This window comes from Methylobacterium sp. UNC300MFChir4.1, assembly GCF_900110155.1.
Classification (GTDB): domain Bacteria; phylum Pseudomonadota; class Alphaproteobacteria; order Rhizobiales; family Beijerinckiaceae; genus Methylobacterium.
The window spans coordinates 1-57,671 of the sequence record NZ_FOCS01000025.1 but is presented as its reverse complement, the minus strand read 5'-3'; the positions used below and the strand labels follow the sequence as shown (position 1 = coordinate 57,671).

The following is a 57,671-nucleotide window of genomic DNA, read 5'->3' as shown; positions in this document are numbered from 1 at the left end:
GGCTCAAATAATCTTTAGGTGATAAGGCAGATTGCCCTACCTTTGATAACGAGCCTCATTCAGCCGCCATCGAGAAGGTCGTATCGACACCGTCCAGCAGGTGCTGAACCGAGAGCACGATCAGGTCGACGCCCTGGTGGATGCATGCCCTTGAAGACCCCGTTTAGGCCTCTCTGAGGCAGCCTAGTGAACTCCACCGTAAAATGATCCTCGGTCGCTTATTCAAGTGATGAGAGTGCGAGGACGTGTGCGGCCCAGAGGTCAAGGGCTTCTCGCTTTTCACGAGCATAGGTCGCCCGATTGTAGATGCCGGCGACACCTGCTTTTGAACCCGAGATGTGGTTTAGGACGGCTTCCACGACATGTGGCAGAACGCCGATGCTGGCCATGCCGGTGGCTGCCGTCCTTCGGAGATCGTGAAGCCGCCAAGGTGCCATCGCCAGTCCAGACGCGGCGATCCGCTTATCCATGCGCTCCTTCGAGTTCGACCACCCGCTGAATGCTCCAACACCATAACCGAATAGGAGGCTGCGGCCCTCGGTCCGCGGGTGTGCCCCCAGGATGTCCAGCGCAGGACGGGATAGGGGCACCTCATGGACGAGACCATTCTTCGTTCGCTCAGCCGGAATGGTCCAAACAGCCGCGGCCAAGTCCAGCTCGGTCTCCCTCATCGAGCCGACCTCGTCACGGCGCTGACCCGTGAGCAGGAGGAGCCGCACGATCCGGCCGTAGGTATCGTCCCGGCAGGCTAGCCAGATGGCACGCAACTCCTTCTCGTTCAGCACGCGGTCTCGCGCCTTCTCGTCGGCCGGCTTGTTGGTACCTACGACTGGGTTGCTATCTGCGAGCCCCTCTCCCATCGCCCAAGTGAACATGGCTGAAAGCGCGGAACGAGCACGAGCAGCTTTGACCCGGTGGCCGTCGACAGCGATCAGATTAAGTTGGGTGGCCACGTTCGCCCGCTTGATCTCGTTTACTGGCATGCTCGTGAGAGGCTGCCAGTCTCGCTTGAGATGCCGTTCGACCTGCTCAAAAGATCGTGATCGGAGCCGGCTCTCGGCCTGCTTCAGGTACGCCTCGGCGACAATGCCGAGTGTCACCGCCGCTCGCACCTTGGCGGCTGCCTTCTCGGCATGAGGGTCGATGCCGACCTGAACGCCGCTCAGAAGATCCCGAGCGCGCTTCCGCGCTTCATCAAGCGTGAGCGTGCCCACTTTGCCAACGACCACCCTGCGCGTGCGTCCATCCCTGGCGCGGTACTGGATTAGGTAGTTGCGTGAGCCACCCGCGTTCAGCTTCACGCCGAAGCCCTTCAGCGTGTCGTCCCAGGCGTAAAGCTCACTTTTGCCGACTGGTAGGGCCAACGTCTCGATTGACGTTTTGGTGAACCGCACAGGACCATCTCCAGGAAGCAGGCAGGAAGCAGGCGTCCGACATTCCTGGCATTTTCTGAACGCCTCTGGCTACCTCAGACTTGAGGTTCCCGCATAAAATCAGTGGTTTATACCCATTCTGGCGGCTCCTGGATGCACGCGCTCGCAGATTGTGGATCTGGGGGTCCCCCGTTCGAGCCGGGGCGGTGGTACCATCCATTCAGCTCGACAGCGCGAGGGGTTGGCGGATCGCCAGCCCCTTTTGCTTGTGCGCGGATGGCACCGCGCCGTATCAGGGCCAGCCCGAACCCTCACCCCGCCCCGATCGGAATTGACGGGACCGATCCTCGCGCCGGAGCCGGCCTGTACACAGGCGGCCGCTCCAATGCTCATGCACGTTATAGAATCGCCAAATTTGCTCGCATACCGTCCCGTTTGGGAGAAGACTATTTTCGTTAGCGTGAAGACTGCCATGAAGAGCACGACACAGCAGGATCAGCTCGAGATCGTGAGCGACCTCGCGGCCTCGCTCGCCGACCGGATGCTGATGGAGCGCCTGACACAGGGGAAGCTGCCCCTCGCGAACGCGAGTCGCCTCTGGACAGCCTCGCTGCTCCTGGAAGAGCACGCGCGGCCCATCCCGCGCATCGTGACGGACGTCCTCGAGCAGGTCCGGCACGTCGAACCGGACGACCCGGACGACGACGCGGTCGACGGGGACGACGCCGACGGGACCTATGCGGGGCCGGACCTGGCCGCGGCGCGGCGACCGGCCCGGCCGGCGCGCCGGCGCGGGCTCACCCGCTTGCTCCGACCGTTCCGGCAGGCGGCCGAAGGCTGACCCGCGTCGACGGCGCTGGACCATCTGGCGGATCCGGAGTTCCCCGCGCGCGCCCGGGACGCTAAGACCGTTCCCGAGCGTGGCGGCGGGCGCCGCCGCGCCAACGGGCTTCGGGACACGAGAGATGAGCATCCCTGAACGGCGCGTCCGCACCCTGTTCGACGAGGCGGCCATCGCCAAGCGCAACGACGAGCTCGCCCGCGAGATCCTCGCCGCGCGGCCCGAGAACCTCCTCGTCGTGGCGGTGCTCAAGGGCAGCTTCATGTTCGCGGCCGACCTGCTCCGGTCGCTGCACCGGGTGGGTCTCGCCCCGCAGGTCGAGTTCGTGCACCTGTCGAGCTACCGCACCGGGACGGTCTCCAGCGGGCAGGTCGAGATCCTGCGCGACGTACAGAGCGAGGTGCGCGGGCGGGACGTGCTGCTCGTGGACGACATCCTGGAATCGGGCCGGACCGTCGTCTTCGCCAAGGACCTGCTGATGGCCCGCGGCGCCCGGCGCGTCCTCACCGCGGTGCTGCTGGAGAAGCCCGGCAAGCGCGCCGTGACGATCGACGCGGATTTCGTCGGCTTCACCTGCCCCGACGTGTTCGTCGTCGGCTACGGGATGGATGCCGCCCACGCCTTCCGCCAGCTGCCCTTCGTGGGCGTGGTCGATTACGGGGACGGCGCCCCGGACCTGTTCGACGCCTGACCATGCCCGCGGCGCGGCATTTTCGCCGCGGGCCGCGACCCGCGGGACAATTCAGCCTGCGACGACTTGACAGACGGAGAATTCGTCTGCGTCTGTCGGTATTTGGGCGCGCGCGGCGTCGCGACGCGGCGCGCGCGGATTTCGGGGACGGTTACGGGACCACATGGCGCGCATCCTCCTGGTGGATGACGAAGAGACCGTCCGGGGCTTCCTGAAGCGGGGGCTCGAGATCGACGGGCACGCGGTCGTCACGGCCAACGACGGCAGCGACGGGCTCGACCGCCTCAACGAGGCCGACGGCGGCTTCGACCTGATGCTCACCGACATCCGCATGCCGCTCATGGACGGCATCGCGCTGGCCCTCGCCGCCAAGCGCGACTTCCCCGACCTGACCATCCTGCTGATGACCGGCTTCGCCGATCAGCGCGAGCGCGCGCGCGGGCTCGACGCCATCGTCACCGACGTGCTGACCAAGCCCTTCTCCCTGGCAGATCTGCGCGCCACGGTGAGGCGGGCGCTCGCCGCCTGAGCCGGGCGAGACCGGTTCAGAAGAACTTAAACATTGCTCTTAGGTTGAGCTTCACGAAAGCGTGGCATCTTCGGTCCGACTGATCAGACCGAGCACGGAACGCCATGTATCGCCGGGACCGGGACATCGACGCGGCGGCGTACCAGGCGGACCGCTACGGCTGGGAGCCGGACGACAGGGACTGGGACGACGACCGCGACGCGCGGCGGCCGCGCAGAGGCGTCGTCGGCCGGCTTTTCTCGCCGACGAAGCTCGCCCTCCTCGCGGTGCCGGCCGGGCTGTTCCTGTACGGCAGCTTCGCGGATTGCAGCGCCCGCCCGGCGGCGGGCTGGCTCGGTCTTGTCGGGGCCGGGGCCTGCGCCCGTACCGAGATGCTCGGCAACGTCCTGTCGATCCAGGACAACCTCGCGCTCCTGAAGCGGCTCATCGACTGAGCGCCCGCTCAAGGCCCTTCCGCGCTCCGCCGATCCGCTCCGAACCGACCTCCGCGAGGCCGCCATGTCCACCCGCCCGCTCCTCCCGGCCTCGTCCGGCCGCGCCTCCGACGCCCTCGAGGAGGCCCAGTTCCGCGCTCGCATGGCGCGGGTCGGCCCGGACGGCGCGCACCGCACCCCGCGCCGGAACCGGGCGCCCGAGCGGCGGCGCGGCTTCCGGCTCGGCTGGAAGGGCTGGCTCGTCGTCGACTGCCTGGTCGTGCTGCTGGTCGTGGCAGGGGTGGTGGCGTGGCCGCCGGTCCAGTCCTGCCGCAACCAGGACCAGACGGTCGGGTTCTACGCCGGCGATTCCGTCGGCAAATGCATCCGGCGCGGCATCGCTGACCGCCTCGACACCGCCGACCAGCGCCTCAAGAGCCTGATCCGCCGCTCGGGCCATTGAGGGCCGGCCGCGCAGATCCTGGCGCGGCTCGGATTGAGCGGCGCTTGTACGCCGTTTCTGCGAACCGAGTATCTGTCTCGCGCGCCCCGCCACCTTCCGTTCTCAACGCCCCCCACGCGGTGGCGGCGGGTCTGAACCGGTACGCCTGTGCCGACCAACGAAACTATTGATAATATTTCACATCCAACGCTCGAAATGTTCCAGGGCGCCCATACATTGGTGCCGTATTACACCAATGGACGAGTGCTCATGCCCGGATATCGAAATCCGGGCCTAGCTTCCCTCTCGACGGCGACTACGTTGTCAAAACTGAGTTGAATCGAACGCCATATTCCTGGCTGCGCGAACGCATGGAGCGCAAGAGCCGGCACTTCAGAACGTTCGCCGACGACATGAAGCAATTCGCCGATTTCTCGGACGTCGCTGACCGCGACCTCGACGGCCGGACACCGCTCCTGCCGAACGGCTACTTCAGCTACGGCGACGCATTGGCCCTGACGACTGTCCTCGCCACACGCAGGCCAGCCCAGTATGTCGAGGTCGGAAGCGGCAACAGTACGAAATTCGCTCGCCGCGCAATCGGCAAGTACAAGCTCGACACCAAGATCGAGTGCATCAACCCCAATCCGCGCTCAAGCGTCCGCGACATTGCGGATAAGTGGATTTCTAACGGCCTCCTCGATGTTGACCCGTCCTACTTTCAATCGCTGAAGGGTGGCGATGTGCTGATGCTGGATGGCAGCCATCTCCTGTTCCATGGCAGCGACACGACGCATTTCTTCCTGCGAATCTACCCGCTTCTCCGACCGGGCGTGATCATGCATGTGCACGACATCCATCTGCCATATGAGTATCTTGAGACTGCGACAGGCTTTTTTGGAACGAGCAATACATTCTCGCCATGATGTTTTACTATAAGCCTGCGTCCGACATTATCGCTCCGATCAAGTACAGGCATCTTGAGGGCATGTGCGACGAGGGTGCCGGCTTCTGGTTCGAGGTCTAGCGGGATCCGCACCGGAAATCGCCATCGCTTCTGACACATTGGCAACCGCTCGGCATACGCATGGCGGTGAACGGAATGACGGGCAGGGAATATGTGAGCGATACGGCATTTCGCGCGCATCCAACGGCGAACGGGCTTCGCGTTGATGCGATCATCGGAGGCCTTCTACGCTTCTATACGAACGCGCGGAGTACCGGACGATGCCTGGGCTGACCTGGCGGCCCGCCGGTCCGGGCGAGCCCTCCCTCGGAGGCCAGGCCACCCCGACCGGATCGGCGGCGGCCGCGCCGTGGCGCTGATCCACGGCAACAGCCCCTGCTGCTCGCGCGAGCGGCGCCCTCAACGAACTTCACCCTCGACGGGGATACGTTGGGTCGGACCAACCCTGCCTGCGCAGATGGGGATCGACCCGGTCGACGAGAGCTTCCCGACCTGTCGGACGCGGCACTGGGCTCGAAGGTCGAGCGCGCGCAACACCCGCACGCCACGGTGCGGGCCTGGACCGGGGTCCCGACCTCCATCGGCCTCGGCCCGACCAAACCCTGCTTAAATGGTGCCGGCGCGCGGGGCGGGTGAGTCGGCACGGCTGGAACACCAAGTTGTCGATTCGTACGCAGCGGGACACGACGCAGGTGAGCAATCTGCTGGTGATTGACGCGTGAGCGGTCGTATCACCGACCACGTGCCGCCGACTCCAGCTCAGGCGCGCATAGCCGATTGTTAGCCATAGGCCTCCGACCGAGCCAGCGCGTGCAGCGAGCGAGGCGCGCGCACGGCAGTGGATCCTGGCACGCTCTGCAATATCGATGGCTGTCGAGGAATTTGGGCATCAAGCCTTCTCTAAGCCCACACATGTTAGCCATTCGGATATGGTGATACGTTCAATAGCGTAATCTTCTTTATAATATCCAAATTTCCCATTCGGAGGTACGATCCGGATTAAGATATCAATCCCGGCTTCCGGGAGGGACGGAAACGATGACTCTGAGTGAACGCCTCTTCCTGACGAAAGGGCGGCCGTCCGGCTTCGATTATATGCGAATTGGTCTCGCCGCAATGATAGTGTTGTGGCACACGGTGATAGTTTCTTATGGCATAGAAGCTCAAAGATGGCTCATTTTGGGACCGTCGCGGCCAATATGGGCCATGATACTTCCCATGTTTTTCGCACTGAGCGGATTCCTCGTTTCCGGAAGTCTAGAACGCTCTCGAACGATCGTTGGGTTCTTGGGACTTCGACTAATTCGCATCTTCCCTGCGCTGGCAGTGGAATCGACAATAGCAATGATGATCGTTGGAGCGCTGTTCACGTATTACCCGCTCCCAAAGTATTTTACGGATCCAGGTTTTTGGTCCTATACTTTGAACATGATAGGCGTCGTTCGTTATTATCTCCCCGGCGTCTTTACTGATAATCCAACTACGCAGGTGAACGCGCAATTATGGACACTTCCTTACGAATTGTATTGCTACATATTGATATCTTTATTTTACATAATCGGTTTCTACAGATCGGAAAAACTGATTTTGTTCGGCTGCCTGGTGATGCAAGTCTTAGTCATGATCACCATTTATACGCGAACTCAGGTTGACGAAGGGACTGTTCGCGGACCTGTGCTTGTCTTATCCTTTCTGTACGGCGCGTATCTCTATCGAGTCAGAGATCGAGTTCCATATAGCGCCCCGATTTTCTTCGCATGCGCCATTGCCATGGTTGGGTTTCTTTATCTTCCGATCTTCAATGCCCTCTCCGCACTTCCTGCCGCCTATGTGACTATCTATTTGGGGATGCGGAATCCGACACGGTCCGCAATTGTGTCAAGCGGAGATTATTCATATGGCATTTTCTTGTATGGATTTCCGATACAACAGGCAGTGTCTGCAGTTTTTCCGGATCTTCGGCAGTGGTGGACTAATTTTCTAATTTCGACCCCGATAATAATTTCGGTTGCCTATTTTTCATGGCATTGCATTGAGAAAAGAGCACTCCCCCTTCGGGGTCCGTTGATGAAATTCGAAAGCTGGTGCATGTCTTATTGCAGAAAACTACTTCATACATGTAAAAACGGGATCGCATTCGACCTGAAGAGCAGATAGGTATCTCGTCAATTTAGATGTATCTGCACACGGGGAGCAACAGGAATATCAAAAACTGAATTCAGTATCGACCGCACATTCTAGATATCTGGATCCTGTCCTGTCAGGACGATCCCTCCCAGCGAAGCCGCTACAAGTCGCGAGCGGTTTCGTCGTCGACCCCGCTACCCGGGTGCGATCAGGATGCACGTGCACGCCTTGCCAACAGGTCTCCGCCTGCGGCGATCGGTCGGGGAGGCGATCACCCATTCGATGATCTGGCAGGCGACCCTACCACTGACGCCGCTTCCCTGCGCGAAGCCGCTCAACCGCTCCATTACGCGTTCGGCAGTCGCCGCTCGGGCGGCACCGGGATCTATCACGCTCACCCCTATATCGAGTGCCCCAGCAGGATCGCGGTCCGAACCATGTTGCGCTTTCGAGCCGGCTTGTCGGCGGCGCGCAACAGCCGCGCGAGTGTTCTGTCGAATGGTCGCGGTGATGTCACGGCGCCGACCCTTCGGAAGCGGGTAGGTCCTGCCGGCGCGGTCGGCCAGCACCGCGACGACCACGGCGCGGATCGCCCGATCGGTAACCTCGCGGTCTCGCGCAGCTCGGCGAGTCGAGGGTTCCTTGGCCATTCACTCCCAAACCGTGGACTTTGCCATGAACTGTGCCGCCTCCCGCATCGCTCGGGCGCCGGCCTTCTTCGGCCCACTCCAAGGGTTGCGCGCACGCACGATGAACGGAACGTGCCGAGATGTGTGCCTTGACGAAGCGCCCCCAAACGTAGTCAAAAGCGCCTCTGACGCACCGAAACCGCCAATTTTCTCAATGGTTTCAGAGCGCGAGCCGGTGTAGCACAGCGGTAGTGCAGCGGTTTTGTAAACCGAAGGTCGGGGGTTCGATCCCCTCCGCCGGCACCATGAAATTCACCATGAAATCAACAGGTTAGGTCGACGATAAGGGCGAGACAGCCGCTACTCTTACACAGCGGTGTCACACATTGCCTATCCGAATCGCCCGGCCGTGGAAGGACCCGACGTCCGGGGTCTATCACCTTCGGCAGCGGACACCTTCAGATTTGCTCCTACGGCTAAGGGGCCAATCCGTTACGCTTCCCATCGGGGAGGCGTCGGCTTCGTTAACCGTCGGCTCTATCGTCCAGGCATCTCTGCGGACCAAAGACCTACGCGAAGCCAAGGTCCGTCATGCGATTGCCGATGGTGTGCTGAAGCGGTTCTGGCACGCCCACCGAACTGGGATGATCACACACACCCCAAACGATGGGTCTAGCGCGCGCGAGACTGCCCTCCTACGTCCAGCCATCGGCAATATCGCAAAAGAACCCAAGTGCCGGCCTCGCCCCGCATCAGGGACAGCGGAGAGCACAGAACTCCTCTTGACCGTAGGCGACCTGTTTGAACGCTGGGCGACCTACAATGCCGACAAACGCTCACGGAACACGATCAAACGGTACCGTGGCAGCTTTCGGTCCCTATCGAGGTTCTTCGAGGGGCGTGACGTTCGGACGCTGACAACCGACGACATGTACTCGTGGGCGGAAACGCGACGCGACTTCGAAGGCATCTCCGTCCAGGCAATCAATCGCAATGATCTAGCCACCGTTAATTCGGTTTTTCGTTGGGCGTCAGGGCGATCTGGTGGCTCGATGATTTCGGGCAACCCCGCATCAGGCGTCTCGCTCGATAGGCCCAAGATAGCGCCTGGACGCGAACGAACATTCCGAGAGAACGAAGCCGTAGCGATCCTGGCAGCGGCATCTGCGACGGTTCCCGATCCGATGAACCTACCCCGCAGTGCGACCCGAAGGTGGTGTCCATGGCTTGCCGCTTACTCAGGAGCGAGGATCGGTGAACTGACGAGCCTGGAACGTAGAGACATACGTTTTGAGGCTGGCATACCCGTGATGGACCTGCGGATCACGAAGACGGGCCAACCTCGCTCCGTACCAATCCATCCCCACCTCATTGAACAGGGTTTTCTCGCGTTCGTGGAAGCGTGCGGCCCCGGCCCACTGTTCTATGACGAGAAACGTCACAGGAGCGCGTCGGCCACGTCACCCGGAGAGCTTCAGAGCCATAAGCTAGGTAGATGGGTCCGCGAGACCGTCAAGCTCGATCCGGGCGTCCATCCGAACCACGGTTGGAGGCATACGTGGAAGACGCGCGCTCTCGGAGCCGGGATCGAAGAACGGTTACGGGACGCAATCACCGGTCATAGCGTCGCATCGGTAGGCCGGCGATACGAAACACCGACCCTAACGATGCTAGCTGACGCAATGAAGCTGTTTCCAAAGTACAAATTGAAGTACACCGACACAGCTTGACCAACGTGTAACTCGGCAATCTACGTCGATTACCTTCGAGTTGCCAATCGCTTTATGGCAATGCATTGCTCCGATGGCCAGAAGCAGAGTTAACAAATGTTATCGATGCCATTTCGCCAGTCGCGACAACTATTTACAAACTTTCGACGAGTTCGAACAAATATCGAACGATAGCCTTGCGCCAACGTGAAGTTGCGGCCATCATACCTCGTTATGTCACCGCGAGTTGATCCGAGCGATCATTCGCGACCAATCTCTAGGCGAGTGATTCCATGAAGTCGGTTAAGATACTTCATCTAAGCGACCTTCATTTGCGTAACCCGTGCGCCTGGGATCAAGAAAGAATAATTAGTGCCTTAATGACGGACATCGCGAAATTGCGGTTCACCTCCGACGCACCCGATTTGATTGTATTTTCAGGTGACTTAGTTCTTGGAGCGGCTCTTGAAGAAGCATACGCGCCTGTCTTTGATCTATTAGTCAAGATAATGGAAGCGCTCGATTTATCTGAAGACAGATTAATTATTTGCCCCGGCAATCACGATATCAATAGGGATGTTGTTGGAGCAAATATTCCAGCGCTGGAAGATTATAGGAGTTCAGCATGGACATATAGTGGCGCAAATAAATTGATAGAAGACAGAGCATTCCAGAGTTACGTCGCGAAAGCCTTCAATGAGTATAACAGCCTCGCGGGTGCGCTATCAAATCAAAACTGCACTTATTCAGATGCCTTCTCTTCGGTATATTACATTCGAGATCTGGGGCTGGCGATAGTTGTATTCAATACAGCGACATTGTGTGCCGGTGGTATCATAGATAAACTTGCCGATCAGGGAAAATTGTTTGTTTCAGAGAAAACAATCGTAACGTCATTAGATAAGGTCCCGAACGGAATAGTTCCTCTTGTTGTCGGCCATCATCCGCCAAGCTGGTTTAGCGACGACAATCAATCGATATTCGAGAGAATCTTGGCCGGAAAAACCTTGGGCTATCTAAGTGGACATTTGCATGATGTCTCCCCCAGGCAATCTCAGCTGTTAAGCGGGGGCTTTCTTCACGTCCAAAGCGGGGCGCTATATTGCGGTCGGAATTATTGGAACGGCTACGGATTAATCAATATAGCTCCGGAAGAGGGCCACGCAAGAATAGCATACAGAAGATGGTTCGAGCACCGTCTTGGGTTCTCTAAAGCGGAAGATCTCGGCGATGATGGAGTATTCTACTCTTCCGAGTCAGCGAAACATTTTTTTGACGCGCTAACACCTGGGTTTGACCTGCATATGCTTGAAAGATGGCGTGTCACCAAGTTGCTGCCACATCTTTCTGAAAAGTGCGCTAACTTGGTATCGAATAGCCCGTCGGACAATTTGTTCGTACCCCCAGATTTTGACCGCGAGATACCATTTAGAACTGAAGGCGAAGCACGCATCGGTTCTCGAGTAGAAACTTTTTCAATTGACGACATAATAAGCTCGAAACTTAATTACGTTATCTCAGCACGACTTGAGTCTGGCAAATCAACGCTATTAAACCAGATCGCTCATCGGATTGCGCAACAGTCTGCATTTGTGCCGAAATGGGCGGTCCCTGTCGTTATTCAGTTTAACTCTATTAAGACATTGTCAAAAAGCATTGATAAGCTTGTCAAAGATCAACTGCCGGATCTTGAGATCAGCGCTAACTCGCTACTCGAAGGCGGCCACATAACTATTCTTGTCGACGATATGGATTTCAATATAATCAAGAAAAAGAAGGCGCTTGTCGACTTTGTTATAAATTACCCTAAATGCCGATATATCTTCGCGACTAGCACTACTTTCGTTGAAACAGCGGCCCTGCAGCCCGAAATCGTTCCTGATATTCCATTTACGCGCGTTCGGATGCGGCCATTCCGTAAGGGTCACCTGCAAACCTTAGTGGAAAACCACGGCTTAACGGATCCCAAGCAGGTCGACCAAATGGTTGAACGAGTGATCCGCGACGCGAGTGCGCTAAACGTGCCGCTTACGGCTGTCACCGGCACATTTTTGATTCAAATCATTCGTGAAGAGCCTGATAGTACAGTTTTAAATCAGGCATCTCTGATCGAGCGCTATATAGAAATGTTGCTGCAAAAATACGCGCCCAGGGAACTCTTACCTGGGACGTTTGATTTCCGGAATAAAGTAGATTTGTTATGTAATGTGGCGGAGATAATGACCCGCCAAGATGAGTATGATCCAACGGAAAACGACTTGATTGGATGGTGCATCGCATACTTGAAAGAGTATGGTCTTAGATATACTGCTACCGACTTGGTAAATTATTTTGTCGAAGCACGCATCTTGGAACGGCATGGAGATCGTATCCGCTTCCGATTGCGTATGTTCTTCGAATTTTTTGCTGCAACACGGATGTCAGATTCGCCGGAATTCAAAGATTACATATTTGATGACTCACGTTATCTTGCATTTATAAACGAGATTGGTTTCTATTCGGCATTAAACAGAAGAGACAAAGCAAAGATAGATGACGTTCACATCAAATTTTTGAAATTGACTGAAGAACTTAATAAGGTCGACAAACTCGAAGACGTGCATGCCTTCTTCCGCGATTTGGCAGTTCCTATGAAAACCACCACCGAAGAGGAACTTACGTCCCTGCGCGGTCATCTCAAAACACCTGAGCAGATCGACAGTCTCAGAAAAGAACTTTCAGAAGGCACCGATCTACACGACCAAGAACAATCACAATCAGTCATACGGCAGAGGTTCAATACGCCACAAGAGAAATGGGTTGGCCATCTCTTATTACTGAGTGGGATGGTCAAACATATGGAGCTAATCAAAGATGCAGATAAAAGAAGATTACTGACCGGTGCCGTCGAAGGCTGGGCAAGATTTACAGCAATGTCGATGGATATTGTATCTGAGCTAGCTGTTAGAAAGCGAGTTGTGTTTAACGGAGTAACTTATAGATCTTCATTAGGTGATGATTTACCGGTTGGAGAGACGGCTCGACGCTTAACTCTTTATATGCCGATAGCGGTTGCACGGATGGCAAGCGTCTTTGTTGGCACCGAGAAGCTTCGTTTGCAGATCGAAGACGGGATCGGATCAGAGGAGGAGCCGGCTGCACGACAATTCTTGCGCATGTCGATCCTAGCCGATTTAGGAGTCCCCGGGTTGCCTGAAGTCGCTAAGAAGGCAAGCGAGAGAATGGGAGATAGTCAGTTTCTTCAGCATGTGCTCGCGAGAAAATTATATGAAGTAGCGGTGCGCTTTAGGTTGAATAAAGAAGAGTTGGCAGAGATTAGGGATATAGTTGGAAATTCGTTCATCCAGCTGAACAACACTCCTCGCGGAAAGCAGATCGCTTCAAAGAACAATATAATTGCTGGAATGGAGCAGCAAAGATTGCAGCTTAAGCTTGGCAAGCGCTGAACCACAAATACTCCGCGTTTGAACAACCTATTAAATGGGCGGCCTTCGACTAGTAGGTCGCCCATCAATCGTACTATTCCCGCTTTAGGAGCCATCCTATGGGAGCGTTTATATTCACAAAATGTGCGATGCAATAATTTAAAAGATTTTGTTGACCGTGCAATATCGGCCTTTTTTGATGTGCAATTTACCACATTCAGATCAGTATTAAAAGTTCCTTCAAATGCACATCTCTTAAACTACATGTTTTGTTTCTGTCAAAAATTGTAAATCGTCATTAAGGTCAGTGTCGGCTATTCCTTCAGGCCACTTGCTGCAATGATGAACGCGGTACCAAGAATTAAGATATGTGTCTTGGATATGGCGTTGCTATGATATATGTTGTTCGCAAGGGGGGGGGCAACATGGCAGCGTTCGATACATGGCACGTCGGTCAAGCTATTTTCGGTTCACATTCCCGCTGCAAGGTCCCTTATCAAGTTCGAACGTCCCTTACACATCCCCTACAGATCGCGACCCTCTCTATTGGCGAGAACAAAGCACGCGTGGGCATCACCATTTGTCCCGGCAAGGTGGATCACACGTCAGCCGGTGGACCGTGGGAGCGAGACCTACAGGCTGATGTGGCGGCTATCCAAGGTTGGGGAGCCTCGTCGGTCCTTACCCTTCTGGAAGCCCACGAGTTCGACCTACTAAATGTGCGAGGCTTGCCAGAGGCTGTAAGGGATGCGGGCATGATCTGGCACCATGCCCCGATTCCTGATGTCAGCGTTCCACGTCAGGCCTTCGATGCGGCATGGCGCACCATAGGGCCTCGCCTCGTGGAGCAGCTACGTCACGGACAGTCGGTGGTGGTCCACTGTAGGGGTGGCCTTGGTCGGGCGGGGATGATCGCGGCTAGGCTCGTTACGATAATGGGCGAGGAACCTTCGAGGGCGATTGAACGGGTCCGCGCTGTCCGGCCAGGAGCGATAGAGACGCCGGCACAGGAAGCTTACGTTCTTGGGCAGAGGGTCTGAATGTCTGAAGCCGTACGTGACCGTGCCCTAGGAGCATTCATTGGCCTTGCGGTTGGCGATGCGCTCGGAACCACCCTTGAATTCGAGATACGAGATACGAAGCCGCCCGTGACGGATATGGTTGGTGGTGGTCCGTTCAACCTGAAGGTTGGCGAATGGACGGACGACACCGCGATGGCTTTGTGCCTCGCTGATTCCCTCTTGGCCTGTGACGGTCTGAACGAACAAGATCTCATGGAGCGGTTCTGCCGCTGGTACGAACTCGGCGAGAACTCGTGCACGGGCTCTTGTTTCGATATCGGGATCACCACGAGGAAGGCCCTGGAAGCGTATCGGCGCACAGACAATCCGGTAACGGGGCCTGTTGATCCCCGTACCGCTGGAAACGGTTCGATCATGCGCTTGGCGCCTCTGGTTTTGCGCTACTGGAACGATAACGACCGCCTGAAGGATGCCGCTCGTCGCCAGAGCTACGTGACCCACGGCGCAGAGGAGGCAGTGGACGCGAGCGAAGCCCTAGCGACGGTCCTTGTCTCGCTTATCGGAGGAAAGCCGTTGTCGGACGTTCTCTCCGAATCCTACGGCCCATTCTGTCCGAGGGTTCAGGCCATCATGGACGGGTCGTGGCGCGGGAAGGCTCGGGGTGACATCCGATCATCAGGCTATGTGATCGACTCGCTTGAAAGCGCCTTCTGGTGCCTGTCCGAGACCACCACCTTTCGGGATGCCGTCCTCCTGGCAGTGAACCTTGGGGACGATGCAGACACGGTAGGGGCAATCACCGGACAGCTGGCAGGGGCAACGTACGGGATGTCTTCCATCCCCGAGGAATGGTTCGCGCGGCTGGCCTGGAATGCACGATTAGCCAATGAAGCGGATCGACTGTTCGATGCCAGTTTCCGCCTAACTAATGTACCGTGATCATCGGTTTATGGCGTAGACTTAACTGCTTTTTACACTATGGCCCGGCTCGACACGCCTCGGATGAAATCGAAGTAGTAGTTCCCGAGGAATCCGACCGCATTAACTACCTGTTAATAGTTGCATAACTGCAACAGCATTCGAGACTTTATATGCTTATCTGGCGCAATATTGGAGCGTCGGCCATGGCACGAAAGCACATTTCATTAGTTTTGGCAGCCCTTGTAAGTAGCGGCTGTTCTATAAAGCCGATACCAGATACCGTAACTGGTTTCTCGACCTACCGCATAGCCGAGAGAGTAAAATGTGAAGCGCAAGGTGCAGTCGCTGCCGCGATTACAAAAAGACTTCGTGATGATAAGAATGAAAGAGGACTTGAAATCGCCAATTTGATAGATAGAGATCCGCGCAACGTTCGATTGCTAAAAGATTATAGTCGCCTACCCGAGATACAGCGCAAATCTTTTGGGCTATTCGACGACACAATTGCCGTGTTTGATTTCCAGCTTCGAATGACAGAGAGTAACAATTTAGGTGGCGGTACAAATCTAGGCAATCCAATTACCACAGGCCTAAATCTTGTTGGGCTGAAGCTGTCCGACAATAAAGAGAGGCAAAACTTTAGAACTTTCCGGATCACGACAAATATTGTAGACTTGATGTTCGAAAATTGCGACCCCGTGCAGCAATATGATCCAAAATTTAAATATCAGAATTTCGAATATCCAATTGCTGGTCGGATTGGATTAGATGAAACTTTTCAGACCTATTTCGAAATCGCATTTACCAATAAACTTGGGCCGTTGAAAGAATTGTCTGGGCAGAGTCCCTTTGTAGATACAATAAAATTTACGACTTTTGTTTCGGGAGAAATCAGCACAGGAATTGCTGCAACTCCTGCTGGTAGAGGTTACCAATTCCGAGATGCTAACCTCGCTTTTGGCGCTTCACGGCGAGACGAACACCAGCTAATCGTCGGTCTCAGTCTTCCCGAAAAGAGCAAAGAGTCCGGTGGACCAAAAAACACAGCCTTGCTAGTCAATCGAGCCGTAGATAGGTCTATCACAAAACTTCAATTGTTCGGGTTAAATCCTTTAAATCCATTCGGGCCTTTGAACGATGATTAGATGGGGCTGTTTTTGATCAAATCCGTAGATCAGTTAAGCTGCAACATAGCGGAACAGTTTTAGCGAGACCGGAATAGATCAAAAGAAAAATAACATAACCAGGCAACAGACTATGGAGCATCAAACGCTCAATGCCCCCTGTCCATTGCGTCAGGCCTATACCATCGCCCTCTGCCACACCGGGCATATGTCACGAGTCAGGTACGCCATCAGATTACGATAATCGGCAACCGTCTCGGCGTAGTCCAAGGCGAATAGGTCCTGGCAGATCTGAATCGCCCGAATTATCGTAATGCGGCACTCGACCTTCACCCTATCCTTGTCGTCCAACATACTATCAAAATCGTCGATAATATCCTCTAAATGATAGAACATCCGCTTGAAGTCGAAGGACCTTTCACCATCATTCAAACGATAACGATAATACGCCTCCTCGGAACCACGACGGAGCATCTTTCGCAGAACATAGCTATTATCGCTATTGGTGCTGGACGCCGAAAAAGAGAAATTTTTCATTGTATGTTCAATAATGCCTTCTATTTGATGATATGGTAATAACTTGATTGGAAATTCTGTGTTTACGTGGTCATTTATTTCAAATCTTGCGTGAAATTCTCATCGCGCTTGCCGAATTTGGGGCTTGGGCGGGATTAATTTCTACATTGCTGATCCAGCTTTTATTGTGTTTCTTATGCCTTCACCTCTTTCTTTCCGAGTGGAGGGTGGATGTTACTTACCTAAATTCCAATAAAAAATAATTATTGGATATAGGAAGTTAGGTAACAAGCCTCCATTCCTCCACTGCTATTAAGTCAGCCAATCGCGACCGAAGGGAAGCGACGGGAGCGAAGCCCCGGAATTATTATTTCAGTCGTATACCGGTTCGTGCATTGCCCTTGCTCAGCTTTCGAATACCGATGTCGTAATTATTCAATGCTTTAGAAAATGCAATTTGATTCAATGGTTCGACGCCACTGTTATTCGAATAAGCGACATAGTGGTTGTATAGTTCGCCAGCCATCACACGACTGGTGCCATCACGGATGCAAGCTTCTTCGATAAACTCCCTCACGTTATCATTCTCATTACGATAAGCGTTCAGCGCCTTGCGGACCGACTCAGGTGGAGCAAGAAAGTCGCCCTTCATCTCTCCAATCTGACGCAAGCCTTCAAGCGCCCAATTCAAAATGCCCGGCAATTCCCCCTTTAGCTTTTCCAGAAGTCTAGGGTCCTGCTCTGCTGGCGTGAACGTCCGCTTGAACTCAATCAAATGCAACCGTCGCCAAATGGCATCATCATTTCCGGCAATTCGTGGTAGTTCATTGCTTCCAAACCACATCTTGAACTCAGGTTTTAGATTGAAATAATCCTTGTACAGGCGCTTGACCGACATCATATCCCCACCGGTCATGCGTTTCACTTTCGCGGAGGCCAATCGATCTCCTGCTTCACCTTCCGTAGCAAAGACAAACCTTTTCCCGTCAAGCGAGGCAAGATCGTCCGTTTTATCGTTCCCGAATTTCGCTTGCATGATAGAGTGCGGAGGTAGAGACGTTCCGTAATCGCCCATCAATGCTTGCAAAAGGTTCAGAAACACCGATTTGCCATTTGCCCCCGTGCCAATAAGAATGAACATGGCTTGGGCTTCAACGCTGGCAGTAAGAGTGTATCCTACTGTTCGCTGAAGGTAAGGAATGACTTCAGGGTTGTCTTCAAAAATCTCTCCGATGAACTTCGAGAACAGAGGGCATTCTGCATTTGGCCTGAAGTCGGTCCCGATGCGTTTCGTTACAATATCGTTCGGGTCCACTAAATTCATCATGGTCAGATCAAGCACACCATTCCGCGTTCCCAACAGATAAGATTGACGGTCAAATCCCCTATCATCTCTACGCTTAAATGTCTTTGCAAGTTCAAGAACCGCGTTGATCCGAGCATTGGATTGTGCCGCTCGAAGCTTGATTGGATCATTCGCAACATTGCCGGTAGTTGGTGTCTTTAAGAAATCGATAATCTCGCCTTTCACTTCAAATACCGTGATCGGATCGTGCACACCAGAATTTCTCTTGTAGAACTTCTCGGAATACTCGCCGTAGATAATAGTTTCGCTGGTAGAGGCATGAAACGCTTCGGCCGTCGAGATGTCCGTGTTGGTGTCTACAACCACACTGATCGTTTGCACATTGCGGCCCCGGTCATCCTGTGATGGTACGGATCCATCGCCTTCCATCCATTCAATAAGACATACGATAGCTTTCTCCGATCCAAAAAGATCAATGAGGTCTGACTTCCATCCCACTTTTCGCTCAGTCTCGTATCGATTATATGTAGTCGCAATCGCCAACAGCCTATCTTCTCTTTCTTCATCTTCGGTAATGGAGCAAAGAGTGCCTATGATTTTCTCACATGCTTTGCGATCAACCCCACTGCAAGCACATAAACCGGCGAATTGCATTGCCAGTTTGTGCCGACCTTTTTTGATCCAGAATGCAGACAGAAAGCTTACTGTTGCAATCTGTCTTATAGCCGTGAGTAGGATGCCGCGATCACATGGGGTGGGCGAACCATCCTTCCCTTCTTCGAATCGCACCATTTCGCCATCGTCGGGGTGAATCGACGGGGGCATCATAGTTTGACAGCCGTTCCCTCTAAACTCGACCAGGGTTTTGCCGTCGTTGGGATTTTTCAGGCGAAGCGACGCGGTATCTCCTTCGACGCGATAGAAATAATGGGATGCCGGACGACTATTGCGACCCATCACCATATTGGTCTCCGGCAACAACAATGCTCCGGCAGCAATCGTATTGGGGCCATCCAGGTCAATGTCGACTAGACCATACGATGCGGTTCCCGTTAGGAGACCTACATTGATCGCCTCTGGAATGGCGCCGAATTGATCTATTTCATGCAGCGAGACACCGTTGTTCGGCCAATCCGACAGCAATGGACGCTTGGTTTTGCCGACAAGAGGGATGTAGCGATAGGTTTCTGATTTAATATTAAATGTCACGTAGATACTCTAATTTGGTCATGCGAAATCATTCGGACGATTTGGCCCGGATGTGATATTTGCAATAATGGTAGTAGTTGAATGACGCCGCAGGAATATCAGGGCGCCGGCTTGATGCAGTCGACTGTGATTTTAGTTATGCGATGATTCGCCAAAAATGTCAAGTAACTTTGCGAAGTATGATCGGATAATAGTGACATATAGGCCGTCTACACCGTCATTATACCATAGGTTCACGAACTTACAAGTCTAACCGAGAAAAACAATAATAGAGGCACGGCATTTTTTGTTTTTTCTCGTTTCAATCGAGAAATCTGGTCCGACCGTGCTAAATTATAATAACACACTCGCTTACCGCCCTTCATCCACCTTCAGGTTGCGGCACGCTCTTTTCGGTTGCGCGCCTTAGTCCCGTATTATCGGCCGTATTTTCTCGTTCTAGTTCAGTTAAATTCTTCCAATTTCGAATGCAACGCGCGCTATAACATGTTTATGTGTGCTTACATCTTCGATCGATTGTGGAGGTTAGCCGTTGAATATATGCGATGGCTTGACCAGATCGATTCAGATGCCCGGCTTAGGTTCCTCTTGACGATCACACTTAACTCTCACACAGTACGGTTGTCGGGTTGTCTTGCCCCAGTCGATTTGACCTTCGAGAACACGGTGCAAATACGGTGAAATAACCGTTCGTCGGGGGTTCGATCCCCTCCGCCGGCACCACGACATTCGATCGCCGAGGCCGGGCCTCGCGCCCGTGGGGCGTGACCGTCGTCCGGCACAGCGCGTCGGCTGAGGCCGCGCCACCGCGCCGATCCCGATGTCGCGACGGGCCGGTCTAGGGTGGGAGTTCCGGCCCAATTCCGTCGGCACCGCCGCCGCGACACATCCGGCGCCGGCCTGTCTCACCGCTCCCGGATCCGGTCGCGGACCGCTGCTTGACGCTGGGATGCCAGCGTGCCCTCCTGGCCGAAAGACAGAAACTGCCGCGGAGGACGGTCTGCCATGGCGTCGATCCGGAGTTGCGTGCTCTCGGTCGCGATCGGCTTCGCCGCGCTCGCCGGGCCGGCTGTTGCCGAGCCGATCCGCGTCAAGGTCGGCGTCCTCAACGACATGTCGGGCGTCTACGCCGATACCGGCGGCAAGGGCTCCGTCGTCGCCGCGCAGATGGCGGTCGAGGATTTCGCCAAGACCGAGCCGCGCGTGCAGGTCGAGATCGTCTCGGCCGACCACCAGAACAAACCCGATATCGGCGCCGCCGTCGCCCGCCAGTGGTACGACCGCGACGGCGTGGACGCGATCCTCGACGTGCCGACCTCCTCGGTGGCGCTGGCGGTGAGCCAGGTCACCCGCGAGAAGAACAAGGTCTTCATCGACTCGGGGGCCGGCACCACGGAACTGACCGGCAAGCAGTGCTCGCCGAACACGATCCAGTGGACCTACGACACCTACGCCCTGGCGCACGGCACGGCCGGCGCCATGCTCAAGCGCGGCGGCGACACGTGGTATTTCCTCACCGCCGACTACGCCTTCGGGCTCTCCCTTCAGAACGAGGCGAAGGCCGTGATCGATACGGGCGGCGGGCGCGTATTGGGCGCCGCGCGGGTCCCGTTCCCCGCCACGGACTTCTCCTCGTTCCTGCTGCAGGCGCAGGCCTCGGGCGCGAAGGTGGTGGGTCTGGCCAACGCGGGCGGCGACACGGTCAACGCGGTCAAGCAGGCGCACGAGTTCGGGCTGACCGACGGCGGCCAGAAGCTCGCCGCCCTGCTGATCTACGCCGTCGACGTCCACGCGATCGGCCTGCAGACCGCGCAGGGCCTCGTGCTGACCGAGTCGTTCTACTGGGATCTCAACCCGGAGACCCGGGCCTTCTCGGAGCGCTTCTACCCGCGCAACGGCAACAGCATGCCGACGATGAACCACGCGGGCGTCTATGCCGGGCTCCTGCACTACCTGAAGGCCGTGGCGGCGACGAAGTCGACGGACCCGCAGAAGACCATGGCCTGGATGAAGGCCAACCCGACCGACGACCCGCTGTTCGGCAAGGGTGTGGTCCGGGCGGACGGGCGCAAGATCCACCCGATGTACCTGTTCGAGGTGAAGGCGCCGTCCGAGTCGAAGGGCCCGTGGGACCTCTACAAGGTGCTGGAGACGATCCCCGCCGAGCAGGCCTTCCGCCCCCTCGCCGAGGGCGGCTGCCCGCTCGTCGCCAAGCCGTAGGGCGGGAGCCGAACGCCATGATGCGCGCGCTCGAAGGGCAGGCCGCCTGGGTGACGGGGGCCGGATCCGGGATCGGGCAGGCGGCCGCCGTGGCGCTGGCGCGGGCCGGCATGCGGGTCGCGCTCACCGGACGGGGTCAGGAGGCCCTCGCGCGCACCGCGGAGATGGTCCGCGCGGCGGGCGGCGAGGCGCTGGTCGCCCCGGCCGACATGGGCGTGGCCGACGACGTGCAGCGCGCCTGGGAGGCGGTTCAAGCCGCGTGGCGGCGCTGCGACCTGCTGGTGAACGCGGCGGGCCTCAACGTGCCGCGGCGCGGCTGGAGCGAGATCACGCCGGCCGGGATCGACGCCGTGGTCGGCGTCAATCTCAACGGCCCCTTCTACGCGGCGCGGGCGGTGCTGCCGACCATGCGGGCGCAGCGGAGCGGCCTGATCATCCACGTCTCCTCCTGGGCCGGCCGCTACGTCTCCAAGCTGACGGGACCGGCCTATTCCGCCGCCAAGCACGGGCTCGTGGCGCTCTCGGAGAGCCTGAACCAAGAGGAGTGCGGGCACGGCATCCGGTCCTGCTGCATCTGCCCCGGCGAGGTCGCGACGCCCCTCCTCGACAAGCGGCCAGTCCCGGTCACCGCGGAGGATCGCGGGCGCATGCTCCAGCCGGAGGATCTCGCCGAGACGATCCTGTTCGTCGCCCGCCTGCCGGCCTCCGTCTGCGTCAACGAGATCCTGATCAGCCCGACCTGGAACCGCGGCTATCTTGAGGGCGTGAAGCTCTGAGCGGGGCCGTCGCGGCGCGCTTGGCCGGGGGCGCGGTGCGCTCATCCCGCGTTCATGCACGGAGGACGAGTGTCGCCACGGCCAAGCTGAACACAAGTATTTCTGAATTGTATCTGAGATTTTATGGACTAAATTCGGCGCAAGCTGGGCTATTTCAAGATTAAAATTGGATGAATGCGGGGTTCAGAACCGATTAAATCCGTCGCGCCTACCAGCGCTGCCGGAAGGCGATGAGACGCGTCTTCGCCGAACCGATGGGGACAACGGTCCGGCGGACCGCCAGGCCCCTCGGGGCCCCATCGCGCACGACCGGGGGCGCGACCATGTCAGGGACCGAGGACGATCCAGGGATTCCGGGCTCCGCCGGCGCGGCGGACCCGGCCGGACCGGGCGCCGCGGCCGCATCACGCCCGGTGCCGGTCGGCGGACCCGGCCGGCCGATCGACGACGGCGCGCGGGACCGGATCGGGCGCGGCCTGCGCCTGCACTACGCGGGCGTCCTGGCCCTGCCGATCCCGGACCGGCTCCGGACGCTGCTCGACGAGCTCGCCGCACACTCCGACACGGAGGCCTCGCGATGACCCTGATGCTGCAAGCCGCCCCCGCGGGGAGCGGATCCGGTCCGGCCCCCCGGGGCGCCGACGCGGAGATGCGCGACCTCCTGCTGGGGGCGATCCCGGCGCTGCGGGCCTTCGCGTTCTCGCTGACCTACGACCTCGACCGCTCGGACGACCTCGTGCAGGACACGCTCGTGCGCGCCTGGGTCAACGCCGCAAGCTTCCGCCGCGGGACCAACCTGACCGCGTGGCTGTTCACGATCCTGCGGAACCTGTTCTACTCGGAGCAGCGCAAGCGCAAGCGCGAGGTGGAGGACGCCGACGGCCTCCATGCCGGGCGCCTGACCGCCCTCCCCGAGCAGGAGATCCGGATGGAGATGGCGCAATTCCAGAGCGCGCTGAACCGGCTGCCGCCGGCCCAGCGCGAGGCGCTGGTCCTGGTCGGCGCCCAGAGCTTCACCTACGAGGAGGCCGCGGCCATCTGCGGCGTCGCGGTGGGCACGATCAAGAGCCGGGTCAGCCGCGCCCGGACCCGCCTGATCGAGGTGCTGGGCATGACCGGCACCGACGACATCGGACCCGACCCGCAGACCCGCGCGGCCCTCGACGGCTCCTGAGGCGCGCGCCGCGGCGAGGACCGCCGCGGCGCCTACTTGATGAGCCTGACGACGTCGCGGAACCGCCTGTGCCGCGCCGTGCCGAGCCACTCGAACGCCACCATCTCGGTCGTGACGATCTCGGCGCCGTGGGCCGCCATCCGGGCGAGCGCGGCCTCCCGGTTCTCGATCCGCCGCGAGCCCACGGCGTCGGCCACCACGGCGACGCGGCGGCCGGACTCGCGCAGCCCGAGAACCGTCTGCAGCACGCAGACATGCGCCTCGCAGCCGCTGACCACGAGGTCGCGATCCGCGGGCAGGCGCTCGAGGAAGCCGGGCGTCCGGGTCGCGCCGAAGCTCATCTTCGCGAAGGCCGTCCCGGGCTCGGGCGCCAGGGCCGGCACGGTCGGCCCGAGGCCGCCGGCATTCTGCTCGGTGACCAGGACCGGGACGTCGAGCAGCTGCGCGGCGGCGAGGAGGCGGCCCGCATTGGCGACGACCCCGTCCCCTTCCGCGATCGTCGGCATCAGCCGGACCTGAACGTCGATGACGAGGAGGAGCGAGCGGGCGGGGTCGATCAGCGGCATCGATGTCTGGTCCCTGCGGACGGGTCGCGTCGGAGACGGAGGAGGCCATCCTGGCCCCATCCGAGCCGTATCCTCGCCCCATCCGGTCCGGTGGGGACCGCGCCCGCTGGCATGACACGTGCGCGCCCCGACCGCGACCCCGCCCAAGAGCCGCTCCCGATCGTTTTGCGACGGTTGGGAAGGGCGGCAACTCCGGTCCCGGCAGCCGCGCCAGGGCCCCTCTCCCTCGCGGAAGAGGGCACCGGTGCCTCGTTCGGCACGGGCCCGGCGATCACCTCCGTCCCGAACCGACAGGGAACGGCTCTAGCGGAGCGCGATGTCGCCGGGGACGTTCGCGGCCGCGGCGCCGCCGGCGGCCTTCTCGAACCACCGCCGGGCGGCCTCGAAATCCTGCTTCACCCCGCGACCGTTGACGTAGAGGAAACCGAGATTGTTCATCGCCTCCGCGTGGCCGGCGGCGGCCGCCTTCTCGAACCAGCGGCGGGCCGCGGCGGCGTCCGTCTTCACGCCCTGGCCGTTCAGGTAGAGGCTGCCGAGGTTGTTCATCGCGTCCACGTTGCCGCCGGCGACCGCCCGCTCGAACCAGCGGCGGGCCGCGGCGGCGTCCCGCTTCACGCCCTGACCGTTGAGGTGCAGGCTGCCGAGGGCGTTCATCGCGTCAACGTTGCCGGCGGCGGCGGCCTTCCCGAACCAGGACGCGGCCGCGCCGTAATCCTGCCCGACGCCCTGACCGTTGGCGTAGAGTAAGCCGAGATTGTACAGGGCCGACGCGGCACCGGCGGCCGCCGCCTTCTCGTACCAACTGCGCGCGGTGGCGTAGTCCTGCGTCACGCCCTGGCCGGCATCGTAGAGGCTGCCGAGGTTGTTCATGGCCTCGGCGTTGCCCGCCAGGGCGGCCTTCTCGAACCACGCGGCCGCGGCGGCGTAGTCCTGCTTCGCGCCCTGGCCGTTGTAGTACAGGCTGCCGAGGTTGAGCATGGCGTCGACGTCACCGCTGGCGGCCGACTTCTCGAACCAGCGTCCGGCCGCACCGAAATCCTGCTTCACGCCCTGGCCGTTGATGTAGAGGATTCCGAGATTGTACATCGCGGCGGCGCTGCCGCTGACGGCCGTCGTCGTGGAGAGGCTCCCGGCGGTCTCCGCCTGTGCGCCCAGCCCGGACAGGACCGAGAGCGCCAGAGACATGGAGACGATGGATGTCGCGCGCATGGCCGTGAATCCCTGTGCGGGCACGCGAACCGTCATGCCCTGCGCGGAAGCCGATCCCGAGCATCTTCCGCAATGCTGAAGGCGTGTTCCCGAACCTTCTTCGTCCGCTGACAGTCTTCCGGGCGAAAAACCCTTCGGCTGGACTGCACCGGACTGATCCTTGACCTATCCGGGCTCGGCGGGACTTTCTGGACCAAATCGCACATGCGGCCCGCATGGCCGGCCGACATCGCCGGCGCGCGCCACGGGCCGCGACAGGGTTCGCGCGCGGCGGGGACCGTGCGGGACCGGCCGGAAGGAGGCGTTGAGGGCTCGGCGGGGCGGGCGACCGGCCCCGGGACGCGTCGCTAGTAGGTCGCGAACAGCCGCGCCACCGCCTCGGGCTCCGCCGTGACGGTCAGCGCCAGGGCGAGCAGGATCCGGGCCTTCTGCGGGGTGAGGTTGTCGGCGCTGAGGATGCCGCGGCTGCGCAGCCGGGTGGTGAGCGGGACCACGCCGCTGCCGGCCCGGGTCGACATCACCACCACGATCCCGGCGGCGGCCGCCGCCTCCAGGGCCTCGGCCTCGGCGGGCGGGGTCATGCCCGGCGCGAGACCGGCCGCGACGAGGCCGCGCGCGCCCGCGGCCAGGAAGGCCCGGACCGCGGTGCCGTCGGCGTCGGCGTACCCGTAGGCGACGTCGACCCGCGGCAGCGCCGGCAGGGTCCGGATGTCGAAGGGCGTGCCCGGCGCGTGCGCCCGCTCGGAGCGGCGGTAGTAGCGGACGGACTCGCCGTCGACGTGGCCGAGCACGCCGAAATCCGGGGTCCGGAAGGTCTGGAGCCGGGCCACCGAGGTCTTGGTCACCTCGCGGGCGGCCTGGATCTCGTCGTTGAGCACCACCAGCACGCCGCGCCCGCGGGAGGCGGGCGCCGCGGCCGTGCGCACGGCCGCCACGAGGTTCAGCTTGGCGTCGGTGGAGAGGGCGCTCATCGGCCGCTGCGAGCCGACCAGCACCACCGGCAGATCCACCGTCAGGGTGAGGCTGAGGGCGTAGGCGGTCTCCTCCAGCGTGGCGGTCCCGTGCCCGATGACGATGCCGGCGAGGTCCGGGTGCTCGGACGCGAGGCGCTCGCACAGCCGGACGAGGTCGCGCCACTCGGCGAACCCGATCGCCGGGCTCGGGACCGCCCGGAACGGCACCGGCACCACCGCGGCGACTGTCGCGAGTTCCGGAACCGCGTCCAGGATCGCGCCGGCCTCGAGACGCCGGTCGGTGGCGGTGTAGTCGAGGATGTCGAGGGCATCGCGGCCGAGGGACGAGATCGTCCCGCCTGTGCCGATGAACGCGACCTTGGGCAATCCGGTCCCCGCTCCTGCCGCCATGCCGTCTCTCCCGTGCCTGTCCGACGCTGTGATGCCGCGTCGCGCGGCCGGGGTCGACCCCGGCCGCGCGCAGGCGGGCGATGCACCGGGCGGGAGGCCCGCCGGGCGCGTCCCCGGCCTCAGCTGCGGAAGTCGAGGAGGAGCGCCGAGACGGCGCCGCTGTTGGCGGTGCCGCTCGCCCCGTAGCCGACGCGGCCCGACTGGCCGCTCTGGAGCTGCTGGATGAAGGTGGATAGCAGGTCGTTCGTCGTGCGCGCCGCGTCGGTGGTCGAGGTCGAAGTCGAGGTCGAGGCCGACGCGGAGACCGACGCCCCGCTCCCGGCGCTGCCCGCAGCGTCCGTCGGCGCCGGGCCGGGCGGGGGCCCCGGCGGCGGGCCGTCCGGGCCGGCGACGTCGCCAGTCCCGTCGCCGGTGGCGTCCGCGCTCTGGGTGCTCCGGCCGTGGCTGGCGAACAGGTTCTTCAGCTCCGTGGCTTGGTCGGCGGTGAGGCTGCCGCTGCTGACCTGATCGGCGATCAGGCCGTCGATCCGGTCCTTCATCGAGGACGGGTCGAGCCCGGACCGGCTCGTCGCGCTGGTCGAGGCAGCGCTGGTCGACGACAGGCTCCTATCGATGCTGCTCAGGGCGCCCGCGAGGGCCGTCGCGTCGGTGCTGCTGATCGTGCCGGCCGACAGCGCGCTGCTGATCGTGTCGGATATCCGGGTCTGGGGCGACGCAGGCGGCGACCATCGCTGCGCGGCGAGCTGTGCTGTCGCGGTGGACGAGACGGTACTCATGGGAGGCTCGGGTCACGGATGAGCCGGATTCGCCCGGCGGCGGGTCCGTGTGCAAATTACCCACGCGGTTCTTAAGGCCGCGTTTCCGGGATCGCCTGGATTCCCGTCGCGCTGGCGGACTCGGGGACGGCCCGGAGCCGGGGCGCGACCAGGGATCCCGGTCGCGCCGCTCAGAGGCTCGCGGCCATGCGCAGCGGCGGCGCCTCGGCCGGACGCGCCGCGGCCTCGGCGTGGCCGTAGAGGCCGCGGTGCTTCGGGTTCGGCGAGAGCCGGTCGGTCAGGCCGATCACCGTCTCGGCGGCGCCGAGCAGGAGCGCGCCCTCCGGGGCGAGCTGCGCCGCGAGCCGCGCCAGGACGTCGGACTTGGTCGGCGCGTCGAAGTAGATCAGCACGTTGCGGCAGTAGATCACGTCGAACTGGCCCAGCGAGGCGAAGCTGTGCAGCAGGTTGAGCTGGCGGTAATCGACCATGCTGCGCAGGCTCTGGGCGATTTGCCACTGCTCGCCGACCTGGGTGAAGTACTTGATCAGCCACTGCACCGGCAGGCCGCGCTGGACCTCGAAATGGCTGTACAGCCCGAGCTTGGCCTTCTCGATCACCTCGGTGGACAGGTCGGTGGCGACGATCTCCACCTGCCAGCCGGCGAGCCGCGGCGCCGCCTCCTGAAGGAGCATGGCCAGCGAGTACGGCTCCTGCCCGGTCGAGGCCGCCGCGCACCAGATCCGCAGCCGGCGGCGGCCGGCATTGCGCGCCAGCACGTCCGGCAGGAGCGTGTCGCGGAACAGGTCGAAGGGGATCCGGTCGCGGAAGAAGAAGGTCTCGTTCGTGGTCATGGCCTCGACCACGGCCCGCTCGATCGTGCTGTTCTGGGCGAGCTTGAGGGCGCCGATCAGGTCGCCGAGGCTGGCGAGGCCGAAGCGGCGGCAGACCGGGGTCAGCCGGCTCTCCACGAGGTAGCGCTTCTCCGGCGTCAGCGCGAGGCCGGAGCGCTGCTTCAGGAAGGTGCGCAGGAATTCGAACTCGAGCTCGGTCATGCCGGCTGCCCCGTGATCAGGGCGCGCAGCGCCGTCGCGAGTTCGGGCAACGGCAGCACGGCCTCGGCGAGCCCGGCCCGCGCGACGCTGCCCGGCATGCCCCAGACCGTGCTGGTGGCCTCGTCCTGAGCGAGGACCGGGCCGCCGGCCTCGGTGAGCGCCCGGGCGCCGTTGGTCCCGTCCGAGCCCATGCCGGTGAGGATCACGGTCGCGGTGGCGGCGCCGAACACCACCGCCGCGTCCTTGAACAGGACGTCGACCGCGGGGCGGCAGAAATTCACCGGGGGACCGTCGGTGAGCTTGATGATCGGGCCGCCGGCCCCGCCGGCCAGCCCCATGTGGCGGCCGCCCGGGGCGACGTAGATGCGGCCCGGCTCGACCCGCTCCTCGGCCTTGCCCTCCGCCGCCGGGAGCCCGGTGCGGGTGGCCAGGTGCTCGGCGAAGACCGCCGTGAAGATCGGCGGCATGTGCTGGACGATCAGGACCGGCAGGCGCCGCAGGGCGGCGGCGCCGATGCCCTCCAGCATCTCGCCCACGGCCCGCGGGCCGCCCGTGGAGGAGCCGATCAGCAGGGCGCGGGGCTGGGTCCGGTTGCGGACCTTGGGCCGGAGCGTGAAGGGAGTCGCGGGGCGCGCCGCCGCCGCGGCCGGCGCCGGATGCACCGCGGCCGGTGCGGCCGCCGGCGCGGCGTGGTACCCGGGCGCGTGGCCGGCGGGCGCGGCGGCCGGGCGCCGGCCACGCGCGCGGGCGGAGCCGAACACGCGGACGCGCTCGATCAGCTCGACCCGGAACGTGTCCGAGGTGGTGACGCCGCGGCTGCTCTCCGGCTTGGCGATGTAGTCCACCGCGCCGAGGGCGAGGCATTTCAGCGAGATATCGGCGTTGCGCGTCGTCAGGGTCGACATCATCACGACCTGCACGCTCGGGCTCATGGCGAGCATGCGCGGCAGCGCGGTCGTGCCGTCGAGTTCCGGCATCTCGATGTCGAGCAGGACCACGTCCGGGTCGTGCTTGGCCATCAGCTCCAGGGCGATCCGGCCGTTGGAAGCCGTGCCGACGAGCTCGAATCCGGCCTCGCCGATCCAGCGGGCCACGAGGCCGCGCACCACGGCCGAGTCGTCGGCCACGAGCACACGGATCGCCGTGGCCGATGAGGTCGTGCTCTGGGTTGGCGGCGTGCGCAGCGGGGCGACCGCGGGACTCAGGGCCATGATGATTGCCTCGGGTGCAGGGTCGCGGGGCTCGGGCCGCGGGTCAGGGAGCAGGCGATCAGGCCGCGTCGGCGACGAGACCGACCTGTTCGAGCTTGGCCGTCAGGATGTCGCGGTCGAAGGGCTTCATGATGTACTCGTCGGCCCCCGCCCGGAGGGCGCGGGCGATCGCCCCGACGTCGTTCTCGGTGGTGCAGAACAGGACCTTCGGCGCGCCCCCGCCCTCGCTCTGGCGCAGGGCCTGGAGGAACGCGTAGCCGTCCATGTTCGGCATGTTCCAGTCGAGCAGGATGGCGTCCGGCATGCTGGCCGCGCAGGCCTCGAGGGCGGCGCTGCCGTCCTCGGCCTCGCTGACATTCATGCCGAGATCCTCGATGATCCGCCGGGCGACCTTCCGGATCACCGCGGAATCGTCCACCACCAGGCAGGTGGTCTCGTGGGGCGCCTTCATCGACCTCTCCCTCAAGCCGCCTTGGCGCCGGCGGGCGTGAAGCCGAGGAGCGCGTCCACGTCGAGGATCACCAGGAGCCGGCCGTCGAGGCGGTGGACGCAGGTGGCGAGGTCGCGGAAGCGCGGATCCAGGTTGATCGGCACCGCCTCGCGGCTGTCGGCGCCGAGCTTGAGCACCTCGCCGACGCCGTCGACCACCAGCGCGAAGGTCTCGCCGGCCTGCTCCAGGCCGATCGCCATCTTCGGGCTGGCCTTGCTGCCGTCCGCCTCGGCCTCCGCGTCCGGCAGGCCCAGGCGCCGGCGCAGGCTCATGGCCGTCACGACCCGGCCGCGCAGGTTCAGCAGGCCGACGATCTCGGCCGGCGCCAGGGGAACCGGCGTCACGCCCGATGGGACGAAGACGTCGTGGACCCGCTCGATCGCCAGGCCGAACAGCGTCTCGCCGACGAAGACCGTGACGAAGTCGTCGGTGGCGCCGGTCTCGGCGCCGTTGGTGGGGGCGCCGCTGGTGTTGGCGTTGGCAGCCTGCATCGGAACTCTCCGGATTCGTTCGTCGCGATCGTCGCGATCGGCCTGGGTCGATCGGCTTGGGTCGATCGGCCTGGGTCGATCGGCTTGGAGCGATCGGCCGGGGTCGATCGCCCGGGGCGGGCGGCGCGGCGGCTCAGGCGGCTTTCGACACCGTGGCGGCGCCGATCTCGGCCAGCGCCGAGATCAGGCCGCTGCGGTCGAACTTCGCCACGAGGTCGCTGATCGCCAGCGCCCGCGCCTTCTCCACCGCGTCGGCGCCGATCGCGCCGGTGAGGCCGATCACCGGGAGCCCGGCGAGGCGCGGCTCGGCCCGCCGCATGGCGGCGACGAGGTCGAAGCCGCTGCGACCCGGCATCTCCAGGTCGGTGACCACCACCTCGATCTGCGGATCGGACTGGAGGGTCGACAGGGCCGTCTCGGCGCTCGACGCCGTAACCACCTGGTAGCCCGCGGCCTTCAGCACCGGGCTCAGCATGTCGCGGAAGAAGGCCGAGTCGTCGACCAGAAGGACCGTGGAGATCTGCTCGGGCCGCTTCAGGCCGCGCGCCCAGTCGTCGTAGGCCAGCGGCAGGAAGTGGGCGATGTTGATGATGTCGGTCGCCCGGCCCCGCAGCACCGCCGAGCCGATCAGGTCCGACCGGTCGGCCGCGATCTCGATGTCGAGGCGCTCCTCGACGATGTCGACGATCTCGTCGACCACGAGACCCATGGCGCGCTCGCCGTCGGAGAACACCACCAGGGCCTGCGTCCCCTCCGACTTGATGGTGATCGCCGCGTCGGCCGGGACCAGGGGCATCAGGCGCCCGCGGTACTGGATCAGCGCGCGGCCGCCGAGCCACTCGACCTTGGCGCACTCGATCTCCTCGAGACGGGTGACCAGCGACAGCGGCACCGCCTTGAAGCTGCCCTGGCCGCCCTTGAACACCAGGAGCGTGGTCTTGGTGTCGGCCATCTCGACCGCCTCGTCGGCGTCGGCGTCGATGTGGCCGCCGCTGCCCTGGACGCCCTGCGCCACCTGACGGGCCACGCCGTTCGGATCGACGATCAGCACCACGGCGCCGTCGCCGAGGATCGTGTTGCCGGCAAACATCGGGATGTGCCGCAGCTTCACCGACATCGGCTTCACGACGATCTCCTCCGTGTGGAAGACCTCGTCGACGAGGATGCCGAAGCGCTCGCGCCCGACCTGGGCGACCACCACGAAGCCGGCCTGGTCCGTCTCCGCGCCCGGGCTCGTCTGGCCGAGCAGGCCGGTGAGCGAGACGATCGGCAGAAGCCGCTCGCGCAGGCGCAGCACCGGCGCGCCGTTGATGTGCTCGACCCGCTGCGCCCCGGCATCGACCCGGACCAGCTCCAGCACCGCCACCTGCGGCAGGGCGAAGCGGTGCTCGCCGGCCCGGACGATCAGGGCGGCCACGATCGCCAGCGTCAGCGGGATCTTGATGGTGAAGGTGGTGCCGCGACCCGCCGTGGTGGCGATGTCGATCAGGCCGCCGATGGTCTCGATGTTGGTCTTGACCACGTCCATGCCGACGCCGCGGCCCGAGACCGAGGTCACCGCCGCCGCCGTCGAGAAGCCGGCGTGGAAGATGAACTTGGCGACCTGGGCGTCGGTCATCCGCTCGATATCGGCCTGGGAGGCGAGCCCGCGCTCCGCGGCCTTCTTGCGGATGGCCGCGAGGTTCAGGCCCTTGCCGTCGTCGGCGATCTCGATCGTGATCGTGCCGCCCTCGTGGTAGGCGGCGAGGCGGATCGTTCCGCGGGCGGGCTTGCCCGCCGCCACGCGCTCGGCGGTCGATTCGAGGCCGTGATCCGCCGAGTTGCGGACCATGTGGGTCAGCGGGTCCTTGATGACCTCCAAGACCTGCCGGTCGAGTTCGGTCTCGTTGCCGACCATCACGAGGTCGATCTGCTTGCCGAGTTCGGCCGAGAGGTCGCGCACCACGCGCGGCAGCTTCTGCCACGCGTTGCCGATCGGCTGCATGCGCGTCTTCATGACGCCTTCCTGCAGCTCGGCGGTGACGTGCGACAGGCGCTGCAGCGGGACCTTGTAGCTCGAATCCTCGTGCCGGCGGGCGATCTCGAGGAGCTGGTTGCGGGTCAGCACCAGCTCGGAGACCATCGTCATCAGGTGCTCGAGCGTGTCGACGTTCACCCGGATGGTCTGGTTCTTGGCGGCGGCGGTCGTCTCGCCCTCGGCGCCCTCGACCTTCTCGGCGCGCGCCGGCTCAGCCTTCTCGGTCTTCTCGGCCTCGACGGGCTCGGGCATCTTCTCGGCCTTGGGCGCCGCGCTGACGGCGGGCGCGGGCGCCGGGGCGACGGCGGCCGCGGGGGCGGGCATCGCGGCCACGGGGGCCGGCGGCGGGAGGAAGTCCGATTCGTCCGGACCGGGAGCGGCCAGGAAGGCGGCCTCCAGGTCGTCCAGGGAGACCTCGCCGGGCTTCAGCTCGCGGACCACCGGATCGGGCAGGACCGGCTCGGGCGGCGGCGGCGGGGCGGCGGCCTCCGGCTCGGGCGAGCCCTCGGCCATGCGCTCCAGGGCGGAGATGAGATCGTCGTCCGAGCCCGAGGGCTCCGTGCCGGTGGCCTCCAGATCGGCCAGGATCGCCTTCAGCCGGTCCAGCGTCAGCAGGATCAGGGTGACGGAATCCGACGTGGCGGGCAGCCCGTCGCGGAAGCGACCCATCAAGGTCTCGGCGGCGTGCGCCAGAGCTTCCAGACGCGGGAGACCGAGAAACCCGCAGGTTCCCTTGATCGTGTGCACGAGTCGGAAAATGTTCCGCAGAATAGTCTCGTTGTTCGGATCCTGTTCGAATCGAACCAATTCTGCATCGACCGTGTCGAGATGCTCCCCGCTCTCGGTCAGAAACTCGCGAAGCAGGTCGTCCATAGGCGCTACTCGTTACGCGGAGAAGGTCTCGCGCAACCTACTTACTCGCGCGGGGTTAGGGAAGCGTTTCCATCCCGGCCCCGCGCGGCACCTTTTTCAGAGTTTCACGCCAGCGCCGTGTCCGAAGCCTCTCCATCGGAGTCTTCGGACGCGTCGATCACTGCGGGCGTGGCGGTGATAGTCACTTCATCGCCCTCGATGGCGAAGCGGACATCCATGGCGGCGGCCCGGGCCACGAGGCCCGCGTAGAACGGCAGGATGCCGTGGGCGTCGACGGTGCCGCTCTCGGGGCTGCCGGCCATCAGCTCCTCGACGTGGGGCGGGATGCGGGCGTGCGAGCCCTTGGCCTTCAGCACCAGCGTGGGCGCCTCGCCGTCGCCGGAGACGACGACGTCGATCAGGCCGCCCCGGGGAATCGCCGAGGTCGCGACCATCACGAGATTGAGCAGGAGCTTGACCTTGTTCTTCGGGAACAGCGCCTGCGGGGCGCTCCAGGTCAGCTTGGTCTTCTCGTCGGAGAACATGCCCTTGGCCACGCTCTCGGCGTCGGCGAGGTCGATCGAGGCGCCGGCCGAGCCGGCGGCCCCGAAGGCGATGCGGGCGAATTTCAGCCGCGCCGAGGCCTGACGGGCGCTCTTCCCGATCAGCTCCAGGGCGAAGGTCCGCATCGATTCGTCCTGGTCGTCCTCCAGGACCTCGAGCCCGTTCACGATCGCGCCGACGGGGCTGATCACGTCGTGGCAGACGCGGGAGCAGAGCAGGGCGGCGAGGTCGAGGCCGTCGAGAGTCAGGGTGGGCGAGGTCGGGGAGGACATGGTGCGCTCCGGGCGGGCGGATCTGAGGTGCGGACGTCTGCGGGCCGGGGCCCCGATTGGGGCTGCCGGTTCCCGGCCGCCCGGTTCTCGGTCGCCCGGTCCTCGGCCGCCCCTGCGGCGATCGAGTCGCCCGAAGGGATCCCGCGCGGCCCGCGGGCCGGACCAGGGGCGACGACCGGTCCGCACGGATAGACGCCACGGTCGGCTTTGAAAAGCGTTACCGGATCGGACGGAAGGCCGGGACGGCCCCCATTCCGGGCCCGCGCGGCCGCGAACGCGTCGCGGCTGCCCGGTCCTGGCCGCATCGTGAACGCGCGGCGGGCGCCGCAAGCCATGCGCGCCGGACCGGACACGGGCGGCCCGGTCGGCTACGATGCCGGCCCCGTCGCGCCAGGGAGGATGCGGCATGAGAGATGAGACCGGTCTCCCGAACGGATCGGCGAAGGAAGCGGCCGCCGGGCCAGCCGAGACGCTGCGCGCGCGCCTGCGCCCCCGGCTCGGGCTCGCCGACCCCGACGCCGCGGGGGCCCGGCTCGCCGAGCTCGCGCCGGCGCTGCCGGCCGGCTTCCTGACACCGCCCTGCCGGGAGCTGCTCCTGGGCCTGGCGGATCATTCCCCCTTCCTGTGGCGGGCGGCCACCCGGTCGCCCGAGCGGCTCGTCGCCCTGCTGGATCAGCCGCCGGACGCGGCGAGCCGGGACATCATCGCGCGGCAGCGCGCCGTCGGCGCCGTCTGCGGGGCGAATCCCGACCTCGCCGAGGTCGGCCGGCAGCTGCGCGCCAACCGGGAGGCCCACGCCCTCCTGGTCGCCCTGGCGGATCTCGGCGGCTGCTGGGACCTCGACGCGGTGACCGGCGCCCTGTCGGCCTTCGCCGACGCATCGGTGAGCGGGGCGGTCGAGGCGCTTCTCCGGCAGGGGATGGCGGCCGGGCGGTACCGGCCCAGGGATCCGGAGGCGCCGCAGGACGGGTCGGGCCTGATCGTCCTGGGCCTGGGCAAGCTCGGCGGCTGCGAGCTGAACTACTCCAGCGACATCGACCTCGTCGTCTTCTACGAGGCCGAGCCCGCCGCCGCGGCGACCGGCGGCGATCCGAAGCCCTTCCTCGTCAAGCTGGCGCAGGGGCTGGCGAAGCTCCTGGCCGACCGGACCGCCGACGGCTACGTCCACCGCATCGACTACCGGTTGCGGCCAGACCCGGGCTCGACCGCGGTGGCGCTCTCCACCGGCTTCGCCTTCGACTACTACCAGACGCTCGGCCAGAACTGGGAGCGCGCGGCCTTCATCAAGGCCCGGCCGATCGCCGGTGACATCCCGGCCGGCGAGGCCTTCCTGGCGGAACTCGCGCCGTTCATCTGGCGCCGGCACTTCGACTTCCCGGCCATCGCCGAGATCCACGCCCTGAAGCGGCAGATCCACATGGTCCGCGGCCACGAGACCATCGCGGTCGGCGGCCACGACATCAAGATCGGCCGCGGCGGCATCCGGGAGATCGAGTTCTTCGTTCAGACCCAGCAGCTCGTCTTCGGCGGCCGCAAGCCCGCCCTGCGGGGCCGCAGGACCGTCGCGATGCTCGGCGAGCTCGTCGCGGAGGGCTGGATCGACGGGCGGGCCCGGGACGAGCTCTCCGCGGCCTACGCGTTCCTGCGCACCCTCGAGCACCGGATCCAGATGATCCGGGACGAGCAGACCCAGCGCCTGCCCACCGGGACCGAGGCGCTGACCGCGCTCGCCCTGTTCGCGGGCTTCCCCGACCTGCCCGCCTTCGAGGCGGCCCTGCTCCACCATGCCGGCCGGGTCCAGGCGCACTACGCCCTGCTGTTCGAGGCGGAGCCGGAGGCCGGCGCCGACGGGGCCGCCCTGGTCTTCGGCGAGAGCGAGCCGGATCCCGAGACCCTGGCGCGGCTCGGCGCCTTCGGGTTCCGGGGCCCGCCCCTGGCCTGGGAGACCGTGCAGGGCTGGCATCTCGGGCGCCGCCCGGCCCTGCGGACCGGCCGGGCCCGGGAGATCCTCGCCGAGATGCTCCCGGCGCTGCTGCGCGCGCTCGGCGGCACCGCCGACCCCGACGCGGCGCTCCTCGCCCTCGACCGGGCCTTCGCGCGGATGCCCGCGGTGGCCGAACTCCTCGCCATCCTGCGCTCGCACGAGCGCCTGCGCCTGCTGTTCGCCGACATCCTGGGGACGGCGCCGCGCCTCGCCGACACGGTCGGCCTGAGCCCGCACGTCCTCGACACCATGCTCGACGCCGATTTCGTGACGCCGACCACGGATCCCGACGAGGTCCGCGCGCAGTACCGGTCGCTCCTGGGCCAGCCGGCGAGCCACGAGGAGAGCCTCGACCGCTGCCGGGACGCCACCCGGCAGATGGCCTTCGTTACGGGCGCCCGCCTGCTGTCGGGCATCCTCACCCCGCGCCAGGCCGGGGAGGCCTACGCGGCGATCGCCGAGGCCACGGTGGCCCTGAGCCTGGAGGCGGAGGAGCGCCGATTCGCCCTGGACCACGGCGCGGTGCCGGCGGGGCGCTGCTGCATCCTGGCGCTCGGCCGCCTCGGATCCCGCCAGCTCAGCGCGGAATCCGACCTCGACCTCGTGTTCCTGTACGATTTCGACCCGGAGAACCGCACCAGCGACGGACGGCGGCCCCTCGACGCCGTGGTGGCCTACAACCGTCTGGCGCAGCGCGTGTTCGCGGCGCTCACCACGGCCACGCGGCGCGGCCGGCTCTACGCGGTCGACCTGCGGCTGCGGCCCTACGGCAGCCACAGCCCGCCCGCCGTGCAGCTCAGCGGCTTCGCGGCCTATCACGGCGGCGAGGCGGAGCTCTGGGAGCACATGGCGCTCGCCCGCGCCCGGGTCGTCGCCGGCGACGCCACCCTGGCGGCCGACGTCACGGCCGCGATCGCCGGAATCCTCCGGCAGCCGCGCGAGACCGCCGCCGTCTGCGCCGAGGCGGGCGCGATGCGGGCCCTGGTCGCGCGGGAGCGGGGCTATGCCGGCCCCTACGACCTGAAGCTCGCCCCCGGCGCGCTGTTCGACCTCGACTTCCTCGCCCAGGCCATCGTGCTGAGCCAGGCGCACGACTGGCCCGGCTGCATCGGCCTCGGCGCGGGGTCGCTCTTCCGCGAGGCGGCGGCGCGCGGCCTCCTGCCCGCGGCGGCGGGCGAGGCCCTCGCCGAGACCTACGGCTTCCTCGACGCCGTCTACCAGTGGCAGCGGCTCGTGATGACCGATCCTGCCGCGGAGCCGTCCGAGACCGCGTCCCGGCAGATCGCCAAGGCGGTGGGCCTCCCGGACGCGCGCGGCCTCGCGGCGGAGCTGCGCCGCCACCGTCGCCGGAGCCAGGCCCTGATAGCGCGGATCCGGCAGACGATGCGGATGCCGGCGCGGACGCCGGCCGCCGCGCGGGAGCCGCCGGAGCGCCGATGAGGCGCACTCCGGCCGGTGGCCGTCGACATTCCCCCCCCGCTCGGGCATTCAGGGCGGTGTCGGGAGGCATCATGACGGGCGCGGCGACGATCTCGGGACCGGAGCGTGAGCGGATCGCCGCGGCGCTCGCCGAGATCGCCTGCGCGGCGGGGGAGATCCTGCGCCGCTACCACCGAGGCCCCTGCCCCCACGCCCTGAAGCCGGACGGCTCGCCCTCCAGCGCCGCCGACGTCGAGGCCGAGGACCTGATCGTCGAGGCCCTCGCCGGGCGCTTCCCCGGGATCGCGGTCGTGGCCGAGGAGCGCGCCCAGAGCGACGCGACCCGCACCGCCGACCTCTTCTTCCTCGTCGATCCCCTGGACGGCACCCGCGACTTCCTCGCCGGGACGCCGGACTACTCGGTCAACATCGCGCTGGTGTCGGGCGCCCGCCCGGTGGCGGCCGCGCTGGCCGCCCCCGGCCTCGGCCGCGTCTGGTGGGCCGGACCCGCGACCCTGGAGGGCCCTGTGATCGCGGGCCGGCCGGGGGCCGGGCGGCCGGTCCGCGCGCGGGCGGCGCCGGGGACGGGCCTCGTCGCCCTGGGCAGCCGGCGGCACGGCGATCCCGAGACCGCCACCTGCCTGGCGGCGCTGCCGGTGGTGGAGACGCGCCAGGTCGGGTCCGCCCTGAAGTTTGGGCTGATCGCCGCAGGCGAGGCCGACATCTACGTCCGCTGCGGCCCGACCATGGAATGGGACACGGCCGCGGGCGACCACATCGTCGCGGCGGCGGGCGGCTGCGTGGTGGTGCCGGGCGGCGGCCCGATCCGCTACGGCCAGCACGGACCCGATCACCGCAACGGTCCCTTCGCGGCCCTCGGGGACCCCGCCCTGGCCCCGCGGCTCGCCCTGCCGGCCCGCGCGAGCGACCGGCCGGCGGCGGCGCTCAGCGCGGCGCATCCGTAGGCGGCACCTTGGGCGAGGCGTCGGGCGAGGCGTCGGGCGGGACATCCTGCAGGCGGCGCACGGCCGGCCAGGCCGCCTCCGCCTGCCGGGCAAGACCGGGCTCCGCCAGGAACCGGGCGCGGCGCCTGGCATCCCGGAACAGGTAGAGGCGCTCGTCGATCACCGCGAAGACCAGGGGATCGGCGTCCACCAGCCGGCCATCCAGGATCCCGGCGGCGTCGTAGCCCCCGAGACGCGGCGCGTAGGCGGGCGGGTCGTCCCGGAAGGCGGCGCGGTTGGCGCTGCTGGAGAAGCGCCAGACCTGGCCGCCCCAGGACAGCTCGAACCGGGCCAGACCGGCCTGCGGCCCGCCCTCCAGGAAGTAGCTGACCGGGTCGAAGCCGTTGAGCGTCAGCAGCTCGATCCGCGTCCGGGCCGTCAGGCCCTCCTCCGCGGCGGCGCGGCCGGGGGCCACCGCCGGCAGGGCCGCCAGCGCGGCTGACAGCGCGGCTGACAGCCCCACCGCCCGCGCGAGCGTGAGCGCCGCCCGCCGGACGCGCGCGCCCGACCGCCCGGCCATGCGGACTGCGGGGTCAGGACGCGTTAACCACATCTTGCGGATTCCCTCAGAAGCTGGTCCGACTCATCCGCCCGGCGCGGCCTCTGCCGGCCCGGCGGGACAGAGCGGCACAGGTCCATCGCACGAACCGTTAATCGAACCGGGCGAGGAGGCAACGATGACGGCACGAGACGATCGCGGCACCGACCGCCGCACCCTCCTGCGCGCGGGCCTCGGCCTGGCGCTGGGTGCGCCCCTCGGCGGCTCCCTCCTCGGAGCCGCGGGCGCGGCCCGCGCGGCCGGCGAGGATCTCGACACGCCCGAGACCTTCCGTCCCGGCGAGATCGTGGAATCCGGCCACCGGTTCTTCGGCACGGTGTCGCGCGGCCTCGCGCTCACCGTCGAGGAGGCGGGCCGGCGCTGGGGCGAGCCCAACGGCTACATCCTCGGCCAGGAGGGCGGCGGCGCCGTGGTGGCGGGCGTCCGCTACGGCGAGGGCACGCTCTACACCCGCAACGCCGGCAAGCGGCGCATCTACTGGCAGGGCCCGTCCCTCGGCTTCGATGTCGGCGGCGACGGCGCCCGCACCATGATGCTGGTCTACAACCTGCCCAACGTGCGCGACCTGTACCGCCGCTTCGCCGGCGTCGACGGCTCCGCCTACTTGGTGGGCGGCTTCGGGATGACCGCGGTGGTCAACGACCGGGTCATCGTCGTGCCGATCCGCAGCGGCGTCGGCGCGCGGCTCGGGATCAATGTCGGCTATCTGAAGTTCACCCGTGAGCCGACTTGGAACCCGTTCTGATCCGATCGGATCCGCGAGGGCGTCGGAACGCGTTCTGATTGACCGGCCCCGCGGGATTTCACCCTCGCGGCCAACCTGGGCTAGAGTGGAGTTGGGTCGGGTTTTCCGGCCGGATGCGCGGGCTGCACCCTCGTGATCGAAACGGTGATGATCTTCGCGCTGGGCTTCCTGGCGGCGAGCCTGTGCGGCCTGCTGCTTCTGCCGGCCCTCAATGCCCGCGCCGCGCGCCTGGAGCGTCGGCGGGCCGAGGCGCGCCTGCCCCTGTCGCCGGCTGAGATCGCCGCCGAGCGCGACTTCCTGCGCGCGCAGTTTGCCGTGCAGCAGCGCCGGTTGGAGCGCCGGGTCGAGACCGTCGAGGCGCGGCGGCAGGCCGACATGGCGGCGATCGGGGCCGGGACGATGCGGGTCGCCGCCCTGGCGCGCGACGTCGCTGCCCGCGACGCCGAGATCGCCCAGGCCCAGGCCAAGACCCGGGAGCTGGAGACCGAGCTGACGCTGGCGCGGGAGGACGGGAGCGCGAGCCTCGCCACGCTCCAGGCTCTCGAGGACGCCCATGCCGACCTGCTCGACAGTCTCCTGGCGCTCCGGCAGGGCGCGGCGCCGGCACCGGACGCCGCCGCGCTGGCGGCCGAGCGCGACGACCTGCGCGCGAGCCTGAAGGCGGCCGAGGAAGCTTTGGCCCTGACCGTGGCCGACCGCCAGAACGAACGCCACGACCGGGCCGGAAACCTGTCGCCGGACCGGCAGGCCGGCATCGAGCGCGAGAACGCCGATCTCCGCCGGCGAATCGTCGAGGTCGCCGAGGCCCTCACGGCCCCGGGCCGGATGCCGCGGACCGCGGCGGCGATGCCGGAACCCGAGCGGGTCTGAGCCGATCCACCCCCGAAACGGGGTTCGGCGACCGGAACGCAACCGAAAACCTGCGATGACTGCCTTGTTTCGACCACGCAAAGGCATCATCGCATCGCCGACGCGTCCTGCATTCACAACTTCGACAGATGGTACGGATACCCATGCGCCTGAAGCCGATCGTCCTCGCCGTCGCGGCGGCCGTTGCCCTGACGCTGCCGGCAGCCGCGCAGCAGACGAAGCGCGGCAACGAGACCCTGAAGAAGTACTGCACCGGGGACTACCTGACCTATTGCGGCAACCTGGCCCCCGACGATCCGGCCACCGATGCCTGCTTCCAGAAGAACTGGAAGAAGCTCAGCGAGAACTGCCGCCGGGCGATCGACGCCTACGAGGCCGAGCAGCAGCAGAACGCCCCCGCCAAGAACCGGCAGGGCTCGCAGGGCGGCAAGGAGCGGCGGGGCTGACGCCTTCCGGCTGTCGAGGCCGGGCCGGGAGCCGCGGGAGCGGGCCCCAACCATGCGCCGCGGCCGGCCTGTGGCGGACGGGCGCTCGCGCCGGGACGCGGCAACAGCTAAGGTAGCGCTCCCGCCGGCCCTCGCGTGCCGGTGCCGAGCCCGCCGGACCCTCGCGCGATGTTGTCGAAACCCGCCCTGAAACTCCTCGCCGTGTCCGGCCTCGTGGCCCTGGCGGCTTCCGCCTGCGGGCGGCGGGGTGCGCTGGAGCCGCCCCAGACGGCGGCCCCGCGGGCGGGTGCGCAGGCCAGCGCGGACGCGCCGACCGGGCGGCGGACGCTGCCGGTCTCGGTCGGCCTCGGCGGCGGCGCCCCGGAGCCGGACCCGGCCTCGGTGCGCGCCGGCGACGAGCTCTCCGCGGCGGCGGTCCCGCCGGGCGGCACCGAGGCGCCGGTCGAGACCAGCCGCGGCGCGCGGCGCGGCTACCGGGTGCCGAAGGAGCCTTTCATTCTGGATCCGCTGCTGTAGAGGGCGGAGGCCGGAACGCCGTCGCGGTGCCGCGCGCCCGGTGACCCCGCTCGGACTCGGTCGGACCCCGCCACCGGCGCGCGCCCGCCGCGGCCTGCGGCGGGGTGTTTCACGGGAAACAGCCCGCGCTCCGGCGGGACGAGACACGGCGACGAGACACGGCCGAGATGCACCATTTCCACTATCGCGACGGCCGCCTGCACGCCGAGGATGTCGACCTGACCGGCCTCGCCGCGGAGGTCGGCACACCGTTCTACTGCTACAGCACCGCCACGCTGGAGCGGCACTTCCGCGTCTTCGCGGAGGCGTTCGCGGCCGACGACGCGCTGGTCTGCTTCGCCATGAAGGCGAACTCGAACCAGGCCGTCCTGCGGACCCTCGCGGCCCGGGGCGCCGGGATGGACATCGTCTCCGGCGGCGAGCTGCAGCGGGCCCTGGCGGCCGGCGTGGACCCCGGCAAGATCGTGTTCTCGGGAGTCGGCAAGACCCGCGCCGAGATGGAGGCCGCGCTGAGGGCCGGCATCTTCTGCTTCAACGTGGAGAGTGAGCCGGAACTCGCGGTCCTGTCCGAGGTGGCGGTGGGCCTCGGCCTCCGCGCGCCGGTCTCAGTCCGGGTGAACCCCGACGTGGACGCCGGCACGCACGCCAAGATCTCCACCGGCAAGTACGAGAACAAGTTCGGCATCCCGATCACCCGGGCGCCGGCTGTTTACGCCGCTGCGGCCGCCCTGCCGGGGGTCGCGGTGCACGGCGTCGACATGCATATCGGCAGCCAGATCACCGATCTGGCGCCCTTCGCCGACGCGGCCCGGCTGCTCGCTGGCCTCGCCCGGGAGTTGCTGGCGGCCGGCCATCCCCTGCGCCACATCGATTTCGGCGGCGGCCTCGGCATCCCCTACCGCGACGACAACGCGCCGCCGCCGGACCCGGCCGCGCTGGCGGCGACTCTGCGGCCGCATTTCGCCCCCCTCGGCCTGCGGCCGGTCTTCGAGATCGGCCGGATGATCGTCGGCAATGCCGGGATCCTGCTGACGCGCGTGCTTTACGTGAAGCACAGCGAGGGGCGGACCTTCGTGATCGTCGACGCGGCGATGAACGACCTGATCCGCCCGACCCTGTACGAGGCCTATCACGGCCTGCGGCCGGTCATCGAGCCGGGTCCCGAGACGCCGCGCCTCGTCGCCGACGTGGTCGGCCCGGTCTGCGAGAGCGGCGACTACCTCGCCCTCAACCGCGAGATGCCGGAGGTGAGGCCCGGCGACCTGATCGCCGTGATGAGCGCCGGCGCCTACGGGGCGGTGCAGTCCTGCACCTACAACACCCGGCCGCTGGTGCCGGAGGTTCTGGTGCGGGGCGACCGCGCGGCGGTGGTCCGCCCGCGCCTCGACGTCGACGCCCTGATCGCCCTCGACCGGGTGCCGGACTGGCTGGCGTGAGCCGCGCTCCGGAGGGCGCCGCCGCCCCCAGGCCGCTCCCGGGACCCGACGGGCCCCTGCCGCTGTCGGTCTTCATCATCGCCCACAACGAGGTGGACCGGATCGGCGCGACGCTTCGGGCGGTCCGCGGCCTGACCGACGACCTCGTCGTGGTCGATTCCGGGTCCACCGACGGCACGCAGGCCCTGGCGGAGTCGCTGGGCGCGCGGGTGCTGCACCATCCCTGGCCGGGCTACGGCCCGCAGAAGCGCTTCGCAGAGGAGCAGTGCCGGCACGTCTGGCTCCTGAACCTCGACGCCGACGAGGTGGTGCCGCCGGAGCTGGCCCGGGAGATCCAGGGCCTCTGGGCCGCGGGCGAGCCGCGCCGGCCGGCGTGGCGGATCGGCATCGCCGAGATCTTCCCCGGCGAGGGCCGGCCGCACCCGCTCGCCTACACGCTGACGCCGGTCCGGCTCTACCGGAAGGACAAGGGCCGCTACGCCGCCTCGCCGGTCCACGACCGGGTGGCGCTGGAACCGGGGGTGAAGCCGGGCCGGCTCCGGGGCGTGATCCACCATTTCTCGGTGCGCTCGCTCGGCGACCAGCTCGACAAGCTGAACCGCTACTCCGACCAGCAGGCGGACGACTTGGAGTCGCGGGGCGTGGTGATCCCGACCTGGCGGGTGTTCGTCGAGCTGCCGGGCAATTTCCTGAAGGCCTATCTCGGCCGCCGCCACTTCGTGCGGGGCACCTACGGCTTCCTGACGGCGATGAACTACGCGATCTCGCGGCATCTGCGCGTCGCCAAGCACGTCGAGCGCCGCCGCGTGGCCGCCGCCCGCCAGGATCGGGTTGACCCGCCGGATCCGACCTTCTAGAGCCAGAGCGCCGGAGACGTGGCCGAGCGGCTGAAGGCACTCGTTTGCTAAATGAGCATACCCAGAAATGGGTATCGAGGGTTCGAATCCCTCCGTCTCCGCCAGCACCGCTCAACTCGATCTAAGTCGCTGGAGTGACAGCGATTTTCCGCACGTCGAGTTTTGATTTCTCCCCGCGGAAACTGGCTCGGCCAACGGCCGAAGGAATGCCCACTCGGCGCGCCCGATCTTCACGACGGCGTGTGATTCGAGCTTGAGCGGAGGAACGACTGCTTCCTGGCTCGCTTGCGAAGAGCTCCGTCCGAAGAAATGTGATCGACCGAACCGTCGCATCCTGCTTCGGCAGCATTCTCTGCGAGACCTGACTGCCCGGGTCGCCAGATCGTCAGCGTAGGTACCGACTCCGAGAACCACGCCGCGCCGGTGCCGTCGTGCTGCCTGCGATCCGGAGGCGGGATGATGTCACCCGGCATGCGCGTCGGATTGCTCCGTCCGGGTGGCGTCCAGGCGGGTACGCCGGCTTCGGCACCGGCTGACGTGGGCGTGGTCGCGTCCGAAGGAGCCGCACTGAACAGGCGCGCGCACGAGGGCGAAGGCACATCCCTAGCGGATCCCACTCGCGCGGAGCGCCCTTCCCCACCGGGCAGTCGAGACTTGGCCGTCGCGTCGATCCGTGCACCCGCTGGGCACGCGTCAGGACCCTCCCGTGACCGTGACCAGCCGCGCGGAACGGCGCCCGGGCGAGAGCCGTTCCCGATCCCCGTGGCCGCCCTGGTCGCGAAGGCCTGGTCGCGAAGGAGAACCGCCAGGAGCAGCACCACCGACACGATCAAGGGCCTGGCCAATGAGGCCGTCGGCAACGTGAAGCAGGGCATCGGCAGCGTGACTGGCAACGACAAGCTGAAGGCCGAGGTCAAGGCGCAGGAACTGAAGGGCGAAGCCCAGAAGACGACCGGGAACGTCAAGGACGGCGCCAAGCACGTGGCCGACAAGCTCACCGGCAAAGTTTGATCCGGCCGCCCGGAGCGGTTCCACGCTCCGGGCATCCCGAGGTCGCGGCAACGCGTCGAAGGAAAGGATCGTGGGTGCTGGCAGAGGCCGGTCCTGCAACGCCCGCGCGCCGTGCCGCGTTGATCTGCGAAGACAATATCCGAACCGCAGCCGGACCCTTGCCTGCGCGCAGCATCGTGGGCCCATGGACCAGTTGAACGCGTCGCAACCGACGCCGGAGATCGACCTCTCGTCCTGCGACCGCGAGCCCATCCACATCCTCGGCGCGGTGCAGGGGTTCGGCTTCCTCATCGGGGTCTCCCCGGACTGGATCGTCACCCGCGCCTCGGACAACATCGCGACCTGGCTCGGCCAGGGTGCGGCGGCGCTTCTCGGCCTGCCCCTCGATGCCGTCCTCGACCGCGAGGCCATCCACACCCTGCGCGGGCACCTGCAGACCCTGCGCGGGCCGGACGCCGTCGACCGGGTCTTCGGCCTCCGGCTCGTGCCGGGCGGCGAGCCGTTCGACGTGGCCCTCCACCGGTCCGGGGACACCATCGTCATCGAGGCCGAGCCGAGCGCCACCGAACACCTCAGCGCCGGCAACCTCGTGCGCAGCATGGTCACCCGTCTCCAGCAGACCGTGGGGTTCGACCCCCTCTGCCGCGAGGCCGCCCGCCAGATGCGGGCGCTGACCGGGTTCGACCGGGTTATGGTCTACCGCTTCGCCGCGGACCATTCGGGCGAGGTCATCGCCGAGGCGGCCCGGTCCGGCCTCGCCCCCTACCTGGGGCTGCACTACCCGGCCTCCGACATCCCCAAACAGGCCCGCGCCCTCTACGCGCGCAACTGGCTGCGCATCATCGCCGACGTCGACGACACCGGCGCCGCCGTGCTGCCCCCGCGCGATCCGGCCGGCCAGCCCCTCGACCTGTCGCTGTCGACCCTGCGGACGGTCTCGCCGATCCACCTCGAATACCTGCGCAACATGGGCGTGGCGGCCTCGCTGTCCGTGTCCATCCTGCGCGACGGTCGCCTGTGGGGCCTGTTCGCCTGCCACCACACCGAGCCGCGCCACATCTCCCTCGAGCGCCGGACCGGCGCCGAGCTGTTCGGCCAGATGTTCTCCTGGCTGCTGGAGGCCCGCGAGCGGCAGGCCGACGCCGAGCGCGAGGTCCGTTCGCGCGAGTTGCACAACCGCCTGCTGGGCGCGCTGGCCACCGGCGGCACCAACCTGGAAAGCCTCTCCGACTTCCTCGACGACCTGGCGGCGATCCTGCCCTGCGACGGCATCGGCCTGTGGGTGAACGGCGAGATCACGCTCCAGGGCTCGACCCCGACCGCGGAGGAGTTCGCCGGCCTGGTGCGCTTCCTCAACCGCACGGCCGCGAGCAAGGCCTACGCGACCGACGAGATCGGGCGCGTCCACGAACCGGGCCGCGACTTCACCGAGCGGGCGGCCGGCATGCTCGCCATCCCGGTGTCGCGCACGCCCCGGGATTTTCTGGTCTACTTCCGGCGCGAGGTCTCGCGGACCGTGACCTGGGCGGGCAACCCGGTGAAGCCCGCGACTCCGGGGCCGAACGGCGTCCGCCTGACCCCGCGCAAGAGCTTCGAGGCGTGGCGCGAGACCGTGCACGGGCGCTCGCTCCCCTGGGCCGAGGTCGAGATGCGGACCGCCGAGGCCCTGCGCATCACCCTGCTCGAGGTGATCCTGCGCCTCACCGACTCCGCCGAGAAGGAGCGCAAGGTCGCGCAGGAGCGTCAGGAACTCCTCATCGCCGAGCTCAACCACCGGGTCCGCAACATCCTGAACCTGATCCGCGGGGTGGTGACCCAGAGCCGGCCGGCGGACGGGGCGGACAGCGCCTTCGCGAACACGGTCGGCGACCGCATCCAGGCGCTCGCCCGGGCGCACGACCAGATCACCTCGAGCAACTGGGGACCGGGATCCCTGCGCGACCTCGTCATGCTGGAGGCCGGCGCCTACCTCGGACCCAAGGCCGGCCGGGTCGTGCTCGACGGCGCCGACGTCCTGCTGGAGCCGCAGGCGTTCTCGACCGTCGCCCTGGTCGTCCACGAGATGATGACGAACTCGGCCAAGTACGGCGCGCTCTGCGACAGCCTCGGGCGGGTCGACCTGCGCTGGGAGCGGGACGCCCTCGACCACTTGGTGATCCGATGGCGCGAGACCGGCGGCCCGGCCGTGCGGGCGCCCACCCGGCGCGGCTTCGGCACGACCATCATCGAGCGGTCGATCCCGTACGAACTCAAGGGCGAGGCGGAGGTGCGCTACGAACTGGCGGGTGTCGAGGCGCGCTTCACCATCCCCCCGGCCTTCGTCCAGAACGCCTCACGCGCCGCGCCGAAGGCTGTCAGGGCGGTTCACGCCGAGGCGCTGCGCGGTCTCGCGGGGTCCGTGCTGGTCGTCGAGGACAACATGATCATCGCCCTGGAGGCCGAGGAGTTGCTCACGTCGCTCGGCGCTACGAACGTGGACATGGCGTCGTCGACGCGCGAGGCGCTCCGCCTGATCGACACGGCGCCGCCGGCCCGGGCCCTGCTCGACGTCAACCTGGGCTCCGAGACCAGTATCGCCGTCGCGCGCAGGCTGTTCGAACTGGGCATCCCCTACGCGTTCGCCACCGGCTACGGCGACGGCTTCCGCATTCCGGAAGACCTCGCCGCCGTGCCGGTGGTGAAGAAGCCTTACGGGGCGGAGGACCTCCTGCGCGCCTTCCCGGCTTGAGCCCGCGAGCCGGTGCTTGGCGGGTCGGTGATCGGGTTTCCGGTGGTCGGGGCGATGTCGGGCGCGGCGCCTGGCCCGAAGGCGGGGTGAACGACGGCGGTTCGTGAGTCACGGCGCCGGGCCCGAAAGGTCGAGGGAGGCGTTCGAGACCCGGCAGGCCGGAGCACCCGAGACCGCGCCCCGCGCGCCTGTCGCGCCACGAAGCCGGCGAAGCCGCCGGCAGAGAGGGCGTCGTGGATCCTGGGCATGATGGGCACGGGAAAGCTCCGCGCGCGTCGGCCCCGTCGAGGACCCGCTCATCGTGCAGTCCGGACCGAAGCGCGGTGGCTGGCCGCGCCAGCTGATCACCCGCTCTGCGTCGACCTGATCGGGGAGAACGACCTCGGGGCGCTGTGCGGCAAGATCGTCGATGCCGCCGTCAGGATCACCAGCTCGCAGTTTGGGACGATGCAGCGGCTCTGCCCGCTCAACCATCCGACCCATCCCGGCCACCTCGAACTGCTGTACGCGCGCGGACTGACGTCTGAGGCCGAGGGCCACTGGGCCTGGGTCGATCCCAGGGCGATCATGAGTTGCACGGCCGCGCTGAGGCTCAGCGCCCGGTCCGTCGTCCCGGATTTCGAGGCGTGGGGCGACATCGCCGGCACCGACGACCTGCTCGCCTTCCGCCGCGCCGGCATCCGGTCCGCCCAGACGACGCCGCTCCTATCTCGGGACGGCGGGCTGCTGGGGATGATATCGACGCACTGGGTCGAGCCGCACGAGCCGACCGACCGGGATCTCCGTCTGCTGGACATCCTGGCCCGGCAGGCCGCCGATCTGCTGGAACGGACCATGGCGGAGGAGGCCCTGCGCGCGAGCGAGGAACGGCTGCGGCAGTCCGAGGCACGTCTGCGCGAGCTCAACGAGACGCTCGAAGCGCGTGTCCGGGAGCGGACCGACGAACTCTTGGCTGCCGAGGGTCAGCTCCGCCAGATGCAGAAGATGGAGGCCATCGGGCAAGTGACCGGCGGCCTGGCGCACGACTTCAACAACCTGCTCGCCGGCATCTCCGGCTCGCTGGAGATGATGCAGACCCGCATGGGCCAGGGCCGGCTCGGCGACGTCGGGCGCTACATGTCGGTCGCGCAGGGGGCAGCCAAGCGCGCCGCCGCGCTGACCCACCGCCTGCTCGCCTTCTCGCGGCGCCAGACCCTCGACCCGAAGCCCACCGACGTGAACCGGCTGGTGGCGGGGATGGAGGAACTGGTCCGCCGCACCATCGGGCCGCAGGTCGCCCTGGACGTGGTCGGGGCGGCCGGCCTCTGGCCGACGCTGATCGACCCGACCCAGCTGGAGAACGCGCTGCTCAACCTGTGCATCAACGCCCGCGACGCGATGCCGACCGGCGGGCGCATCACCATCGAGACGGGCAATCGGCTCGTGGATCCGTCCTACGCGAGCCGCTACGACATACCCCAGGGCCAGTACCTCTCCGTCTGCGTGACCGACACCGGCACCGGCATGCCGCCCGAGGTCGTGGCGCGGGTGTTCGAACCGTTCTTCACGACCAAGCCCCTGGGCGAAGGGACGGGCCTCGGCCTGTCGATGATCTACGGCTTCGCCCGACAGTCCGGCGGCCACGTCCGCATCCAGTCCGAGGTCGGGCTGGGCACGACCGTCTGCCTCTACCTGCCGCGCCACCACGGGGAGGCCGTTGCCGAGGACGGCGCCGGCGAGGCCGCCCGGCTGGCACGCGTCGGTCTGGGGGAGACCGTGCTGGTCGTCGACGACGAGCCGTCCGTGCGGATACTGGTCGTCGATCTGCTGACCGAGAGGGGCTATGCCACCGTCGAGGCCGCCGACGCCGCCGCGGGGCTCACAATCCTCCAGTCCGACGCGCGCATCGACCTGCTCGTGACCGACGTCGGCCTGCCCGGCGGGATGAACGGACGCCAGATGGCGGATGCCGCCCGCGGACGCCGGCCGGACCTCAAGGTGCTGTTCATCACCGGCTACGCCGAGTGCGCGGTCATGGGCGGAGGCAGCCTCGGGCCGGACATGCGGGTGCTGACGAAGCCCTTCGCCATGGACGCGCTCGGCACGCGTATCCGGGATCTCGTCGCCGAGGCGTGACGCCGGATTTGCCCACGAGGCAGGTCCCAAGGTGACGGTCTCGGGCGACCGGGAGGTCGAGCCCGGACTTGCGATGCGGGGCCGGCTCCGGGTCTCGCATGAACCACCGCCAACGAGCCACCCTCCGGGAGCAGCGCGGGCGCGGGGCTGGGCCTCGGATGCCGGGGCTCTCGCCCCCCGACGGCGACGGCCTCGCCGCGGCGGATTCCGGTGCGCGCAGCCACGCTCCCTCCGGGGCATGACAGCCGGTCCAGGCCGGGACGCGGATGCTTGTCGTGTTTCGCCAGCAGGTCCGGAGGCTCAACGCGATAGGCCGGGACGGTCGCGTGCGTCGCGGGCTTCGGGTGGGTCGGCGCCGCGGTCGCCGGGCCGGAGCGCCTCTACCGGCGGTCACGCTCATTCGGGGCGGGGTCACCTCGGTTCGGTGCCGCGCCGCTCTAGGTTGGCTGAAAGGGGAGCAGACCGCATGGAGCAGGACATCGGCGAGGGGGAGCGGCCGCCCGCTTCGCGACGGCCATCCGTCTCCAGGTCCCTGGACCTCCTCAACCTCCTGCTCATCGACGTGAACGGGGCGATCAAGCCCTACCTCAACGTCTACCTCTACGTGCACCGCGGCTGGAATGATGCCTCGGTCGGGCTGGTCAGCACGGTGTCGGGCATCGTCGGCATCGTGGTGCAGACGCCCATCGGGACCGCCATCGACGCGGTGCGCGACAAGCGCGTGATCCTGCTCGGCGCCCTGGTCGCGCTCTCGCTGGCCACGCTCCTCGTCGCGCTCTTCCCGTACTTCTGGCCCGTGCTCGCGGCCTCCTGCGTGCTGGCCGCCGTCGGGGGCATGCTGAGCCCGGCCATCGCGACGCTCACGCTCGGCCTGTTCCCATCCGACCGGATCGCCGGGCGCTTCGGCCGCAACGCCGCCCTGGAGCGGACCGGGAACGTCGCCATCGCCGTGCTGATCGGGCTCGTCGGCTGGCTGTTCCCGGACCGCGCGGTGTTCCTCTTGGTCCCGGCCTGCGCCATCGTCTCGGCCGCGGCACTCTACTCCATCCCGCGCGATGCCATCGACGCGCGCCGGGCCCGCGGCGGCGGCGAGGGGGAGCAAGCCCCGGCCCGGTGGCGGACCCTGCTGACCTGCCGGCCGCTCATGGTCTTCGCGGCCTGCGTAGGGCTTTTCCATTTCGCCAACGCGCCGCTGCTGACCCTCGTCGCCCAGGAGATCGGACAGGCGCGCCCGGACTGGTCGTCCGTCATCGTCTCCGTCTGCATCGTCGGCGCGCAGGGAGTGATGGTGCCGATGGGGCTCATCGTCGGCCGCCGGGCCGAGCGCTGGGGTCGCAAGCCCTTGCTCGTGATCGGCTTCGCCGCGCTGCCCGTGCGCGCCTTGCTCTATCTCGTCTGGCGCGACCCGTACTGGCTGATCGCGGTCCAGTGCCTCGACGGCGTCGGTGCCGGCCTGCTCAGCGCGGTGAAGCCGCTGGTCATAGCCGACATCACCCGAGGAACCGGCCGCTACAACGCCGCCCACGGCCTGATCGGGACCGTGCAGGGCGCCGGCGCTTCGCTGTCGTTCGTGATCGCCGGAACCTTGGTCCAGCAGGCGGGGTTCGATGCCGCCTATCTCGCGTGCGCCGCCGTCGCGGCGGTCGCGCTCGGGGTGCTCGTGACGCTGCTGCCCGAGACAATCCCGGAGAAGCCCCGGAGAAGCCTCGGGGCGGCCCGGCGGCGTGGCTGCGAGCGTTGAGACCTGGCACGGCTTGAGGAGGAGTGGTGAAAGATCGGATTTCCGGCCGGGGCGGCCGGCGGCTCACCGCGACGCTGGCCGTGCTCCTCTCCCTTGCCCTGCCCGTCACCGCCGCGACGCTCCACAGCACCTACGTCGACCCGGCGGCGATGGCGCTGCAGCGCGTCCTGCCGCCCCCGCCCGAAGCCGGCTCGGAATCGGCCAAGGCGGACATGCAGGCCGTGGAGGCCGCGGTCCGCGCCCGCACGCCCGACGACGAGCGGCGCATCACCGCGAACCTGCCGTGCACCCTCGACCGCTTCACCGGTGTGCTCGGCCCAGCCTTCACGGCGGAGACGATGCCGGACACCGCGGCGCTGATCGAGAGTGTGTTCCAGGACGGGGAACTCGCCGTGCTGGCGGCGAAGGCCGCCATCGCGCGGCCGCGGCCCTACACGGTGAAGCCGGACCTCGCCACGTTCGGACATCGCTCCGACAGCACGTCCTACCCGAGCGGCCACGCCACGTTCGGGTATCTCGCGGCCACGGTGCTGTCGCGCCTCGTGCCCGAGAAGCGCCAGGCGCTGTTCGCGTTCGCCGAGACCTATGGGGAGAACCGCGTGATCGCCGGCACCCATTTCCCGTCCGACCTCGAAGCCGGCAAAATCGCCGCGGCCGTCATCGCCGAGGCGCTGTTCCACGACCCGCGCTTCGAACGCGATCTCGCCCGGGCGGCTTCTGAAGTCGCGGCCCAGGGCGGCGCCTCCGGTCGGTGAGGCGAAGGCTCCTGACGCAGGATCACGAAGGCGGGAGGCGGGTTGCGGGGCGAACCCGCCTGTCCAACCGCGATCCCAGGCAATCCTGGGCACCCGCGCACGGGCCCTTGCCGCACCCGACCCAGCCCCGGAGATGGGCCGCCCGACATCCGAGCCCCGAACGACAGGAGACCGCCGGCATGTCTCACGTCACCGAGGAGAAGGCCGCTGATGGGCACTTCATGGTCAAGGTCGCCGGTCGTGCCGTCACGGAGACCTGCGAGAAGCGGCAGGCCAGGAAGCTCGTCCGCGCGATGCGCATCTGTCGGGCGGCCTCGTCACGCTGTTCGGCGGAAGACGAGGCTCGCCGCTGCGATGGCTAAGCCCAGCCGAGCTCTCTCACGGCCCGGGCGTCGTTCCAGATCTTCGTCAATCCGATGATGCGGTCCCCCTCGAACTGCATGACATACACGTAGTCGGTCGACGTGGATTTGCCCGTGGGCGGGCAGGGTCCGCCCTCGCCAGTGTGGGTCCCGTGGAAGACCCCGTAGGCCGTCACGTTCCGGCGCTCCTCGTCCGTCGCGAAGGAACGCACCTCGTACCGACCGTCGGGGATGAAGGTCAGGAGCCCCTTCATCCACTCCGTGTAGTCCTGCAGGGAGGTCACGCCGGCCAGGGCATCGGCCTGGGCGGAGAAGGTCGCATGCGGGGCACAGTAGCGCGCGCACGCCTCCCAGCCTCCGCCGGTCTCGCAGGCGTCGAAGAAGGCCTTTGCTACCGTCGTGATGTCGCCCATGCCTGGATCGCCCTTTTCCATTGCCGGAAGCGCCGATTGTAGCGGACGCCGTCCGCGCAAGCACCCTCTGCGAGGGTCTGCGCGGACGGTCATGCGGCTGGCGCCGCTTCCGACCGTATCGCGACGGTCAGGAAGGCGCCTCGTTCGAGGCAGCCGCGCCATGCCCCCCGCTCCCGTGCGGGAGCGGGTTGGGGCAAGACGCTTCGAGGTCGAGCGCGCCATGTCTGTGACCGTTCTCGTGTGAAGCCGGGGGAGGCGGTGGGCCGGACGTGCCGAGGCGCGTGGCCCGGCTTCTCGAAGGCGGCGTCCCGACTTCGGCCGTCCCCCGGCCGAGCGCTCGAGCGCTCTCCGCCGAAGTGGATACCGGTTCGGCGTAAGAGAGCGCGTCGAGACAAAGGTTTAGAGCCGTGCCCGATTGCAACGCGATCGGGCACGGCTCTAGCCGAACCTCCGGCCGATCGCCTCGGCGAGCATGATCGTGGTCACATTCGTCGGCGCCGAGACGATGTCGGGCATGATCGAGGCATCGACGACGCTCAGGCCGTCCACCCCGCGCACCGCCCCGCTCCCATCGACCACTGCCCACGGGTCGTCGCGGCCGCCCATCGGGACGGAGGAGGTCGGGTGGGCGTAGCCGTCGACTGCCGAGAGCACGGCTCGCCGCAGCGCGTCGTCGTCACGGACATCGGGACCGGGATACAGCTCCGCCGCGACCACGTCGCTGAACGGGGCCGTCCGGCCGATGCGCCGCGACAGGCGCACCGCTTCCAACATGCGCCGCAGGTCGGCCGGGTCCTCGAAGAAGTTGTAGCGGATGAGCGGCATGGCGCGGGGGTCGCGGCTCGCCAGCCGAACCGAGCCGACGGACCTCGGCAGCGTGACCGAGCAGGCCAGTACGATGGCCCCGCCGGTCGGGCTCTGCGCCGGATCGAAGATGTGCGTCCCCGAGATGTGAAGGTCCAACTCGTCCGGGGCGGCCTCACGCGACCGCGTCCAGATGATCGCGCCCGCGACCGGGTCCATCGCCCGCACCTCCCGCTTGAGCGCGTAGACGTTGTAGTAGAACGGATGCTCCTTGAGCCGCTCACCGACCGGCGCGTCCTGCAGCACGGGAATGTCGAGGTCGCGCAGGTGCGCCGCCGGCCCGATGCCCGACCGCATCAGGATGGCGGGGCTGCCGAATGCCCCGGCCGAGAGGATCACCCGTCCGGCCTCCACCGTCGCGCCGTCCAGAAGCCGGAGGCCGCGCGCCCGCCGGCCGTCGAACAGCACGGCGTCGACCTCGGCGCCCCCGACGATGGCGAGATTCGGTCGGCGCCGAACCTCCTCAGTCAGGTAGGCCATGCCCGTGTTGACGCGTCGGCCCTCGACCACGTTCAGCGGGTAGGGCGAGACGCCGTGCTGCTCCGCGCCGTTGAAGTCGGCGATGCGGGACAGGCCGGCCGCCTCCGCGGCCAACACGAAGGCGCGCATGGAGGGGGTGATCTCCTCCATCGTGCGCTGGCGGATCGGGAAGGGCCCGGAGCGCCCGCGCCGAGCGTCGTCGCCGGCCGGCGTGTTCTCCAGTGCCTTGAAGACCGAGAGCACCTCGTCCCACGACCAGCCGTCGAGACCGCGCGCGGTCCAGCGGGCGAAATCGGACGGCCGCGCCCGCATGGCGACCGCGGCGTTCACGCCGGAGCTGCCGCCGAGCACCTTGCCGCGGATCGCGCGCACGTCGTGGCCGAGGCCGGAGCGGTCCTGGGTGTGGTAGCCCCAGTCGTGCGCCGCGTCGCCGCCGACCCGGTTCGCGTTCGCGATGACGTCCGGATACGCCCCCGGCGCGTAGGCCGGTCCGGCCTCCAGCAGAAGAACCGTCCGGTTCGGATTCTCGCTGAGCCGGCGCGCGAGCACGGCGCCCGCGGAGCCTCCACCGGCGATGACGACGTCGAAGGCCTGATCCGGGATGGGGGCGCGGGTGGGCATGGTGGACATGTCCTCTTCGAGAGCGGCGATGGTCAGGATGCGGAGGCGCGGCGCAGGAAGGCGGCGGCTCGGTCGAGGGCCCGGCGGCTGCTGTCGAGGTGGGCGACGTCGAGCTGGAAGACGTGATGCAGACCCTCCCAGACTTCCAGCCACACCGCGACGCCAGCCTGTTCGGCGCGCCGGGCGTAGCGCGTCGCGTCGTCGATGAGGCGCTCGTCGGTGCCGACCTGGATCAGGAGCGGGGGCAATCCGCGCAGGTCGCCGAGGAGCGGTGAAGCCAGCGGGTGGCGGACATCGCGCGCGCCGGCATACTTGCGCGCGCAGTCCTGCAGGTACGCACGGCCGATGAGCGGGTCCTGCACCGAAGGATCGTTCATGGAGGGGCCGGACAGCGTCAGGTCGGTCCAGGGCGAGAAGACGACGCCGGCCACCGGCGCAGGGCCGCGCGCGCGCAGGGCGAGGCTCGCCAGGGTGACGAGGCTCAGCCCGCCCCCGGCCGAGTCCCCGACGACGGCGATCCGGTCGTAGCCTTGGCCGATCAACCAATCCCAGGCAGCCAGCGCCGCCTCCGGGGCAGCGGGCAGCGTCGCCTCCGGCGCCAGAGGATAGTCGATGGCGAGCGCGGCGACGCCAGCCCGGCTCGCGATCTGGCTGACGAAGCCGCGATAGGCCGCGGCCGTGCCCTGGACGTAGCCGCCGCCGTGCAGGAAGAGGATCGCCTGGCCGGGCGCGGCATCCGCGGGGCGCACCCACCAGCCGCGGATGCCGGCCTCGTCCACGGGGTCGAACGCGACGCCGTCCGCGCGCGGGCTGCCGGCTATGAAGGTGTCGTAGACGGCCCGCGGCTCTCCCGTCGCGTTGCCCCAGAAGCGCGCGAACAGGTCCCGCAGGGCGTCCTCGCGCCGCCGTTCATCGTCGGCGAGCGGAATGGTGATCGTCCCTGGCGCCGGATCGGGGCCGAAGGTGTCGTCGCGCATCGCAGTTCCCGCTGGTGCATCGGCCCGACCGCCGCCGGGCAAGGCTCCGCCGTCCGCGCGTCGCTCGGCGCCGCGCGGGGTTCGTGTGTCGGACGATCGGATCTCAGGCCGGGATGCGGCCGAACGCGCCCCGGGCGTAGCCGGCGAGCGCGCGCTCGACGTCGGCGACCGTGGACATCACCAGCGGACCGCGCTTGACGAAGGGCTCGCGGATCGGCCGCCCGGCCATCAGCACGACATGCGCAGCCTCGGCGGCTTCGAGGATGATCTCCGCGGCGGAACCGGCGCCCATTGCCAGGGCGCCGCCCTCCGGCAGGAGGCGCTCCTCCTCACGGCAGCGGACGGTCACGCGCCCCGACACGGCGTAGATCCAGGCTTGCCGCCCCTCGGGCAGGGCGTGGGCGAAGGCGCCGCCCGGCTGTAGGAAGCCGTCGAGCAGTGTCATCTCCTCCGGGGTGCCACCCGCGCCGACAACGTCGCCGCTCTGCCCCAGGACGACGCGGACGCGATGGCCGCGGCCTTCGAGGACCGGGATGTCGGCCGCGCGAACGTGCAGCGCGCGCGCCGGCTGCGCCTTGAGGCGCGCGGGCAGATTGACGAAGACCTGCAGGGCGTGGACCCGTGCCCCTTCGGCCGGCCTCTCCTCGTGCGCGGCGCCCGACGCCGCCGCGAGCCAGTAGAGGTCGCCCGGCTCGAGGGAGACGTCTCGGCCCAGCGTGTCCCGGTTGAGGAAGTGGCCGGTCGCGTCCTCGAACATGACGGTCACGGCCGAGATGCCGGCATGGAGGTGCGGCTCGAAGGTCGGCCCCGTCATGACGAAGTGGTCGACCATCAGAAGCGGGTCCATGCGCCCGTCGAAGACTTCCTCGGAGAAGTGCGTCGCGGAGAAGTTCGAGCCGATGCGGTGGGGCTCTCCGAGAACGGTCTCGCCGAGCCTCGGGCTGAGCGCGTCGGCCCCGTGGATGGTCTCGAGAGCTGTCATGTCCTGCCTCGCTGCGTGGATGTGCCGATGGTGTGGCGACAGACGCTGGCCGAGAAGGCAGCTATTTTCGGACCTATCGTCCGATCGTTTGGACGCCGGGATCCGGCATCCGGTGGCGCTCGCGGCGGATGGCGACCGGCCCCGGCCCCGCGCACCCTCGACCGACCCCGTCGAGATCGCCCGCGCCTAGGGCGTCTCTGCAAAGTCATCTGAGCCAGAGCATGGTCATGCCGAGCGTGACCATGGCGAGGTAGTTCGCGGCTCGCTTCTCGTAGCGGGTGGCGATGCGGCGATACTGCTTGAGCCGGCCGATCAACCGCTCGACCTTGTTGCGCTCGCGGTAGGCGGCTTTGTCGAAATCGAGCTGGCGGGGCTGATCCTTGCGGGTGGGGATCACCGGCTCGACCCGGCGTTGTCGGAGGCGACGACGGGCCGGCGGACTGGAGTAGCCCCGGTCGCCTGCCATCCGCCGGGGACGTAGGCGCGGGCGGCCCCGCCCTGGACGTGGCACCGCGCCCTTGTCCAT

The 57,671-nt window shown here is 66.3% G+C and carries 47 protein-coding genes and 2 tRNA genes (1 of these 49 running past the window's edge); 31 read left to right on the top strand and 18 right to left on the bottom strand.

All coding sequences use genetic code 11. The features are described 5' to 3' along the window. A protein-coding gene (locus BMY19_RS30615) for a hypothetical protein (protein WP_139215694.1) crosses the window boundary here: on the top strand, positions 1 to 11 show its 3' end. Its footprint begins 586 nt before the window's first position; 11 of the gene's 597 nt are visible here — the last part of the coding sequence; its start codon lies beyond the left edge, outside the window; it ends in the stop codon at positions 9 to 11. Positions 12 to 218: 207 nt separating this feature from the next. Here BMY19_RS30615 and BMY19_RS25165 read toward each other — a convergent pair whose 3' ends face one another. Continuing rightward, positions 219 to 1,394 carry a tyrosine-type recombinase/integrase gene (locus tag BMY19_RS25165; RefSeq protein ID WP_100253288.1) on the bottom strand — a complete coding sequence of 392 codons (1,176 nt, stop codon included), beginning with the start codon at positions 1,392 to 1,394 and terminating at the stop codon, positions 219 to 221. A gap of 451 nt (positions 1,395 to 1,845) precedes the next feature. On the opposite strand from BMY19_RS25165, the gene BMY19_RS25160 reads away from it, so the two are divergent. The 11 genes from BMY19_RS25160 (at position 1,846) to BMY19_RS30610 (ending at position 16,234) form a co-directional block, all read left to right on the top strand. Continuing rightward, positions 1,846 to 2,214 (top strand): hypothetical protein, encoded by a 369-nt coding sequence (locus BMY19_RS25160; protein WP_056532229.1) that lies wholly within the window; start codon positions 1,846 to 1,848, stop codon positions 2,212 to 2,214. A gap of 124 nt (positions 2,215 to 2,338) precedes the next feature. Beyond that, positions 2,339 to 2,905 carry a hypoxanthine phosphoribosyltransferase gene (gene hpt, locus BMY19_RS25155; RefSeq protein WP_020094392.1) on the top strand — a complete coding sequence of 189 codons (567 nt, stop codon included), beginning with the start codon at positions 2,339 to 2,341 and terminating at the stop codon, positions 2,903 to 2,905. A gap of 163 nt (positions 2,906 to 3,068) precedes the next feature. After that, positions 3,069 to 3,434 (top strand): response regulator, encoded by a 366-nt coding sequence (locus tag BMY19_RS25150; RefSeq protein ID WP_007567202.1) that lies wholly within the window; start codon positions 3,069 to 3,071, stop codon positions 3,432 to 3,434. Between the two features lie 104 nt (positions 3,435 to 3,538). Continuing rightward, positions 3,539 to 3,868 (top strand): hypothetical protein, encoded by a 330-nt coding sequence (locus BMY19_RS25145; protein WP_020094391.1) that lies wholly within the window; start codon positions 3,539 to 3,541, stop codon positions 3,866 to 3,868. Positions 3,869 to 3,932: 64 nt separating this feature from the next. After that, positions 3,933 to 4,310 carry a hypothetical protein gene (locus BMY19_RS25140; protein WP_020094390.1) on the top strand — a complete coding sequence of 126 codons (378 nt, stop codon included), beginning with the start codon at positions 3,933 to 3,935 and terminating at the stop codon, positions 4,308 to 4,310. 350 nt (positions 4,311 to 4,660) lie between these two features. Beyond that, positions 4,661 to 5,215, top strand: a complete 555-nt coding sequence (locus tag BMY19_RS25135) for a class I SAM-dependent methyltransferase (RefSeq protein ID WP_100253287.1) — start codon at positions 4,661 to 4,663, stop codon at positions 5,213 to 5,215. Between the two features lie 3,028 nt (positions 5,216 to 8,243). Then, positions 8,244 to 8,318, top strand: a tRNA-Thr gene (locus BMY19_RS25120). A 1,696-nt stretch (positions 8,319 to 10,014) separates the two neighbouring features. After that, positions 10,015 to 13,167, top strand: coding sequence for a metallophosphoesterase (locus BMY19_RS25110; protein ID WP_091682851.1), 3,153 nt, complete (start codon positions 10,015 to 10,017; stop codon positions 13,165 to 13,167). A gap of 347 nt (positions 13,168 to 13,514) precedes the next feature. Further along, entirely contained in the window at positions 13,515 to 14,186 is a 672-nt protein-coding gene (locus BMY19_RS31460; protein ID WP_348529862.1) for a cyclin-dependent kinase inhibitor 3 family protein, read from the top strand. Continuing rightward, on the top strand, positions 14,187 to 15,107 hold the full coding sequence (locus tag BMY19_RS31455; protein ID WP_244527051.1) for an ADP-ribosylglycohydrolase family protein: 921 nt from the start codon (positions 14,187 to 14,189) through the stop codon (positions 15,105 to 15,107). A 185-nt stretch (positions 15,108 to 15,292) separates the two neighbouring features. Beyond that, positions 15,293 to 16,234, top strand: coding sequence for a hypothetical protein (locus tag BMY19_RS30610; RefSeq protein ID WP_139215693.1), 942 nt, complete (start codon positions 15,293 to 15,295; stop codon positions 16,232 to 16,234). Positions 16,235 to 17,096: 862 nt separating this feature from the next. On the opposite strand, the gene BMY19_RS25095 is transcribed toward BMY19_RS30610, so the two are convergent. Further along, a complete protein-coding gene (locus tag BMY19_RS25095) occupies positions 17,097 to 19,244 on the bottom strand; it encodes a phage/plasmid primase, P4 family (protein WP_139215692.1) in 2,148 nt (715 codons plus the stop codon). Between the two features lie 1,005 nt (positions 19,245 to 20,249). Between BMY19_RS25095 and BMY19_RS25090 the strand changes: the two genes are divergently transcribed. The 4 genes from BMY19_RS25090 to BMY19_RS25075 all read left to right on the top strand — a co-directional run bounded on the left by BMY19_RS25090 (position 20,250) and on the right by BMY19_RS25075 (position 23,414). After that, complete coding sequence (locus BMY19_RS25090; protein ID WP_100253284.1) at positions 20,250 to 21,464, top strand: ABC transporter substrate-binding protein; 1,215 nt, start codon at positions 20,250 to 20,252, stop codon at positions 21,462 to 21,464. 17 nt (positions 21,465 to 21,481) lie between these two features. Continuing rightward, positions 21,482 to 22,240, top strand: a complete 759-nt coding sequence (locus tag BMY19_RS25085; RefSeq protein ID WP_100253283.1) for an SDR family oxidoreductase — start codon at positions 21,482 to 21,484, stop codon at positions 22,238 to 22,240. Between the two features lie 323 nt (positions 22,241 to 22,563). Next, complete coding sequence (locus tag BMY19_RS25080; protein WP_042671734.1) at positions 22,564 to 22,821, top strand: NepR family anti-sigma factor; 258 nt, start codon at positions 22,564 to 22,566, stop codon at positions 22,819 to 22,821. Beyond that, complete coding sequence (locus tag BMY19_RS25075; RefSeq protein ID WP_020094385.1) at positions 22,818 to 23,414, top strand: sigma-70 family RNA polymerase sigma factor; 597 nt, start codon at positions 22,818 to 22,820, stop codon at positions 23,412 to 23,414. The genes BMY19_RS25080 and BMY19_RS25075 overlap by 4 nt, the downstream gene beginning before the upstream one ends. A gap of 32 nt (positions 23,415 to 23,446) precedes the next feature. On the opposite strand, the gene BMY19_RS25070 is transcribed toward BMY19_RS25075, so the two are convergent. The 10 genes from BMY19_RS25070 to BMY19_RS25025 form a co-directional block, all read right to left on the bottom strand. Then, positions 23,447 to 23,980, bottom strand: a complete 534-nt coding sequence (locus BMY19_RS25070) for an isochorismatase family protein (RefSeq protein ID WP_056529984.1) — start codon at positions 23,978 to 23,980, stop codon at positions 23,447 to 23,449. Positions 23,981 to 24,283: 303 nt separating this feature from the next. Next, a complete protein-coding gene (locus tag BMY19_RS25065; RefSeq protein ID WP_100253282.1) occupies positions 24,284 to 25,189 on the bottom strand; it encodes a tetratricopeptide repeat protein in 906 nt (301 codons plus the stop codon). Positions 25,190 to 25,536: 347 nt separating this feature from the next. After that, positions 25,537 to 26,553: an asparaginase gene (locus BMY19_RS25060; RefSeq protein WP_091981130.1), complete on the bottom strand. Its 1,017-nt coding sequence runs from the start codon at positions 26,551 to 26,553 to the stop codon at positions 25,537 to 25,539. A 119-nt stretch (positions 26,554 to 26,672) separates the two neighbouring features. Beyond that, entirely contained in the window at positions 26,673 to 27,329 is a 657-nt protein-coding gene (locus BMY19_RS25055; protein WP_091981132.1) for a hypothetical protein, read from the bottom strand. A gap of 170 nt (positions 27,330 to 27,499) precedes the next feature. Beyond that, the gene (locus BMY19_RS25050) at positions 27,500 to 28,363 is read right to left on the bottom strand and encodes a CheR family methyltransferase (RefSeq protein WP_020094379.1); all 864 of its coding nucleotides are present in this window, start codon (positions 28,361 to 28,363) and stop codon (positions 27,500 to 27,502) included. Beyond that, on the bottom strand, positions 28,360 to 29,574 hold the full coding sequence (gene cheB / locus BMY19_RS25045; RefSeq protein WP_100253281.1) for a chemotaxis-specific protein-glutamate methyltransferase CheB: 1,215 nt from the start codon (positions 29,572 to 29,574) through the stop codon (positions 28,360 to 28,362). Before cheB ends, BMY19_RS25050 begins: the two co-directional genes overlap by 4 nt. Positions 29,575 to 29,632: 58 nt before the next feature. After that, positions 29,633 to 30,025 (bottom strand): response regulator, encoded by a 393-nt coding sequence (locus BMY19_RS25040; protein ID WP_012320961.1) that lies wholly within the window; start codon positions 30,023 to 30,025, stop codon positions 29,633 to 29,635. Positions 30,026 to 30,036: 11 nt separating this feature from the next. Further along, complete coding sequence (locus tag BMY19_RS25035) at positions 30,037 to 30,555, bottom strand: chemotaxis protein CheW (protein WP_056529997.1); 519 nt, start codon at positions 30,553 to 30,555, stop codon at positions 30,037 to 30,039. 133 nt (positions 30,556 to 30,688) lie between these two features. Further along, the gene (locus BMY19_RS25030; protein WP_100253280.1) at positions 30,689 to 33,445 is read right to left on the bottom strand and encodes a hybrid sensor histidine kinase/response regulator; all 2,757 of its coding nucleotides are present in this window, start codon (positions 33,443 to 33,445) and stop codon (positions 30,689 to 30,691) included. A 104-nt stretch (positions 33,446 to 33,549) separates the two neighbouring features. Next, positions 33,550 to 34,260 (bottom strand): histidine phosphotransferase ChpT, encoded by a 711-nt coding sequence (locus BMY19_RS25025; RefSeq protein WP_020094375.1) that lies wholly within the window; start codon positions 34,258 to 34,260, stop codon positions 33,550 to 33,552. A 406-nt stretch (positions 34,261 to 34,666) separates the two neighbouring features. On the opposite strand from BMY19_RS25025, the gene BMY19_RS25020 reads away from it, so the two are divergent. Beyond that, on the top strand, positions 34,667 to 37,684 hold the full coding sequence (locus BMY19_RS25020; protein WP_100253279.1) for a bifunctional [glutamine synthetase] adenylyltransferase/[glutamine synthetase]-adenylyl-L-tyrosine phosphorylase: 3,018 nt from the start codon (positions 34,667 to 34,669) through the stop codon (positions 37,682 to 37,684). Between the two features lie 71 nt (positions 37,685 to 37,755). Beyond that, a complete protein-coding gene (locus tag BMY19_RS25015; protein ID WP_091682800.1) occupies positions 37,756 to 38,628 on the top strand; it encodes a 3'(2'),5'-bisphosphate nucleotidase CysQ family protein in 873 nt (290 codons plus the stop codon). Here the strand turns inward: BMY19_RS25015 and BMY19_RS25010 are convergent. After that, entirely contained in the window at positions 38,609 to 39,187 is a 579-nt protein-coding gene (locus BMY19_RS25010; protein ID WP_100253278.1) for a YHS domain-containing (seleno)protein, read from the bottom strand. The genes BMY19_RS25015 and BMY19_RS25010 overlap by 20 nt on opposite strands. A 157-nt stretch (positions 39,188 to 39,344) precedes the next feature. Between BMY19_RS25010 and BMY19_RS25005 the strand changes: the two genes are divergently transcribed. The 13 genes from BMY19_RS25005 to BMY19_RS24945 all read left to right on the top strand — a co-directional run bounded on the left by BMY19_RS25005 (position 39,345) and on the right by BMY19_RS24945 (position 52,808). Beyond that, on the top strand, positions 39,345 to 39,971 hold the full coding sequence (locus BMY19_RS25005) for a DUF1134 domain-containing protein (protein WP_020094371.1): 627 nt from the start codon (positions 39,345 to 39,347) through the stop codon (positions 39,969 to 39,971). Between the two features lie 147 nt (positions 39,972 to 40,118). Continuing rightward, complete coding sequence (locus BMY19_RS25000) at positions 40,119 to 40,841, top strand: hypothetical protein (protein ID WP_042671737.1); 723 nt, start codon at positions 40,119 to 40,121, stop codon at positions 40,839 to 40,841. A 143-nt stretch (positions 40,842 to 40,984) separates the two neighbouring features. Then, complete coding sequence (locus tag BMY19_RS24995) at positions 40,985 to 41,287, top strand: hypothetical protein (protein ID WP_020094369.1); 303 nt, start codon at positions 40,985 to 40,987, stop codon at positions 41,285 to 41,287. A 168-nt stretch (positions 41,288 to 41,455) separates the two neighbouring features. After that, positions 41,456 to 41,803 (top strand): hypothetical protein, encoded by a 348-nt coding sequence (locus BMY19_RS24990; protein ID WP_056530018.1) that lies wholly within the window; start codon positions 41,456 to 41,458, stop codon positions 41,801 to 41,803. A gap of 167 nt (positions 41,804 to 41,970) precedes the next feature. Continuing rightward, entirely contained in the window at positions 41,971 to 43,239 is a 1,269-nt protein-coding gene (gene lysA / locus BMY19_RS24985) for a diaminopimelate decarboxylase (RefSeq protein ID WP_100253277.1), read from the top strand. After that, positions 43,236 to 44,096, top strand: a complete 861-nt coding sequence (locus tag BMY19_RS24980) for a glycosyltransferase family 2 protein (protein ID WP_170863039.1) — start codon at positions 43,236 to 43,238, stop codon at positions 44,094 to 44,096. Before lysA ends, BMY19_RS24980 begins: the two co-directional genes overlap by 4 nt. 12 nt (positions 44,097 to 44,108) lie before the next feature. After that, positions 44,109 to 44,200: transfer RNA gene (locus tag BMY19_RS24975), tRNA-Ser, on the top strand. 658 nt (positions 44,201 to 44,858) lie between these two features. Then, entirely contained in the window at positions 44,859 to 45,107 is a 249-nt protein-coding gene (locus BMY19_RS24970) for a CsbD family protein (RefSeq protein WP_244535010.1), read from the top strand. A 184-nt stretch (positions 45,108 to 45,291) separates the two neighbouring features. Further along, positions 45,292 to 47,835, top strand: a complete 2,544-nt coding sequence (locus tag BMY19_RS24965) for an HWE histidine kinase domain-containing protein (RefSeq protein WP_100253276.1) — start codon at positions 45,292 to 45,294, stop codon at positions 47,833 to 47,835. A gap of 246 nt (positions 47,836 to 48,081) precedes the next feature. Next, a complete protein-coding gene (locus BMY19_RS24960) occupies positions 48,082 to 49,950 on the top strand; it encodes an ATP-binding protein (RefSeq protein ID WP_170863038.1) in 1,869 nt (622 codons plus the stop codon). 466 nt (positions 49,951 to 50,416) lie between these two features. Then, positions 50,417 to 51,691: an MFS transporter gene (locus BMY19_RS24955; RefSeq protein WP_100253275.1), complete on the top strand. Its 1,275-nt coding sequence runs from the start codon at positions 50,417 to 50,419 to the stop codon at positions 51,689 to 51,691. A gap of 26 nt (positions 51,692 to 51,717) precedes the next feature. Beyond that, on the top strand, positions 51,718 to 52,446 hold the full coding sequence (locus BMY19_RS24950; protein WP_091682788.1) for a phosphatase PAP2 family protein: 729 nt from the start codon (positions 51,718 to 51,720) through the stop codon (positions 52,444 to 52,446). 179 nt (positions 52,447 to 52,625) lie between these two features. After that, positions 52,626 to 52,808, top strand: a complete 183-nt coding sequence (locus BMY19_RS24945; protein WP_056529492.1) for a hypothetical protein — start codon at positions 52,626 to 52,628, stop codon at positions 52,806 to 52,808. Here BMY19_RS24945 and BMY19_RS24940 read toward each other — a convergent pair. The 5 genes from BMY19_RS24940 to BMY19_RS24920 form a co-directional block, all read right to left on the bottom strand. Then, the gene (locus BMY19_RS24940) at positions 52,805 to 53,221 is read right to left on the bottom strand and encodes an ester cyclase (RefSeq protein ID WP_091682786.1); all 417 of its coding nucleotides are present in this window, start codon (positions 53,219 to 53,221) and stop codon (positions 52,805 to 52,807) included. The two genes, BMY19_RS24945 and BMY19_RS24940, sit on opposite strands and share 4 nt — an antisense overlap. A 438-nt stretch (positions 53,222 to 53,659) precedes the next feature. Beyond that, positions 53,660 to 55,195, bottom strand: a complete 1,536-nt coding sequence (locus BMY19_RS24935; RefSeq protein WP_244535009.1) for a GMC family oxidoreductase — start codon at positions 55,193 to 55,195, stop codon at positions 53,660 to 53,662. Between the two features lie 23 nt (positions 55,196 to 55,218). After that, positions 55,219 to 56,163 (bottom strand): alpha/beta hydrolase, encoded by a 945-nt coding sequence (locus BMY19_RS24930; RefSeq protein WP_091928349.1) that lies wholly within the window; start codon positions 56,161 to 56,163, stop codon positions 55,219 to 55,221. A gap of 103 nt (positions 56,164 to 56,266) precedes the next feature. Then, positions 56,267 to 57,145 (bottom strand): pirin family protein, encoded by an 879-nt coding sequence (locus BMY19_RS24925; protein ID WP_100253274.1) that lies wholly within the window; start codon positions 57,143 to 57,145, stop codon positions 56,267 to 56,269. A gap of 205 nt (positions 57,146 to 57,350) precedes the next feature. Further along, on the bottom strand, positions 57,351 to 57,671 hold a 321-nt coding region (locus BMY19_RS24920), incomplete at its 5' end, for a transposase (protein ID WP_139215691.1).

Coding starts and splice junctions, on each gene's coding strand:
- BMY19_RS25030 (WP_100253280.1), bottom strand. CDS start 33,445: ATGGACGACCTGCTTCGCGAGTTTCTGACCGAGAGCGGGGAGCATCTC.
- BMY19_RS25020 (WP_100253279.1), top strand. CDS start 34,667: ATGAGAGATGAGACCGGTCTCCCGAACGGATCGGCGAAGGAAGCGGCC.
- BMY19_RS25035 (WP_056529997.1), bottom strand. CDS start 30,555: ATGCAGGCTGCCAACGCCAACACCAGCGGCGCCCCCACCAACGGCGCC.
- BMY19_RS24925 (WP_100253274.1), bottom strand. CDS start 57,145: ATGACAGCTCTCGAGACCATCCACGGGGCCGACGCGCTCAGCCCGAGG.
- BMY19_RS25060 (WP_091981130.1), bottom strand. CDS start 26,553: ATGGCGGCAGGAGCGGGGACCGGATTGCCCAAGGTCGCGTTCATCGGC.
- BMY19_RS25090 (WP_100253284.1), top strand. CDS start 20,250: ATGGCGTCGATCCGGAGTTGCGTGCTCTCGGTCGCGATCGGCTTCGCC.
- BMY19_RS25135 (WP_100253287.1), top strand. CDS start 4,661: ATGGAGCGCAAGAGCCGGCACTTCAGAACGTTCGCCGACGACATGAAG.
- BMY19_RS25000 (WP_042671737.1), top strand. CDS start 40,119: ATGATCTTCGCGCTGGGCTTCCTGGCGGCGAGCCTGTGCGGCCTGCTG.
- BMY19_RS24935 (WP_244535009.1), bottom strand. CDS start 55,195: ATGTCCACCATGCCCACCCGCGCCCCCATCCCGGATCAGGCCTTCGAC.
- BMY19_RS25080 (WP_042671734.1), top strand. CDS start 22,564: ATGTCAGGGACCGAGGACGATCCAGGGATTCCGGGCTCCGCCGGCGCG.
- BMY19_RS30610 (WP_139215693.1), top strand. CDS start 15,293: ATGGCACGAAAGCACATTTCATTAGTTTTGGCAGCCCTTGTAAGTAGC.
- BMY19_RS25010 (WP_100253278.1), bottom strand. CDS start 39,187: ATGGCCGGGCGGTCGGGCGCGCGCGTCCGGCGGGCGGCGCTCACGCTC.
- BMY19_RS24960 (WP_170863038.1), top strand. CDS start 48,082: ATGATGGGCACGGGAAAGCTCCGCGCGCGTCGGCCCCGTCGAGGACCC.
- cheB (WP_100253281.1), bottom strand. CDS start 29,574: ATGGCCCTGAGTCCCGCGGTCGCCCCGCTGCGCACGCCGCCAACCCAG.
- BMY19_RS25040 (WP_012320961.1), bottom strand. CDS start 30,025: ATGAAGGCGCCCCACGAGACCACCTGCCTGGTGGTGGACGATTCCGCG.
- BMY19_RS25075 (WP_020094385.1), top strand. CDS start 22,818: ATGACCCTGATGCTGCAAGCCGCCCCCGCGGGGAGCGGATCCGGTCCG.
- BMY19_RS25140 (WP_020094390.1), top strand. CDS start 3,933: ATGTCCACCCGCCCGCTCCTCCCGGCCTCGTCCGGCCGCGCCTCCGAC.
- BMY19_RS25160 (WP_056532229.1), top strand. CDS start 1,846: ATGAAGAGCACGACACAGCAGGATCAGCTCGAGATCGTGAGCGACCTC.
- BMY19_RS24995 (WP_020094369.1), top strand. CDS start 40,985: ATGCGCCTGAAGCCGATCGTCCTCGCCGTCGCGGCGGCCGTTGCCCTG.
- BMY19_RS24990 (WP_056530018.1), top strand. CDS start 41,456: ATGTTGTCGAAACCCGCCCTGAAACTCCTCGCCGTGTCCGGCCTCGTG.
- BMY19_RS24965 (WP_100253276.1), top strand. CDS start 45,292: ATGGACCAGTTGAACGCGTCGCAACCGACGCCGGAGATCGACCTCTCG.
- BMY19_RS31455 (WP_244527051.1), top strand. CDS start 14,187: ATGTCTGAAGCCGTACGTGACCGTGCCCTAGGAGCATTCATTGGCCTT.
- hpt (WP_020094392.1), top strand. CDS start 2,339: ATGAGCATCCCTGAACGGCGCGTCCGCACCCTGTTCGACGAGGCGGCC.
- BMY19_RS25150 (WP_007567202.1), top strand. CDS start 3,069: ATGGCGCGCATCCTCCTGGTGGATGACGAAGAGACCGTCCGGGGCTTC.
- BMY19_RS25050 (WP_020094379.1), bottom strand. CDS start 28,363: ATGACCGAGCTCGAGTTCGAATTCCTGCGCACCTTCCTGAAGCAGCGC.
- BMY19_RS25065 (WP_100253282.1), bottom strand. CDS start 25,189: ATGCGCGCGACATCCATCGTCTCCATGTCTCTGGCGCTCTCGGTCCTG.
- BMY19_RS25005 (WP_020094371.1), top strand. CDS start 39,345: ATGACGGCACGAGACGATCGCGGCACCGACCGCCGCACCCTCCTGCGC.
- BMY19_RS31460 (WP_348529862.1), top strand. CDS start 13,515: ATGTGTCTTGGATATGGCGTTGCTATGATATATGTTGTTCGCAAGGGG.
- BMY19_RS25145 (WP_020094391.1), top strand. CDS start 3,539: ATGTATCGCCGGGACCGGGACATCGACGCGGCGGCGTACCAGGCGGAC.
- BMY19_RS25085 (WP_100253283.1), top strand. CDS start 21,482: ATGATGCGCGCGCTCGAAGGGCAGGCCGCCTGGGTGACGGGGGCCGGA.
- BMY19_RS24955 (WP_100253275.1), top strand. CDS start 50,417: ATGGAGCAGGACATCGGCGAGGGGGAGCGGCCGCCCGCTTCGCGACGG.
- BMY19_RS24940 (WP_091682786.1), bottom strand. CDS start 53,221: ATGGGCGACATCACGACGGTAGCAAAGGCCTTCTTCGACGCCTGCGAG.
- BMY19_RS24945 (WP_056529492.1), top strand. CDS start 52,626: ATGTCTCACGTCACCGAGGAGAAGGCCGCTGATGGGCACTTCATGGTC.
- BMY19_RS25110 (WP_091682851.1), top strand. CDS start 10,015: ATGAAGTCGGTTAAGATACTTCATCTAAGCGACCTTCATTTGCGTAAC.
- BMY19_RS25070 (WP_056529984.1), bottom strand. CDS start 23,980: ATGCCGCTGATCGACCCCGCCCGCTCGCTCCTCCTCGTCATCGACGTT.
- BMY19_RS25015 (WP_091682800.1), top strand. CDS start 37,756: ATGACGGGCGCGGCGACGATCTCGGGACCGGAGCGTGAGCGGATCGCC.
- BMY19_RS25055 (WP_091981132.1), bottom strand. CDS start 27,329: ATGAGTACCGTCTCGTCCACCGCGACAGCACAGCTCGCCGCGCAGCGA.
- lysA (WP_100253277.1), top strand. CDS start 41,971: ATGCACCATTTCCACTATCGCGACGGCCGCCTGCACGCCGAGGATGTC.
- BMY19_RS25025 (WP_020094375.1), bottom strand. CDS start 34,260: ATGTCCTCCCCGACCTCGCCCACCCTGACTCTCGACGGCCTCGACCTC.
- BMY19_RS24930 (WP_091928349.1), bottom strand. CDS start 56,163: ATGCGCGACGACACCTTCGGCCCCGATCCGGCGCCAGGGACGATCACC.